This is a genomic window from Planktothrix mougeotii LEGE 06226, from assembly GCF_015207485.1.
GTDB lineage: Bacteria > Cyanobacteriota > Cyanobacteriia > Cyanobacteriales > Microcoleaceae > Planktothrix.
The window spans coordinates 1-57,201 of sequence record NZ_JADEWU010000030.1 but is presented as its reverse complement, the minus strand read 5'-3'; the positions used below and the strand labels follow the sequence as shown (position 1 = coordinate 57,201).

Here is a 57,201-nt window from a genome sequence, read left to right as displayed (position 1 = left end):
ATGGCGATCGCAACGAACCACTCACCATTTAGCCTTTAGACAAGCGGAGAAAGGATTTTCAGATATTCAAGTCACCAGCTTAGATGCAGGCGATCCTAGAGTCATCGAAATTTGTCAGATGCACGAAGTTGACCCCAGTTTAGCCGCCGGGGGTGCTTATGTGACTTGGGCGGGTGAAATGGCCTGGGATAAAGACGATGAAAACCACAAAGGATCAACAGTATTTGCTATTGTTCCTGATGCTGAAAATCCTCGTAAAGGCAAAATGTTGCGAGAACGGGGTTATGCGGAAATTATGCCCGTTGCAGGTCAGTTTGAAATGGATGAAGATGATGCCTTAATTTTAATCACTGAATATGAAACCATGAGTTCTATTGAACGCTTTTGGTTTGTCGGTTCAGATGTGCGAATGCGAACCAGCGCTGTTAAACGATTTGGCGGGTTCAATACTTCAACATTTTGTACCGAAATTCGAGTTAATCCTGATGCTGAAACCCCATCAGAATCAACTTCTGAAAATAGCCAATTTTATTCGGCTTTCGGTTGGTAATATGAAATCCTCAAATTTTGGCTACGCATCCGTCCCTGTAGAGACGCGCCATGGCGCGTCTCTACGTGGATTTTAGGATCTCATCTTGAGTATTAATTTAAGGACTTCATATCATTTCGTAGGGTGGGTAAGCGCAGCGCACCCACCTAATTTTTACTAATTTTTACCAAATCCAACAGGTTTTTGCTGCCGTTTTTGTTTCCCTAACAATTGCATTATCTCATCCGCATAACGACCTTGACGCAATAATTCTGCCATCATCGTCATCGGTTTATTAATATGAGTAAAAAAAGCTTTATATCCCGCACACAAATAATTTAAACCTGCTTCTCCCTCTGGAGTTTCAATAAAACGATTTTTCGGACAACCCCCATTACAAGCAAAACGTACCTCACAGTTCCGACAATAGTTTGGTAAAGAATTAAATTTAGCTTGACCAAATTGATATTGTTGTTCAGATGCAATTAACTCAATCATCGGTGTTTCCTGAATATTACCGAGTTTGTAGTTAGGTTCCACAAAATGATCACAGGAATAGAGATCGCCATTATGTTCTAAAGCTAAAGCAGTTCCGCAGGTTTTAGAAAAAATACAAACCCCCGGTTGCACACCCACCCAATTCGCTAGAGCAGAATCAAAATGTTGAATAAAAATTTTACCCACATCTCGCCGCACCCACTCATCAAAAATAGTGATTAAAAATGTTCCAAACTGTTCAGGTTTAACGGAACGTTCTGTAACTTGATTTCCTGATTGAATTAACGTTGAACCATCTGTGTTAACTCGTTCAATAATTGGAATAAATTGGATAAATTCAACCCCTAAATTATCTCGAAAAAAGCGATAAACTTCTAAGGGATGATCACTATTAACAGCATGAACGGTACAGAGAATATTAACATCAACCTGATATTTTTTTAAGATTTTCCAACCCTGCATCACCTGTTCAAAACTACCCCGTCCCCGCTTATCCACCCGATAGACATCATGGAAGGGTTGGGGGCCATCAATACTCAGTCCAATTAAGAAATTGTGCTGTTTAAAAAATCGTCCCCACTGATCATCAAGTTGGGTTCCATTCGTTTGCAGAGTATGAATAATCTGTTGTCCGGGTTTCTTGTATTTTTCAACTAATTCTAGCGATCGCTCAAAAAATTCTAACCCCATTAATGTTGGTTCTCCCCCCTGCCAAGCAACCGTCACCTCTGGGGTTTGATGGGATTCTAATAACTGTTGAATATAGCACTCTAACACCCCATCAACCATGCGAAACTTGCTCCCTGGATAAAGCTGTTCTTTAGCCAAAAAGAAGCAATATTGACAATCTAAATTACAAATTGCCCCAGTGGGTTTTGCCAACAAATGAAAAGCCGGAGGCGCGTTTTTTGGTCGAGTTCCCATAATCTGTAGGGGCGGGGTTTTCCCGCCCATATTAAGTCAGTCGATCTGTACAGCAAATCAGCCTACTGTCGTGCCATGATAATTTTCAATTGATCTTCAGGATTAATCAAATGGTCGTGGTTATCTGTCCCCACATCAAGCTGCACCCAATCAATTTTCCCTCTAAATCGACTACTGTGAAAAGTGTAGTCAGGGCTTACAGGTGTACCCGACTCATAGCCAATATCGGTAGTTTCGTCTGCGGAAAAAATGAACGCTTGAGTATGTTCCACACGACCCGTCCCCACAGGCTGACCGTCGTAGTAAAGCGTGACATTACCACCCTTACCTAAACCGCCTCCATCGTAAGCGAACTCCATTCGCACTTGATGTTGACCGGGGGGGATGGGTTGTTCAGCTTCAGTGACAAAACTCTGGATACCCAGAACGTTATAGACAAACTTGGCTTTTCCTTCATGGGTATAGACACTCCAACCTCCAAACCGACCGCCTTGGGCAATAATCACCCCTTCTGCTCCCTCTGAGGGAACTTGCAGTTGGGAGGTGACAGCGAAGGATTTGTTCTTAATATTAACAACACTATTTTCCGAAAGGCGTCCCATCCCCGCAAAGAACAACTGGGAGTTACCTTTAATTAAGGTTGGTCGTCCTGCAATGGCGGGATCACAGCGTTCCACTTGGCGATCATCCAAAGGCAGAACATTATATTTAACCGCCTCTATCAGAAATTGACGTTGTAGTTCGTGCAATTTCTCTGGCATTTCTTGAGACAGATCATGGGCCTGTGTCCAGTCTTTGCTGCCGTCGTACAGTTCCCAGATATCCTCATCAAAGGGTAGCATTTTTTGATTCGTCATCACCCAGGGGGTACGGTGTTTAGTAACGGCACTCCATCCTTTATAGTAGATACCTCGGTTGCCAAACATCTCAAAATACTGCACCTCATGGCGTTCTGGAGCATTGGCATCATTGAAACTATAAACCATGCTTGTGCCTTCATAGGGGCTTTGTTGCACCCCATTAACCAGAGTGGGTTCAGGAATTCCCGCTAACTCCAGAATGGTTGGAGCAATATCAATTACATGGCAAAACTGGTTACGGATGCCGCCTTTTTCCTCAATTTTCGTCGGCCAATGGACAATCGTACCGTTGCGAGTGCCTCCCCAGTGGGATGCGACTTGTTTTGTCCATTGGTAGGGGGTATCCATTGCCCAAGCCCAACCGACGGCATAGTGGTTATAGGACTCAGGAGAACCAAATTCATCTAATTTGGATAACAAGAACTCTGGGGTTTCCAGGGCTGCCATGCCGTTGAAATTCGCCATCTCATTAAACGCCCCTTGGAGGGTTCCCTCGGCGGATGCTCCGTTATCGCCAACAATCACATAAACGAGAGTTTCATCGAGGATGCCTAACCGTTCTAGGGTGTCGATGACTCGCCCGACGTGATAGTCGGTGTGTTCCAGAAAGGCGGCATAAACCTCCATCTCCCGTTCCAACACGGGTTTAAGTTGGGGGTTCATGTCGTCCCAAGCGGGAATTTCTGCATGGCGTTGAGTCAGTTGGGCATCGGGTGGGATGACTCCGAGTTCTTTCTGTTTAGCAAAGGTGATTTCACGTTGTTGATCCCAACCATGAGCAAACTTCCCTTTGTACTTTTCGATCCACTCCTTGGGAACGTGATGGGGGGCGTGGGTTGCACCGGGAGCAAAGTACATAAAGAAGGGTTTATCAGCCATCAGGGCTTTTTGTTGACTGATCCAAGCGATCGCTTTATCTGCCAAATCTTCCGTTAAGTGATAGCCTTCCTCTGGTGTTTTAGGAGGTTCTATCGGTGTTGTGCCTTCATAGAGGGCGGGTTCCCATTGATTATTTTCTCCGCCAATGAAGCCATAGAAATACTCAAAACCCCCGCCTCCCGTTGGCCAGCCATCAAACGGCCCCATCGGGGAGGTTTGCCAAACGGGGACTTCATGACACTTCCCTAAATAAGCGGTTGAGTAGCCATTCAATTTCAGGGTTTCTGCGAGGGGCGCTTTAGTGTTGGGACGCACGGAACTGTAACCTGGGGCGGCGGTGGCGGTTTCCGTAATATTACCCATACCGACGGAATGATGGTTGCGTCCGGTGAGTAACGCTTGTCGGGTGGGAGCGCAAAGGGCGGTGGTGTGAAAACGGGTGTATTTCAGTCCTTGGGATGCGAGTTTCTCGAAGGTGGGGGTATTGCAAGGGCCACCGAAGGCACTGGAAGCGCCAAAACCCACATCATCTAGTAACACAATTAATACATTAGGGGCGTCTGCGGGGGGACGCAGATCTCGAATGGGGGGATATTGGGTATCTGGATCTTTGGCGTCGTAAGTGGTGATACCGATATGGGTTCGGTCAGGAATGGGGAGAATTTGGCGTTGAATGCGATCGCTTTCTGTCATAAGTAATTATTCCCTCTAAACAGGTGTAAATATCTGGATGTCTAACAATTATTGTCACCGATTCCCTATCGGAATTAAAGCTATCTTTACTCAATTTAATGTAGTAAGAGGGTTGGGAGGGACGCCACCCCTACGATAAAATCTGACAATCTTGGTGGGAATTTATAGAGGGTTGGAAGGGATGCCGCCCCTGCGATCAAACGTTAATAGCAGAAGAATTAGAACAATTACCCAATACACAGTTATCAGAGTCAGATGGTTAATAATTAAACCCTATTTTTGTAGGGGCGAGGTCGCCTCGCCCAACCTGGTTTGAAGGTTTTATCCCTCCTGATATAGTTCTTTAACTTATTGCTCCTATTAATCAATTAGCGATCGCACATCGAAAATAACTTGACGAATACTTAATTATTGCCTACAATCAAGATTAACAGATATCTCTATAATTTCAAAGTTATGGAACCTTTCGTTACGGCGGCGGTAGCATTAGGAATGGTAGTCGGAACAAAAGCCTTAGAGAAAACAGGTGAAAAACTTGGTGAAACTCTGTTTGAAGAATCGAAACAATTATTAACAGAACTTAAACAAGAAAGTCCCATTACAGTAACAGCAATTAAACAGGCATCCAATCAGCCAGTAAATTATAGTGAAGCAATTTCAGCCCTTCAATCCGCAGCCCAAAATAATCCTAAATTACGTCAAAAGCTAGAAATTTTAGCTCAACTTGGGCAAAAGAATCCTTATATTCAAGAAGTTGTAACTGAGTTCAAATCTAATCCAACTATGAATTTGGAAACATGATTGCAATTAACGGATTAATTCAGATATTACAATCTCCTAGAGATGAAGAAACTCAATGGATAATTGCTAGGACTCTGAGAAAAATTGACACTAGGAATGAGTTTGCAATACAGAAGTTAATAGAGATATTGGAAAGCACTAAGGATGAAGGAATTCGTTATCAGGTTGCCAATACGTTAGGAGAAGTTACCGTTGATAATGAGTTAGCAATACGGGAGTTAATTCGTGTCTTAGAAACCACTGAAAATGAAGATACTCCCTGGAAAGTTGCGTATAGTTTACGGAAAATCATTAAAACACAAAAACAATATGCAGATGTGGTTTTTGCCCTCAACCATAATCTCACTGATGAAGTTTACGAGAATAATTCTAATCTCTATATAAAGTGCTATGAACTCCTCTGGCAATGCGCCCAAAATCTACCTTATCCCAAATTTTATCAAGCATGGCATCACAACACCCTAACGCCCCATCCTGAAGTTGACGATAATACCCCCGTTGGCAATACCCGAACCGTGCGACAATTAGAACAACAAATTACCGATATTTCTACCCAACTGTCTCACCTCCCCCTCCACTGCATCAACATCAACAAACTATTAACCCTCAACACCGAAAGCAAGTTTGTTCAAGCCTTTTGTAACCGTCTCTATCAAGAACTATTACCCAATGAAACCCCTCCCGAAGTGCAGACTGTCACCAACTTAGAAAGGAAAATTATCCACCTAAAACAGCAACTCCAAACCCCCCAACTGTTCATTCTGTTACTCACAGACGGGACACCCACCCCCGAAGTTCTCGACTGTTGCGACTATCTCACGGAAGTCTTACACCTCGGTTGGGTGACACCTGACCCCCTGCCGTTACCACCCCCGCAACGTTCCTTTGTGGCGTCGCAGGAGAATTTATTAACAGCAGTTGAAAGTTGGGTTAGGGAATATTAGCAGGTGTGTGGAACAGGCATCTTGCCTGTTAAATCCTGTTAAATCCTGTTAAGTCGGGTTTCGGGTGGGAGACATTTTAAAATCAAAAAAAGTTAGCTTATTTTATTAAAAGCTTAACGTTACAAACTTTGATAACAGAACTTGGAGAAGAATGTCAAATTGTTATTCAGGTTTTAGATAATATAAAATTAAGACAAGTGAAAAATTAAGCAATACTGAAAAGGAAGATAGTTTAGCCGAATTATTAGCAGCTAAGACTCTATTGATAAAAACGAGACAAGAAACCCAGTTGTTAGAATGGCAGGTATTGACTCAGACTCAAAAACAGGGTTGACCCCGGCAAGGCATCGCCGGGACACCTATCCATACCGAACTCCGGCTCAGGCTTTGCGCTGCCAGGATGGGGGCACGATCACGCCGCGCCGTACCGCCAGAATCAGCACGACCACACTGAACGTGAGACTTACCAGCATGGCGATCAGCGATCCCTCCAAGCCAGCGTTGCCACCAGTCAGAAATTCTGGGCCTGTGATAATGGTCTTAAACAGTCCCTTCGCCTCATTACCGGAAATGTTGATCGAGTAAATTAGGCCCATCGTGTAGTTCCATGCCATGTGGAGACCAATGCCCATCCATAGGCGGCGGGTGAGCATATAGGGCGCCGCCAGCATCGGGCCGAACATGAGGACGATCGCTGCGATGCCTGTGAGGGTTTCACCTTCGTTCCCCAGGTGTATGAGACCGAATGCCACGGACGAGAGCACCAGCGCGACCCAACCGCCAAACACACCCTCAAGAATGCGAAACACCACGCCCCGGAACATCAGTTCCTCGGAAATGGGTACCAGTAGCACAAACCCTCTCACCGCCAGTGGGTTTTGCCAACTGTCGATCCCCTCAATTCGGTAGATGCCGAGAGCCATCGCGATCAAAACGCAGAGGGTGATCAGTCCGAAGCCGAGCAACAGACCGATGCCGAGTTCGCGACCCTTGCGGGGCAGAGCCAGTTCGCTGACCCGTCGGCGTTCCACAAAATGCCCCCAACTGAAATATACGAGCATCAGGTTCGCGACGATCAACACGCCCCCAATTAGGGATTGCGCCTGGTTTTGGAAAATTGTCGGTGAAATCAGATATGCGAAGCCAAAGTCCTTCGCCTTGGACATGAGGTAGTAGAGCACCAGCAGGCTGACGAACGGGTTACGCAGAATACGCAGTAACTGGCGAATTTTTGCATCAGTTCCTATATCCATCTTTAAATCAGTTTGTGTCTCCATTAATCATCTCCGGTTAAAACAAATTAGTAATGGGTAATGGGTTTATGGATAGTTGGTGTTGATTGATTGGCAAACCGTGATTCATCGTTAGTTTAGAAAAGTTTTTCTATTACCCATTACCCCCACAAATTCAATCGATTAACGAAATCAAAATTGTTATTGCGTTGGGACGATTGCCAGCCACAAGTAAGCCAGATAGAGCAGCACCATCACCAATCGCGTATACGCTTAAATCTTTCACCTGGGGATCATCGAAAACGGCGGCTAATGCTTGCTGGGCTTTGTCCTGATCTTCGGTGTCCTCCATCAGCAGAATCGGGACATGGTTTGCGGCGGTTGAATTTGCAATCGCCCGCAGTTCTGCCACAATATTGGGTTCGATTCCCACTGGACGGACATAGACCCGTTTCCAGGGACTCATCCAGGCTGTTTCGCCGTACCGTTCCCAGAGTTGACCGACAAAGTGTTTGTAAACCCGCACAGCGACGGATTCCAGGTCTGTTCCTGGCTCGATGGCTTCATCAAACACCGCACTGCCAAATCCAGCCTGACTCGGAGTGCCATACAACGTCATCAAATTGGTTACGTCAGCAGAGGGTGTCATCAATGAAGTCATCCGATTTAGGGGGTTACATCCAAAGTTGCGATCGCGTTGGCGTTTTGTGCGGTTATGTAGGTCGTTTGCGTTCTGCGACCATAGGCTTGGACAGATTCTTGTCTCTATAAAAAGGGAAATACTTTCAAAACCACAACTGGCTTTGAGACAAGAACGAATATCATTGTTAACCTAAAATCTTGATGTTCTCGGATTCTTCATGAAAAATTACATCTTTTGATAGATGTGAAAGTTTTCAGATTTATTAACAGAGTTTTAGACGCGCTGCATGGGTGGCTGTTGCCATGTTCCTTCAAGGGCTTCAGACTTAGGCCAATACAAACGCATCACGCAAAAGAATGACCCTTTGGGGGCGGGTAGCCAGTTCGCTTCTTCATCTGCGCCCGGTGACTCGTTTTGAATATAAAAGGTGATACCCCCCTGTGAATCTTGCTTAAATTGAGCCATCATCCGAGAATTGAGCAGATAGCGGTTGAGGGGATTAGCCACCAGGAGACTCGACGGAAGTTCATACAGGGTGAGTGACCAGAACGCATTCACGGGGGGCAATTGTCCCGGTGCAAGGTAGAGGGTATAACGATTAGCTCCATTCAGCATTTGTTCCTCACTATCAACCGAATAGATCGGATACATCGCTTCCTGCTTAGAATTCCCATAAATGCCGAGAATGGCAGCAGCCATGCGGTAGCGATAGTTATTCTTCAGATAGTCCCGTGTGCCGAATAGATCGCCAGAGGTGACTTCCTTAGCATCAATGCGATGCTTGAGGTTGGCGAATTCTGCCCAAGCATCGGCAATTCCTTCCTCGATGGCGGTCTTGAGATCGGGGGAGAGATTCTTGACATCAAAAGTCATTCCCGCACCGACACCAATCTTGGCAAACCGCGCCCTGAGTTCTTCCTCCGAGGGATGGGTCGGACAAAACTCTAATATGAAATTCAGGATTTTGAAGAAGTCGAGGGATGTCCGTTGCTCGTCATGGGTCAGAGGTTTAATGAAATCAATGGTCGGTGCTGTTGGCGGTGCAGACTGTCCCAGAAAGACGGAGAGCGGCTGTACCTGATATTGCCCTTGAATGTGTTTGACTTGATCGAGATCATCCGGGCTGAAAAGCTGTGTGCGATAGGTTGCGATCGCTAACTCCGTTTCCGACCGGATCACTTTCTTAATATTACTGGGGATCTCACCTTGCCAGTTCGGTGCAGCGATCAGGAAATGACCCCCTTCATTACCCGTAGCGCGACTTCCAATATAGTCGAAATTAAACGTATAAAGATCGATCAGTTGAATGCTGAAATAGCGCTCCGGTTCGATATCCGGTACGGTGAGGACGATCGGTTCTGTACGCAGATCCAAACCGAGCATCGAGTAAGGGGTGTCTGAGTTGGGGGTCTGAACTGCCTTATCTTCCGGTGTAAAGACACGAGCAATATTGCAAATTTGGTTCCAAGGTGCTTTATATTCAGGATTTTTTTGATCCACAAAGTAGGCGTATTGGATGCGGTAGCTGTCTACCATTGGGAAGCCGTAAATATAAGCTTCCTTAGCGATCGCACGGACTTCAGACGGATTGTTAGTTTGCATATCGGTTGATCTTAAAGATTTAATTCCCGATTCTAGGTCTGGTTTAATTTTATCTTTTAGGGATAATATCTAACCATTGTCATTATTAATAGCTACCCAATTATTCCACCTAACCTATGATGAATCAACCCCCCAACAACTCAGAAACCCATAAACAGCTTTCTACCAATGAATTAGCTGAAGATCGCACCGAACTTGCTAAATACCGCAGTCGCGCCGCCGCCGATCGCACGTTAATGGCGTGGATACGCACGTCTTTATCCTTAATTGGTTTTGGTTTTGGGATTCCAACTATTGTTAGAACCATTGAACAAACCCGCCTGACTCCTAGACTTGATCCGGTGCGATTTTCTGTTATTGTGGGACTGGCTTTTATTGGTACGGGGATGTTAGGAATGGCTTTAGGGTTAAGGGAACATCGGCAATTACTTCAACAAATCGAAAGCGATCGCTATACTTACGAAACCTCCCGCAGTGCAGAAATTATCGGCGTTGCTTTACTGGTGATTGGGTTCATCAGTTTTATTGGGGTGATCGTTAAATCCCTGATGTTTTAATTGTATTATCAAAAAAACTTTAAACCCGTACAAAAAACCAGATGAAATCAGCTTTAACGTCTTGTTTCAGTTTATTAACTTTTCTAGCGGTTACTCCCGCTTGGGCGAGTTCCGTTAATCTGGATTCTGAACAAAACCTCTCCTCTGTTTTTTCAGAAGACGCTCCCCAGTTTTTAATTCATTCTGATTTGCATTTTTCCAGTGATCCAACTTCCGTTAAGTTTAATTCAGTTTCGGTTGAGAAAATTGCGATCGCCACTTCTTCCCCTTCACCACAAACTACTACCCAAAACGCAGAAAATTTTAAACTTTATCAACTGAATTCAACTCTTTTAAATTCTAATACTAATGCAGCCGATTTGCAACTAAATCAACCGAAAAAAGAAGATGAGAGTTTATCAAATTTAGAACAAGATCCAATCAACTTTGATCAGATTATTAGTCAAGCCTTGGCGGAAGAGTCCCAAAGTTCTACTCCTACAACTGAACAACCACAGCCCAGTAACGGATGGCGATTTGAAGTTGAACCGATGTTATTTGTGCCTTTCAATATTGATGGTTATGCCATTGTTGGAGAAGGCGCGAGCGTTAATCGAGTTGTTTTAGTAGACTTAATTACGGCTGAAGTTACCAGTCGGATTTTAAATCAATTACCCCCAGATTTAATTGAACAAGCGGTTGATCGAGTATTAGAACGATTACCTTTTGATCGCAGCAATACTCGATTAGAAGATCGCATTGCTCAAGAAGTCCGAGAACGGTTACAACAACGGGGACAAAACCTAACAGAACGGTTAGAAACTCAGATTCGGGAAGGAGTACAAACCATTGTAGATCGAGTTCCTCCCGGTCAAGTTCCCGTTGAAGTTGATTTTAATATTGGGTTAGGAGATATTCTGGATTTCAATAAAATTTTAGAGTTAGGAACTCGTGTAGAAGCGTGGAATGGAGATATCGGATTAGTCTTTCAAGGAACCTATGCTGAAATGGGTGTCACCGAGAACGGTTCACAAATTGATCTTGATTTGAATACAGAATTATTAACAGCAGAACTGTCTCTCGCATGGCATTTAGGAACCCTCCCTCTGACTCAGGTTAAAGATTCTTCTCAAAAAAATTCTGTCTATCCTTCTCTTGATTTTGAAGTGTATGGTGGTGCTCGTTTTGGCTATCTTCAGAGTGATTTTAGTTTTGATCCTGGCCCAGATATTAACTATGATCCTGATTGGTTTGATCCGTCCTTTGGTGCACAAATTAAACTCAATTTAGCCGATAATTTAGCAATTACAACACGGGGAGGAACTGCAATTACAGGAGGAAGTGAAGCGGAAACAAACTGGGATTTACTGGTTGCTTTAGATTGGCAAGTTTCTCGTGATTTAACCTTATCCGCAGGCTATCGTTTATATCAATTAAAAGTTAAACAAGAAGGAGATTATGGAACCTCAACGGTTAAAATGACATCACAAGGAATGCGTTTAGGATTAGCTTGGTCTTTCTAGTTTTAAGACAATTCACGTATATATAGCCAGTCTAAATCAATTATATAAATAGTTTGACATCCCATTCATCGTAGGGGCGAGGCGCGCCTCGCCCTTACAGGGGAATATAGATATTTTTGAGGATTAATATCACCGTGAGTCATTTTGTACAATCCATTTAGACTTGCTATATATAACCATCCTAAATTTAATGTAAAATCTTTATATTCCCTATTCTCTTTAATTTATGATAACTGTAGAACAATTAATTGAAAAATATCAACTGATTCCCCATCCTGAAGGGGGATATTTTCGAGAAACCTATCGTTCAGAGGGGGTAATTTCTAATAGTGCTTTACCGGATAATTTTAAAGGCGATCGCAATTATTGTACAGGAATTTATTTTTTATTACCTCAAGGAACAAAATCCTGTTTACATCGAATTCAATCCGATGAAATGTGGCATTTTTATTTAGGAGGTTCAATGACCCTAATTTTAATGCACGAAGATTATGGCATCCAGAATATTATTCTGGGTTCTGATATTCTAGCGGGAGAAACGGTGCAGTTTGTTGTTCCGGCGGGATGGTGGTTTGGCGGCTATCCTAACTCAAAAAGCCTGTATAGTTTTGTCGGGTGTACCGTTGCGCCAGGGTTTGATTTTGCCGATTTTGAATTAGCGACTCGGACTGACCTGCTCTCGAAGTTTCCAGAATCTTCTGAACTGATTTTAAAATTAACTCCTGATGCTTAATTCAAGGTACAATACATCCTTTATGCTTTATTAATTTAACAGATGGTAGAAGATTTATTAACCTTTGTTTTAGGTAGTTTTGCGTCCTTATTTCCCATTGTCGATCCCTTGGGTGCTGTGCCGATATTTTTAATTTTAGCGGCGGGATATTCTCCAGAGTTGCAACAAAAATGTGCGATTAAAACTTCCTTGAGCTTTGTAGGAGTTTTAGTCTTCTTTTTATTAGTCGGAGATAGACTTTTAGAATTCTTTGGTTTAGCAATGTCTGGAATAAAAGTAGCCGGAGGAATTGTAATTTTTGAAGCGGGGTGGGAAGCTTTAAAAGCAGAACCCAGATTAACCCCAACAGAAGAAGAAGCTTTAAGCTGTCAAATTCAAGAACATAAAGATATTTCCTTTATTCCCTTAACCATTCCTTTATTAGCAGGGCCTGGAGCGATCGCCGTAACATTAGGATTAGCCGCCCAAGCTGGCGAAACTTTCTCCTCAGAAACTATATTACATTTAGGGGAGATTATTGTTGCAATTGTCCTGATTGGAATTTTGGTTTATGGCTGTTTAATTCTGTCCCATCGTTTACTTAATCTTTTAGGAGAAAATGGAATTATTGCCTTTACCCGTCTTCTGGGTTTATTTATTTTAGCCCTGGGTGTACAATTAATCTTAAGTGGGTTAGAACACTGGATTGAAGGTTTATTTTCAACCTATTTATCCGATTTCGTCTTGTTGCCTCGATAGAGAAATTCTCAAAACAGGTTGATCCTTGATTCCTTCTGTCCTAACGCTCAACACCGCACACCGGATTTAAAGAATAATCCTAAAGTTAGGTCTTCAAAAAAATCTAACTTCAAGAGATTCTATTCGTTCTAAAATATTCTTAGAATCCAATGCAGAAGGGTATTTTTGTAGAAATAACATCATTTAGCAGCCTATTAAAAAATTAATATGGATCTTAAGACTGAATTTTTATTTCTGCATCCCTTTCATCCTGAGAAATTAACAATTGATAAAAACTCTAATGACCCTTTCTCAACCAAAAGTCCAACATATCCAGGGTATTATCCTGTTGATTGTCGTTACCTTACTTTGGGGAACAACATTTCCTCTGGTTAAAGAAACGACTCATAATATTTCTCCTGGTGTATTAATTGCCATCCGATCTGCTTTAGCAGCGATCGCTTTTTCGTTGCATTTACGGACGTTAAATCTAAGGTTAATTCGAGATGGGATTCTATTAGGAATTCTACTGTTTTCCTCCTTAGCCATTCAAGCGATCGCATTAGAAACTCTCTCCGCAAATCGTGCCGCTTTTATTGCCAGTTTAAACGTCATTTTAGTTCCCTTATTAGGACAATTATTCGGTCAAAAAGTACGACGGGGACTATTCTTAGCCGCCGGACTGGCGTTAGTGGGGGTGGGGGTGATGTCCTGGGAAGGCGGAATGCTGACGGCGGGAGACTTCTGGATGTTATTAGATGTTCTGCTTTATACCAGCTATATTTTGCTGTTAGAAGCCGTCACCTGCACCCATTCGTCCCAACCCTTAACGGCAATTCAGCTTGTGGTGATGACGGTTTTAGCAACTGTCTGGACGTTACCGGATTTGATGGGACAATGGCAAGGGATTGAGGGTCATTACCTCCCTCTCTTGTACCTGGCGGTGGTAACGGCTGTTACGACTTGGCTGCCTGCGATCGCTCAACACTGGGTTTCAGCCTCAGAAACGGCTGTAATTTATACCTTTGAGCCTGTTTTTGCATCCGTATTTTCCTTCTGGTTACTCGGTGAAACGTTAGGACTGCGGGGTTGGTTAGGCGGTGCGATGATTTTAGGGGCGATGTTCATCAGTCAACAACACACGAATCCTACTGGATTTGAGGGTGAAACAATGATGGAAGAAAACATTTTAATTCCTACAATTGAACCTGTTGTTTTGAATGATGAAATGTGTATCGATTTTTCTTGGCATCATCCCGAACTAGAAAGAGAAGCAATCCCCGTATTTATTACTTCAACTCCCCATCCCGAATTGATAGAACAGGGAATTGAAATGTTAGAAGAACGAGGAAGCCTTAACTATAGCAATTCTAAATAAATTGTACACTCATAATCAAAGATTATTAACCCTAAAAAATGGATACAAATTCGGTTTGTAGGGGCGCGCGCCTCGCCCTTACGATTATTCGGATTTCCAGCTATTTGTACAACTGATTTAGACTTGCTATAAAATAATATTCTGCTTCCTGCGGTTTCTTCCTTGATTTTACATTCGTTCTACCACCGGAATACCTAAGAGGGATAACCCTAATTTTAAGGTTCGTGCCGTTAAATCACATAACGCTAAACGAGAAGTTCGTTGAGGTTCTTCCGCTTTCACGACAGAACATTGCTCATAAAATTGATTGAATTTCTGGCTTAATTCAAACAAATATTGACATAAACGGTTAGGAAATAAATCGTGAGCCACTTCTTCTAATACATCTTGTAATTGTAATAGATGTTTAGCTAATACACATTCTGCCTCTGCTTCCAAAACTATCTTAATATCCGTTCCTAACTGTTGCCAATCAATATTTCCCTTACGACTAATGCCTTGAATTCTCACATAAGCATAAAGCAAATAAGGGGCTGTATTTCCTTGCAAGGATAACATTTTATCAAAGCTAAAAATATAATCACTGGTGCGATTTTGGCTTAAATCTGCATATTTAACCGCACTCAAACCCACGACTTTCGCAACCTGATCAATAAATGCTTCTGTTTCCGTGCGTTCTTCGGCTTTTAACCGGGTTTCTAAATCAGTTTTAGCATAATTTACTGCCTCATCTAATAACTCTCTTAAACGCACCGTTTCCCCTGAACGGGTTTTTAATTTTTTGCCATCTTCCCCTTTCACAACCCCAAAAGGAACATGAACTAATTCGACGTTTTCCGGTATCCAACCTGCCCGTTTTGCGACTTGCCAAACCTGCATAAAATGGTTGGATTGTCCTGCATCTGTAACATAAATAATACGGGTAGCTTTTTCGGTTTCAATGCGATGTCTTAAGGCGGCTAAATCCGTTGTCGCATAATTATAACCGCCATCGGTTTTTTGTACAATTAAGGGTAAAGGTTCCCCCTCTTTATTGGTAAATCCTTCTAAAAAGACACATTTTGCCCCTTGGTCTTCGACTAATAATCCTATTTTATCTAATTCTTCAATAATAGCAGGTAAAAAAGGGTTATAAAAGGATTCTCCTCTTTCCGTTAATTGAATATCCAAATCATCATAAATTAACTGAAATTCTCGCCGAGATTGTTCACACAATAATTGCCATGCTCGACGGCTATCTTCTGCCCCAGCTTGTAATTTTACCACTTCCTGACGGGCTGTTTCTTTAAAGGTTTCATCTTGATCAAATCTAACTTTAGCTTGACGATAAAACTCGACTAAATTGCCTAAATCTAGGGCATTTGCAGTGGTTAAAGCATCAGGATAAACTTCTTTTAAATAGGTAATTAACATTCCAAATTGAGTGCCCCAGTCCCCAACATGGTTCAGACGTAAAACATCATGTCCTTGAAATTCTAAGATTCTAGCAATACAATCTCCAATAATGGTAGAACGTAAATGTCCGACGTGCATTTCTTTAGCAATATTCGGACTAGAAAAATCAACAATCATGCGTTGAGGGGGGTTAACTTGAGGAATATTTAACCGCTCATCCCCTAACATTTTTTCCAGTTGGGTTTTTAAATAATCCGTTTTTAAGCGTAAATTAATAAAGCCAGGGCCAGCAATTTCGGGATGTTCGCAGATTTCATCTAAACTTAAATGGTTTATAATTTGAGTTGCGATCGCTCTAGGATTACTTTTTAACGGTTTCGTTAAAGACATCGCCACATTACATTGATAATCTCCAAATTTGGGATTTGTGGCTTCAACAACCATCGGGTCAGTTGTGGCGAAATCTTCTCCAAATGCGGCGACTAAGGCTTGACTAAATTTAGATTTGAGTTGTTCGACGGTAGATGTCATGATCTGCACTTCAAGTTTAACGGTTCATTTAAGGATGTTCTTCTCCGTCTATTGTACCTTAAATTGAGTTAATAGTTTCGACAAACTAGAGTGTTAGGCATCCATCAGCCTTAATTGATTGAAATTAAAATTTATGAAAAAGCTATAATATCATCAAGTTCAATTTACAAAGTACAGGTATGCAGCTTGAAATTATTGAGCAACAATTAACGAATACCTGGGTAGTAATATGAAATCCTGAAATTGATATACAGATAATCGTCTAAATCCCCCTGTAGAGACGCGCCATGGCGCGTCTCTACAGGGGACAGATGCGTAGCAAACATTTAAAGATTTCATATAACGACTTGGAAACAATTTCTACAACTAGGAGAGAAAATATCTAATGGGTTACTCAATCAATTTCAATCCTAGTTGAACTTTCCAAAATTTAATCAACAATTTAACTCGATAAATAGAGGTCGATTAAGGTGCATTCCTGGGGATATATTCGTTGTGCTCTGGTTAGATTCAATGAAAATTATCTAATCCCGACTTGTGCTAAAACCTGAAACAGAATAGAATTAATAAAACTCAAAGCTAAAGCCCCAATTACAGCACTCCAAATTCCCCACCGTAAGCTAAATCCTTCCACCAGTTTAGCCGCTAAAGCAAACATCACAACGTTGAGAATAAATGTAACGAAAGATCCGGCAAAAATCAACGTTGCTGGGAGGAAAATTAAAGCTAAAAGAGGACGGACTAAAGCATTAACCAGTCCAAAAACCGCCGAAGAAATTAAGGCTTTTTTGAAATCATCAATTTCAACGCCAGTAAATTGACTCAGTTGAGCAATCAGATATAAACTGACGGCTGTTACTAACCAAAGCAATAATAAACTTACAATCATTTCAGGAACTCCCATAAGGTATAAAGTTTGATTTTACACGCTCAACTCTAAAGGAGCACACTTTGAAAATAAAACGATAAAATCTTTAGTTTTTCTTAATAAAATGGCAGACGACCTTCCCCCCATCTCTGACAGAGAGAAGGTTCAAACATTAAACATTAAATCGGAATAACATCACATCTCCTTCTTGGACAATATATTCTTTCCCTTCACTGCGAACTAATCCTTTTTCCTTCGCCGCCGTCATCGAACCTGTCGCCACTAAATCTTTATAAGCGACGGTTTCCGCCCGAATAAATCCCCGTTCAAAATCAGAGTGAATAACTCCTGCGGCTTGGGGGGCGGACATTCCGGCTTTAATTGTCCAGGCGCGCGTTTCTTTGGGGCCAGTTGTTAAATAAGTGCGTAATCCTAATAATTCATAAGTAGCTCTAATTAAGGATTTTAAACCCCCTTCTTCTACGCCTAAAGACGCTAAAAAGTCCGCCCGTTCTTCTTCGGATAAATCCACTAATTCCGCTTCTACTTGAGCCGAAATAATCACGACTTGAGCATTATCTAATTTAGCAATTTCTCGAACTTTTTCAACTTGTTCATTACCTGTAGCTAAATCATCTTCTGACACATTTGTTGCATAAATTACAGGTTTTTGTGTGACTAACCCTAACCCTTTAACCGCTTCTATTTCTTCTTCCGTTAATGTTGCTTGACGGGCGGGTTTTCCTTCATTTAATAAGACTGCAATTTTTTCTAACGCGGTTACTTCGAGTTGGGCTTCTTTGCTGGTTCTTGCTTGTTTTCGCGCACGGTCAATGCGACGTTCAACTTGAGATAAATCTGATAAGGCTAATTCTAAATTAATAATCTCAATATCACGCAAGGGATCAACAGAACCCGCTACATGAATAATATCATCATTTTCAAAGCAGCGAACGACATGAACAATGGCATCCACTTCTCGAATATGGGATAAAAATTGATTCCCTAACCCTTCTCCTTGACTCGCACCTTTAACTAATCCTGCAATATCAACAAATTCCATTCGAGTCGGAACAACTGCTTGAGAATTGACGATTTTTGCTAACACATTCAACCGTTCATCGGGAACTGCGACAACGCCGACATTCGGTTCAATAGTACAAAAGGGAAAGTTAGCCGCCGTCGCCTTCGCATTAGCAACTAAAGCGTTAAATAATGTCGATTTACCAACGTTGGGAAGTCCAACAATTCCGGCTCTTAGCATGGGTTCGATGGTTAAGTTAAACGTTCAATAGACTATCAATTTATAATTATAAACTGTTTGGGGACAAATTTAACAAATTTATATTTATGTACAATTGCTGCTGTATTAAGATCAATAGAAATACTCTAATTTCCCGGTAGGGGCGAGGTTTCCTCGCCCAGACAATAAATTAGGAATCCCAACAGCTGTACAATAGATTCGATTATATATAATCTGAGAACATGGATAATTCTCTTAAAATAGCAGATTTATTTTCTGGAATTGGGGGATTTAGACTAGCTTTTGAAAAAGTAGGTTATCAATGTGTATATTCTTGCGAAAAAGATCCCGCCTGTCAATCGGTTTATTTTAATAATTTTGGAGAGCAGCCCGAAAACGATATTACTAAAATTGATTATCAGAATATTCCTCAGTTTGATGTTTTAACGGCAGGTTTTCCCTGTCAACCCTTTAGCATTTGTGGAAAACGCCAAGGCTTTCAAGATACCAGAGGAACTTTATTTTTTCATATTTGCGAAATCATAGAAACCTATCATCCCAGGGTTGTTGTCTTGGAGAATGTTAAGCATTTGTTACATCATGATCACGGGAAAACTATTAAGACTATTTTATATTCCTTAGAAGATTTAGGCTATTTTGTAGATTATCAATTATTGAATGCGAAAGACTTCGGACTTCCTCAAAATCGAGAACGATTGATTATTATTGCTTGTAAAGATAAAAAATTTTCTTTTTCAAAACTGCAAAAAGTTTATCCTGTGCCTAAATTAAGGCATTTTTTAGATAAAACGGGAAACTTCGACTATTTAAACCCAGAAGAATATACTTTAATAGAAGGTTACAAACAGCAGTCATCCGGTTTGATTTTTGTCGGATATCGAAATAAAAATATCTGGAAAAAAGGAATTAGACCGAATACTGAACATTTATCGAGGGTACATCACCAACCAAATCGAATTTACTCTATTGATGGAGTCCATCCCACTATTCCATCCCAAGAAACATCGGGACGTTTTTTTATTTATATTCCCGAAGAAAATCGAGTTCGTAAGTTAACTATCCAAGAATGTTATAGAATTATGGGGTTTCCTGATACCTTTAAATTGCATTCCAATTTAGGAGAATGTTATAAACAGATTGGTAATTCCGTTTGTATTCCTCTATTTCAAGAACTTGCAATTCAGATTAAAGCGCAAATTTTTAGTGCTTTTGAAGAACAATCTGTATTAGAAGGGAAAACCGAACAACTATTCAAGAATTATAAAGTGTAAGCAATGCACAAGAACCCATTAAAATTATAATCTTTAAATTATATACCAATCTGCGTTGAGGTTGTAATCTTTGATTGTAGGGGTTGGGTCTCCCAACCCTCTTTATACCCGGTTTAGGAAACTCAAATCCTACAGATTTTATCACAAATTATTTAGAGTTACTATAGCCAGCCTCAATGATTTGTACAATTATAATTTCAGGAGCATTCATCTCAAAAAATGGACACACATCCCCGTGTCAGGGCGAGAAAACCTCGCCCCTACAAATAATAAATACAATTTTGGTAATTTGTACATAAAATTTAGACTTACTCTATGTTAGAACAATCTCAAACCCCCTTATTAACCGCCTTAAAAACTTGTGCAAATCAACCTGATATTCCCTTTTATACCCCAGGACATAAACGAGGACAAGGAACTTCACCGTTATTAATAGAACTGTTAGGAAACCAACTGTTTAAAGCGGATTTACCCGAATTACCCGAACTCGATAATTTATTTAATCCAGAAGGTGTCATAGCAGACGCTCAAAACTTAGCTGCTGAAGCGTTTGGTGCTGAACAAACTTGGTTTTTAGTTAATGGTTCAACGGCGGGAATAATTGCTGCAATTTTAGCAACCTGTGGAACCGGAGATAAAATTTTAGTTCCTCGAAATGTACATCAATCTGTGATTTCTGGGTTAATTTTATCCGGTGCGATCGCAATTTTTATACAACCTGACTATAATATAACATGGGATTTAGCTTATAGCATTACCCCAGAACTTGTGGCTCAAACTCTACAACAACATCCCGATGCAAAAGCAGTCTTAATGGTGTATCCCACCTATCAAGGAATTTGTGGAAATATTATCGAAATTGCTAAAATCACCCACCAATATCATATCCCCTTAATTGTTGATGAAGCTCACGGCCCCCATTTTAATTTTCATCCTGATTTACCTGTATCAGCCTTAAAAGCCGGAGCCGATTTAACCATACAATCAACCCATAAAGTTTTAGGTTCCCTTACCCAATCTTCAATGCTTCATGTTCAGGGAAATCTGATTAACCGAGAGCGATTATCCCAAACTTTACAATTCGTTCAATCGACCAGTCCCAATTATATTTTATTAGCATCATTAGATGCCGCTCGTCAACAAATGGCAACCCAAGGCTATGATTTAATGAATCAAACCCTATCTTTAGCGAAAATAGCCCGAACTGAAATTAATAATATCCCCGGTTTATCTAGTTTTGGAACCCCCAACTTTCAACCCACATCAGGATGCGTTAACTTAGATTTAACTCGTTTAACCGTAAAGGTTTCAGACTTAGGAATTAGTGGTTATGAAGCTGATGAAATTCTCCGTCAACAATTCCATGTCACCGCAGAACTTCCTAGTCTTCATCACCTCACTTTTATTATTAGTTTAGGAAACACAAAAAGCGATATTGAGCAACTGATTAACGCACTCAAAACCCTCTCCATTCAACACCCTCTTACTACCACCCCCCGTCAAAATTTCTTCCCAATGCCCCATAATTTGCCCTCCACACCTTCTTCCTCCTGCCGCGAGGCTTTTTTTGCCCCAACAGAACAACGTCCCCTAGCAGACTGTATCGGGCGCGTCAGTGCAGAAATCATCTGTCCTTACCCACCCGGTATCCCCGTATTAATGCCGGGTGAAATCGTGACCTCCGATGCACTAAAATTTTTGCAACAAGTGATAGCTTTAGGTGGGAAAATAACAGGATGTAGCGATCCAAACCTGCAACAGCTTAAAATTGTTAAGGGTTAAATCAATCAATACAACCTTAAACCGAACCCCAAAATGTCCAAACTTTGGCCCTATGTAACCCCTGGTATTCCTGATGATTTGTTTGAACGGTTGCCCGGTATTCCCTTAAGTAAACGGGAAGTCCGGTTATTATTAGTTTCTCTGATGCGCTTGCAACCGGACTCAATTGTTTGGGATATTGGGGCAGGTACAGGGACAATTCCGGTTGAAACGGGGTTACTCTGTCCCCAAGGTCGAATTATTGCCATTGAACGGGATGAAGATGTGGCGAATTTAATACGACTTAATTGTGAACGGTTTGAAGTGAAAAATGTTGATGTAATTGAAGGAAATGCCCCCGACTGTTTACACAGGATTTCCCATCTGCCTCATCGGGTTTGTTTGGAGGGAGGACGACCCATTAAAGCAATTTTAAATGAAGTTTGGAAATATCTACAACCTCACGGACGAATTGTAGCGACAGCCTCAAATTTAGAAACGCTTTATTCGATTTCTGAAGGGTTTTCTGAGTTGCAAGTTCGCAATGTTGAGGTGGTGCAATCTGCGATGAATCGCTTAGAAAAACGGGGAAATCATCAAACCTTTGAAGCGGTTAACCCAATGTTTATTTTAAGCGGAGAAAAACTAGATTAACGTGAAAAAAAATCAGAGCGTTAAGTCCCCAAACCTCATTATTTACACATTTATAATTCCCAGTTAAGCTGTTCCCTTTCTCAACTCCTGACTCCTGACTCCTAACTCCTAACACTATGCCTTCTTTGTCTCGTATTATCAGTGGAATTATAGCCATTATTCTAGCCTTGGGAATGCTCATTTTTGGAGGATGGTATTTTACCCTGGGTTTTAGCGTGATTGTCTATTTAGGTCAATTAGAATATTTTCAATTAGTCCGGGCTAAAGGAATTGAACCTGCGGGAAAAACGACTTTAGTGGTTAGTCAAGCCTTACTGTTAACCGCAGCATTCTCCCCAAATTTAGTGGATGCGATGTTTGCTTTAGCCGGAACTTTAATCTGTTTTTATCTATTATTTCAACCTAAATTATCCACCATTGCTGATATTAGTTCTTCAATTTTAGGACTATTTTATGGTGGATATTTACCGAGTTATTGGGTGCGGTTAAGAGTGGGATTAGAACCCCATACATTATTAGAAAAAGCCTTTGCAAGTCCGATTCCATTTAATGAAAATTGGTTAGAAAATTTGTCTGTTTATCATTTATCCCAAGGATTAACCGCTACTTTATTAGCTTTTAGTTGTATTTGGGCAGCCGATATTGGGGCTTATATTTTTGGAAAATGTTTTGGACGAACTCGCCTATCAGATATTAGCCCGAAAAAAACCGTTGAAGGCGCAATATTTGGAGTTTTAGGCAGTATTAGCGTTGCCATATTAGGTTCTTGGTCTTTACAATGGCCGGGGTTTCCTTGGGCGGGTTTAATCTTAGGATTATTAATCGGAATTGCGAGTTTATTAGGGGATTTAACCGAATCTTTAATGAAACGAGATGCAGGCGTAAAAGATTCTGGTCAACTGATTCCCGGTCATGGTGGAATTTTAGACCGGGCTGATAGTTATGTCTTTACTGCTCCTTTAGTCTATTACTTTATTACATTATTTTTACCTTTATTATTAACTTAAAAATCTTCTTGGGAAGACACAGGAAACAATGAGTCTAAAATTAACTCAATTCAGAGTCATTGATTTATTCTGTGGATGTGGAGGATTATCCCTGGGATTACAAAACGCTGGCTTTAATATTGTTGCAGGATTTGATAACTGGAAATTGGCTCTTGATATTTATCAAAAAAATTTTAAACATCCCAGTTTTTTAATGGATTTAGGCAACTTACAGGGCGATTTCTCAAATTTTAAAATGTTTAATGCCGATATTATTGTTGGGGGCCCTCCCTGTCAAGACTTTTCCAGCGCCGGAAAACGAGATGAGACTTTAGGGCGAGGAGATTTAACCTTAGTTTTTGCTGAAATTGTAGCTACCATTCAGCCTCAGTTTTTTATCATGGAAAATGTGGCTCGATTTATTAAAACTCAGAAATATAAACAAGCAAAAACTCTTTTAAAATCGGCTAATTATGGGTTAAGTGAAATCATCTTAGATGCAAGTTTATGCGGAGTTCCTCAAATTAGGAAACGCTTTTTTTGGATAGGAGAATTTCAAGGAAAAGATGACCAATTCAAACAAAGTTTAGAAGCCAATTTATCTTCAAAATCCTTAACAATCCGAGACTATTTTAACCAAATTAGTAAACCCTTAGACATTGACCATTATTATCGACATCCCAGAAGTTATCAACGGCGTGGAATTTTTAGCATTGATGAACCTAGTCCTACTATCAGAAGTGTGAATAGACCGATTCCTAAAACCTATCAACCTCACCCCGGAGACTCCGCCTTAATTTCGCCGGAAATTCGTCCTTTAACCACCCTAGAAAGAAGTTATATACAAACGTTTCCAGAAACTTTTATTTTCACCGGAAGTAAAACCCACCTCGAACAAATCATCGCCAATGCTGTCCCCGTGAAATTAGCCGAATATGTCGGTCGATGCTTAATTCACGATAGTATTTCTATTGAATCTATAAAATGTGTCAATTATTAAGGGAGAGAAATAATTTGACCTTGATAGGTCAATGATATATAATATTATCACATTTTAACTAACCAAGAGTAAGAATTACCAGTCCAGTGTATCTATGTTAAAAATACTGAGCCTTCAGAAGCGTCGCTTTTCTCAACTGATTGTAGCACTTGGGATTTCTTTGTTCGCTTTAATATCGACTTGGAGCATTCCCCTAACCTTCGCTCAAGATGCTTTACCGAGCGCCATTAACCCTGTAACCTCTGTCATTCAGGTTGGAAATCTAATTTCAGCACCTGTTATTGTTGACGGTTACGAGTTATTTAGAATTGCAATGGATATTCCGATAGAGGTGGATAAACAAGCAAAAAATCCCTCTATTATCCAAAGAGCCAAGCTAATAGAAAATGAAATTCATGGAATTTTAGATAATCGATTGTACGGAGGAGGATTTGCTCAAGGTTTTAATCCTGATACTCTCATCATAACCGTTAAAACAGATAGCCAAGGAAATGCCCAAATTTTGGCATCTGATCAGGATCAACTCCAAGAAAGAGTCATTTTCACGGTAACTCCTCAAGATGCAGAATATAATGGTTATTCTGTTAAAATTTGGTCTGATAAATTAACAACCATTGTTAAAAAAGCTTTAATGCGAGGTTATGAACAGCGCCAACCCGCTTATTTATATAAAGCAGGTTTATGGTCATTAGGTTTTATTTTAGTCTCATCCTTATTGAGTTTTGCGGTTTATTTGCTCCAGAAACGCTTATCCCAAAAAACACAGAATTTGAATGATAAAAAGCAGGAATTAACTTTAGAGCAAAATCGTCTCAATAATAATCTGACTACTTCTGATAATTCAGATTCAATTTCTGAGATCACAACCCAACTACAACAGTGGCAAAGAAAATATAATACTAATCAATTTCGGAAATTATTTTTAAAACTCATTCAACTTTTAATTTGGGCATTTACTATATGGAAAATTGCTAGATTTTTCCCTCAAACTCGATTTTTAGCCCATTGGATGAGTCGAGATCCTTTGTCTATTTTAATTATTGTAATTCTTGTGGGGATAGCCATCCGAATCAGTACCCTTTTGATTGACTATTTCTTAAATTCCTTCCAAGAGGAACATCAGAACTTTAATGTGAGCCACAGTGCTTCTCAGCGCCGAGAACTCCGGTTTTCTACTTATAGTGTTGTTTTAAAAGGTGTCAGTAAAGCTATCTGGATTGCTGTGGGTTTTATTGTCGCTTTAGACTCCCTTGAAATCCCTGTTGCTCCTGTCGTTGCAGGTTTGGGAATTATTGGTTTAGCCTTATCCTTTGGTTCTCAAAATTTGATTCGAGATGTCTTAAATGGAATTTTCATTCTCTTGGAAGATCACTATGCCGTCGGAGATTATATTACGGTTGGTGAAACATTCGGTTATGTAGAATACATGAACTTACGCATTACTCAAATTCGCGGGAAAGAAGGACGTTTAACCACTCTTCCTAACGGAAGTATTAGTATTGTTCACAATCAAACCAAAGACTGGTCAAGAATAGATTTTAAAATAATAATTCCCTATCAAACCGATATTGAGTTGGCGTTGAATATCATGGAAAAAGTCATTGGAGCAATGGCAAACGAACCCGACTGGACAACCTCGATTCTAACTCCGGTTGTTTATAGTGGGGTTAGTGATTTAACACATGCGGGTGTTGAACTAGAAATGCGAATTAAAACCCGTCCGGGAACCCAATGGACAATTGCTCGTGAATTTCGCCGTCGCTTAAAATTGGCTTTTGAGCAACAAGGAATTGAATTTGGACGACATGAACAAGCTGTATTCTTACCTGAAGTTGCTCAGTGGTTAAATCAACAATCTCTTAACAAGGGGTAAACTGATGAATAAACCGGGTTTCTGAATTAAGAATTCTGATTTGATTCTCTCCCTAACATCAGAAACTCGGTTGATTAGGTAATTATTATTTTATATTAACTCTAGGAAGTCGATGTTTAAAACCACAGAGGATTTCCCAAGAAATGGTTCCCAATGTATTAGCCCAATCGTCAGCCGAAATCGAATAATCTCCATCTCGACCTAATAATGTTACCACTTCCCCCACTTGTAAATCAGGAATATCACTGACATCTAACATGATTTGATCCATTGTAATTGTTCCAATTTGAGTCACCCATTGACCCCGAATTAAGACTTTGATTTTATTAGATAGATTTCGAGGAATCCCATCAGCATAACCGATGCCAACAACAGCAATACGAGTTTGTTTTTTCGCAATAAATTGATAGCCATAACTAACTCCTGTTCCAGCTTCAATAGTTTTAACTTGTGTTACCCGTGCTTTAATTTGCATCGCAGGTTTTAAAGCAACGACCGATTCTAAATGGGGAGCCGGATAAAGACCATAAAGACTTAATCCAATCCGTACCAGATCATAATGTAAATTAGCATCTGCTAAGGTCGCGGCAGAATTAGCAATATGTAATACCGGAAATTTCAAATCAGTGTCAGATTGCCAATGCTCTCGAATTTCATTAACAACATTTTCAAACCGATAATGTTGTTGTCGCATTATAGTTGGGTCAGGGCTATCTGCTGTGGCAAAATGGGAATAAATTCCGGCTAATTCTAAATTGGGTAATCGTTGGACTAATTGGAAAAATTCTAACCCTTGTTGCCAAGGGGTTCCTAACCGCGACATTCCCGTATCAATCTTAATTTGAACCCCTAAAGATTGATTCAATGAACTTAAGGTTTCTGAGAATAATAACGCTTGTTGGGGGGTGCATAATGTAGGTTGTAGTTGCCAATGGGCGATGGCTTGTACTTCTGCGGGGGTATGTATGGCCCCCAACACTAAAATCGGTTTCTTAATTCCGGCTTCTCGTAATTCTATGCCCTCTGGCAGGGTCGCCACGGCTAACCATTCCGCACCTGCCTGACAAACCGTTTTCGCCACCGAAACTGCCCCATGTCCATAGGCATCCGCTTTCACAACGGCCATTAAATGGGTTTGGGGAGATAATAACCGTTTAATTTGGCGAACATTTTCCCCCAGTGCCTCTAAATCTACTTCAACCCACGCCCGTTGACGAATTCCAACTTCTATCTCGGAATTATGCAACGATGAATCGAGGGATTGATTCGTTGTGTTTGCAATCGAAATCGATTTTCCGCTCACCATATTTTAATTCACTCCTCAACCCAGAATTAGAATTGACAATTCCTAATCAATAGAATTGTCCTATCAGTTATTTACAGCTTTCTACTTTATTGTCAACCTTCCGCAATCTGTTGTTATAGCAGGGAACAGGCAACCGGGAATAGGGAACAGAAAGAAAAAGACAGATACTTTTGCCGTTTAACCCCTGAAGACGTTAAGCTGTGTTAATATCGGTCAAATCTTATTGCAGAATCCAGACAATGGGTAATGTGTTAGTTTTGAATGCCTCCTATGAGCCACTCAATATCACGACTTGGCGACGGGCGGTTATTTTGTTGCTCAAAGAAAAAGCCGAACAGGTTGAACATAATGGAAAATTTATTTTTCCCGATTTTCCATTTCCAACCGTGATCAGACTTCGCCATTATGTTCGGGTTCCTTATAAAGATATTCCACTAACCCGAAGAAATATATTGCACCGGGATAGTCATTCCTGTCAATACTGTGGATATACCGGAGATGATTTAACCCTAGATCATGTGATTCCGCGTTCTCGTGGAGGAGGAGATTCTTGGGAAAATCTGGTGTCTGCTTGTGTTCAGTGTAATGTCAGGAAGGGCAGTCGCACCCCAAAAGAGGCTGGGATGACCTTGCGGATACCGCCGCGAAAACCCTACAGCAGCCTTTATTTTGAAGTGACGAAGCACGTCAAAAGTGGCATGAACAAAGAGTGGCAAAAATATATAATTGGTCTTTAAGCCCCTGTCTATATCAAGTACAGGGGTTTTTTGTTAGTCGGGTTTCGGGTGTTACTGGGTTTTTAATCTTTTAAGAATTACGAATTAAGAATTAAAAATTAAGAATTAAAAATTGTAATTCGTAATTTATAATTTGGAATTCGTAATTAAATGTTCATTCTTAATTGAAAAAATTTTTATGACGGATTTATATTTAATTCGGCACGGAATTGCAGCAGAACACGGAACTTATCAAAATGATGACGAACGCCCATTAACCCAAGAAGGCGATCGCAAAACTCGAAAAGTTGCCAGTCGCCTTAAAGAGTTAGAATTAGAATTGGGTATAATCTTGACCAGTCCCCTGATTCGCGCTCGCCAAACCGCAGAAATTCTCAAAGCCGCAGGATTATCACAACAGTTAGAAGAATGTGCCGCCTTAGCCCCTAATGGTAATATTCATGACTGGATCACGGAGTACAAGACTTGGATTTCAACAGCAAGTAAACCTTTAGCATTAGTCGGACATCAACCCGATTTAGGGAATTGGGCAGAATTATTGATTTGGGGACAGGCCAAAGAAGCCCTAATCCTTAAAAAAGCGGGCATTATTGGCATTACCCTCCCCCTGAAGGGTTCTCCTCTGGCGAACAGTCAACTTTTTTGGTTAACTCCCCCTAAATTTTTGCTGGGTTAAGCCGTTCACCCCTTTTCCCAAGCTACTAGAAAGTTAATAAAATCCTGTCAAAACGAGAACACTATCAATTGCTCTGATAATGTAGCTTGAGAAAGATCCACATACCTACATAAACTTTTATGACTGCTGTTAGTGAATTCAAACCCGGTCTTGAAGGCGTTCCAGCCACCTTGTCTAGCATTAGCTACGTTGATGGACAAAAAGGCATTCTGGAGTACCGAGGAATTAGTATTCAACAACTGGCGAACTATAGTACCTTTCTGGAAACGTCTTATTTGTTGATTTGGGGAAAACTTCCCACCAAAGATGAATTAGAAGCATTTGAGCATGAAATTCGCTATCATCGACGGATTAAATATCGGATTCGGGACATGATGAAATGTTTCCCGGAAACCGGTCATCCTATGGATGCCTTACAAACCTCAGCAGCAGCTTTAGGATTATTCTATTCTCGTCGGGCTTTAGATAATCCTCAATATATTCGGGAAGCGGTGGTGCGGTTACTCGCCAAAATTCCCACGATGGTGGCTGCATTTCAATTAATGCGGAAAGGAAATGATCCGGTACAACCCCGTGATGATTTAGATTATTCCGCTAATTTTCTGTATATGTTGAGTGAACGGGAACCTGACCCGTTAGCAGCATGGGTTTTTGATGTGTGTCTGACTCTTCATGCTGAACATACCATTAACGCTTCCACATTTTCCGCCATGGTGACCGCTTCTACCTTAACCGATCCCTATGCGGTGATTGCTTCCGCCGTCGGAACCTTAGCGGGGCCATTACATGGAGGGGCAAATGAGGAAGTTTTAGTCATGTTAGAAGAAATTGGTGCTGTAGAAAATGTCGGCCCCTATGTAGACAATCTGATCGCTAAAAAATCTAAGATTATGGGATTCGGACATCGGGTTTATAAAGTTAAAGATCCCCGTGCTACGATTTTGCAACAACTGGCCGAAAAACTGTTTGAGAAGTTCGGCCATGACCAATATTATGAAATTGCGCTGGAATTAGAAAAAGTCGTTGCTGATCGCTTAGGCGGAAAAGGAATTTATCCTAACGTTGATTTCTATTCGGGTCTGGTTTATCGCAAGTTAGGCATTCCGGCTGATTTATTTACTCCAATTTTTGCGATCGCTCGTGTTTCGGGTTGGTTAGCCCACTGGAAAGAACAACTCACCAAAAACCGCATCTTCCGCCCGACTCAAATTTATACGGGTTCTCACAATGAAACCTACGTTCCTATCCATGAACGTAACTGTGCCATTAACCTAGAAGAATCAACGTTGTAATCGTTGACGGTTGACGGTTGACAACTCGCCGTTAACCGCTTCACCCATCAGTAAGTTTCGAGAGTCAGCCTAAGTTTTGAGGACGGTCAAACGCTATACTGATTTACGGTAAAGTCTTAAAAAATCTTTACGAGAATCGGGGCTTTGTGAAGTCGTAGAGACAGCCTAGGGCCAGTCTCGCCTCAACCCAGAGCGGTTTAAAGTCACTGAACTTTGTCTCTAACTGTTGCGATCGCAACAAAATTTAGGGAATTCAAAGTTAAAACTTCATCTCAGCTAGGGGATCAGCAAAGTCTTCACAACAGGACGGACAATCTCCTATTTTTACTGAATGGAATTTTGCCGTTTTTAAATTAATCAAGCATCCATTGTTGCGGATCAAATTTTCGATGAACCCAGGAATTGACTTACAAGAAAGTTTTGTAGAAGCCCTAACAGGTCTGGGCTTACCGTCAGAGATTGCTAAATTGTTTTGGCTTCCTCTGCCGATGGGACTGATGCTTGTAGCTGCAACCGTTGGCGTTTTAGGAACGGTCTGGTTAGAACGGAAAATTTCTGCCGCAGCCCAACAACGCATTGGCCCGGAATATATAGGCCCGATGGGAACCTTAGCCCCTTTAGCAGATGGCTTGAAATTGCTGTTTAAAGAAGATACGGTTCCAACTAATGCTGACCCTTGGTTATTTACCTTGGGGCCAATTATTGTGGCAATTCCCGTGTTTGTGTCCTATTTAATTGTCCCTTTTGGACAAAACATGGTGATCACGGATTTAGGAACTGCAATTTTTCTCTGGATTGCTCTTTCGAGTATTCAACCCATTGGGTTGTTAATGTCGGGTTATGCCTCCAATAATAAATATTCTTTATTAGGAGGGTTACGCGCAGCAGCCCAATCCATTAGCTATGAAATTCCTCTGGCTTTAGCGGTTCTGGCTGTGGTGATGATGTCCAATAGTATGAGTACCTTGGATATTGTTAATCAACAGTCGGGCTATGGAATTTTAGGTTGGAATATTTGGCGTCAACCCGTTGGATTCCTGATCTTCTGGATTGCAGCTTTAGCGGAATGTGAACGTTTACCTTTCGATTTACCTGAAGCTGAAGAAGAACTGGTGGCGGGTTACCAGACTGAATATTCAGGGATGAAATTTGCTCTGTATTATTTAGCCTCCTACATCAATTTGGTACTCTCATCCCTGATGGTGGCGGTTTTATACCTGGGGGGTTGGGATTTTCCGATTCCAGTAGATTGGGTGGCTCATACGTTAGGGTTAAGTGAAACCACACCTTGGTTACAAGTGATTTTGGCGATGCTGGGCATCACCATGACGGTTTTAAAAGCTTATCTTTTGGTCTTTACGGCAATTTTACTGCGCTGGACAGTGCCTCGCGTTCGCATTGACCAACTGTTAAATCTAGGCTGGAAATTCTTATTACCCGTTGGTTTAGTCAATTTGCTGTTAACCGCAGCCCTAAAATTGGCGTTCCCCGTTGCTTTTGGTGGATAAAGCCATTGATCCATAAACCACGATTACTTGCCTTCATCTGTTCGAGGGAGACATCATGCTGAAGTTTCTTAACCAAGTCACTGATTACGCTAAAGAAACCTTTCAAGCTGCCAAATATATTGGTCAGGGGCTTTCTGTTACATTTGATCATATGCGTCGTCGTCCGATTACAGTTCAGTACCCCTACGAAAAATTAATTCCTTCTGAACGGTTTCGGGGACGGATTCATTTTGAATTTGACAAATGTATTGCTTGCGAAGTTTGTGTTCGGGTCTGTCCGATCAATTTGCCTGTGGTGGATTGGAGCTATAACAAGGAAAGCAAGAAAAAGCAGCTTAAACACTACAGTATTGATTTTGGCGTCTGTATTTTCTGTGGAAATTGTGTGGAATACTGTCCCACAAACTGCCTCTCCATGACGGAGGAGTATGAATTAGCAGCCTATGACCGTCATGAGTTGAACTATGATAACGTGGCTCTCGGACGTCTACCCTATAAGGTCACTAATGATCCTATGGTCACGCCGTTACGCGAATTTGCTTATTTACCGGCTGGGGAATTTGAGTCCCATGATCTGCCGGAAACGGCTCGTCGTGCTGGCTTGCGTCCAGAGTCCATTATTGAACAACTGGAAAAAAAAGAATAAGGGTTAACCGTTGACGGGAAACCGTTGACGGTTAATTACTGCTGAATTGCTCTAAATACTTTAATTAAGGGATGATGAAATTGTGAATCTAGCAGAAGGGGTTCAATTTGTTGCTTTTGGCTTATTATCCGTGATGATTATTGGCACAGCTTTAGGTGTGGTATTGCTGACTAATATCGTCTATTCTGCGTTTTTATTGGGTGGTGTATTTATTAGCATTGCTGGGTTATATCTTCTCCTGAATGCTGATTTTGTCGCCGCCGCACAAGTTTTAATTTATGTCGGTTCGGTGAATGTTCTCATCCTATTTGGGATTATGTTAGTCAACAAGAGGGAAACTTTTAAAGAACTTCCTCTCAGTTGGCTTCGCAAAGGCTCGACAGCCGTTGTTTGTGTGGGATTATTTGCCCTGTTAGGCACAATGGTCTTGTCTACGTCTTGGTCAATTACCCCAGTGGTTGCACCTGTTGAAAGTTCAATTGCTTTAATTGGACAACACTTTTTTACCGATTTCCTATTACCCTTTGAATTAGCTTCGGTGTTTCTGTTAATGGCAATGGTCGGAGCAATTATTCTCGCTCGTCGAGATTATATTCCTGATGTTTCATCTACCCAGAAAACTGAGACTCCGGTTTTAACTTTACAAGAACGTCCTCGTGAGTTTGTATCGATAGGAAGCGATCGCCCTCAAGATCGTTAGGGATTTCAAGGGTAAAAAGAGGGAAAGGGACTGCTATTTTTAATCTGTTCAATTCAAGTCAATTGGAGAAAATCGTAATCTTATGCAATTACAACTGGAGTATTTTTTGTTATTAGCGGCGGCTTTATTTTGCATTGGAATTTATGGATTAATTACCAGCCGAAATGCGGTGCGCGTGTTAATGTCCATCGAAATATTATTAAATGCAGTCAACTTGAATTTAATGGCATTTTCTAACTTTTTAGATTCTGCTAATATTAAAGGTCAAGTCTTTACTGTATTTGTAATTACTGTAGCTGCTGCTGAAGCTGCCGTCGGTTTAGCAATTGTTCTCACCATTTATCGGAACCGAGACACGGTTGATATGGAAGAATTTAATTTGTTAAAATGGTAAATTCAGTTATCAAGTATCCGCATTATCAGTTATCAGTATTTCTTTACTCTTTTTACCCCGACTTTGAAACAGCCATCGGGGACGGGGGGAATGGGGGGAGGCTTATGCCTTAACGCCCCTGTTCCTCCTAAAATGGTAAATTGTCAGGGCAGAGATTAATCGTAGAAATGGTATGTCAGATCATCAAGGTCATATTTTAATTGTTGATGATACGCCTGATAACTTGAGGTTATTGTCAAAAACATTAGGTGAACAGGGCTATGAAGTTCAATGTGCTATTAATGGAAAGTTAGCATTAATGGCAGTGAAGCATGAGCCGCCCGATTTAATTTTATTAGATATTAAAATGCCCGAAATGGATGGGTATGAAGTTTGTCAGAAGTTAAAAAGTCAGGAAGGGACGGCTGGGATTCCGGTGATTTTTTTAAGTGCTTTAGACGATGTTTTTGATAAGGTTAAAGCTTTTAATGTTGGGGGTGTTGATTATATTACAAAACCCTTTCAGGTTGAAGAAGTTTTTGCACGAGTTGAAAATCAATTAACGATTCGTCGTTTACAAAAGCAATTACAAGATAAAAATTTAAAATTAGAACAATTAAATCAAGAATTACAGCGTTCTAACCGGGAATTAGAAGAATTTGCCTATGTTGTTTCTCACGATTTACAACAACCTCTACAAACAATAACTGGGTTTGCAGAACTGTTATTAGCGTTAAAATCTGAAATTAATTTAGAACAAGAAGCGGATGAGTATGTTGCCCCGATTTTAGATGAGGGGATTAGAATGCAAGAACTGATCAAGGATTTGCTAGAATATAGTCGAGTCGGCACGAAAAAACGGGACTTTAAAGCTATTGATTGTCAGGATATTTTAAAACAATCTTTAGCTCATCTGCATAGTGCAATTGAGGATAGTCGTGCTATTATTACTTCTGAGACGCTACCTGTGGTAATAGCTGATCGGATTCAACTCGGCCAATTATTTCAAAATTTAATTGGCAATGGGATTAAATATCAACGCCCTAATGTTCAGCCTAAAATTGTAATTTCAGTGGAAGAAAAGCCCGAAGAATGGCTCTTTAAGGTTGAAGATAATGGCATCGGGATTAAACCTGAAAATTTTGATCGTGTTTTTCAAGTCTTTCAGCGTCTGCATACGAATCAAGAATATCCGGGGACTGGGGTAGGGTTAGCAATTTGTAAAAAAATTATTGACCGCCATCGGGGAAAAATTTGGATAGAATCACACTGGGGAATTGGCACTACATTTTATTTTACCATACCAAAAGTAGATCAGGGGTAATTATGAAAAATCTGTACAGACGCGCCCTGGCACGTCTCTATTCAGAAAAACAAAAAATTCAACCTCGTCAGCCTCTTGAAATCGCACTTCAAGAAAGTCAATCTCATTGGAAAGATTTATTCCATTTATCTCCAATTGGAATGGTAGAAATTTCCTTAGAGGGGCGTTTTTTGGAGGTTAATGCTTCCTTCTGTAAGTTTGTGGGTTATTCTCAAGCGGAGTTAATGACATTTCAATTAAATGAAATTACTCACCCCGATGATCAAAAGATGAGTTGGCAATCGTTTCGTCAATTAATTAATCAAGAAATTCCTCAATTTCAATTAGAAAAACGCTATCGTCATCAAGATGGAAATTGGGTTTATGCTATTGTTAATGGTTATTTACGCTTAGATGCTCAGGGAAAACCTTGGTCTGTGATGGGGCAAATTCAGGATATTACGGAACGAAAACTAGCTGAAGAAGATATTAAACAACGGGAAGAATATTTACGGTTAATTTTAAATAATATTCCCCAGCAGGTGTTTTGGAAAGATACAAATTTAGTCTTTAGAGGCTGTAATAAAAATTGGGCGGAAGCAGCGCAGTTAGAAAGCCAAGAATATGTGATCGGAAAAACGGATTATGATTTATTTCCTGACCCCAAGATTGGGGAGTTTTTTCGCGCACAAGATCGGCGAGTGATGGCATCTAAACAAGCGGAAATGCACTTAATTGCACCGAAACAAAAACCGGCTGCTGATGGTCGCACGTTATGGTTAGATATTAGCCGAATTCCGATGCAGGATTCTCAGGGAAATGTAATCGGAATTTTAGGCGTGATTGAGGATATTACGGAACGAAAAGAAATTGACGAAAAGCTAAGATTAACGCAGTTTTCAATTGAGAAATCTAGGGATTATTTCTTATTTACCGATTGTAAGGCTCAATTTTTTGATGTGAATGAAGCGGCTTGTAACGCCTTGGGATATTCCAGGGAAGAATTACTGCAAATGAAGGTTAAAGATATTGATGCTCAAGCACCGGATAACGCATGGCCGATTCCTTGGGAGGATTTAAAACAACAAGGTTCTTTTACGTTTGAATCAGTGCATAGAAGCAAATCGGGTCAGGATATTAGTGTGGAAATTACTTTGAGTTATTTAGAATATAATAAAAAAGAATATGGCTGTGCAATTGTTCGGGATATTTGCGATCGCAAACAAGCAGAAATAGCCTTACAACAAGCTAAAGAAGCAGCAGAAGCAGCAAACCATGCCAAAAGTGAATTTTTAGCCCGCATGAGTCATGAATTGCGAACCCCCATGAATGCAATTCTGGGATTTACACAACTTATAGAACGAGATTTAGAGCGCAATCCTAAAGTTTTTTTGGCGAATCATAAAGAGCATTTAGACATTATTAGTCGCAGTGGTGAACATCTTTTAAATTTAATTAATGATGTTTTAGAAATGTCTAAAATTGAAGCGGGACGCATTGTATTAAATCCAGCCAAGTTTGATTTAACTTGCCTTTTGGATTCTATTAATGATATGTTAGCCTTTAAAGCAGAATCGAAAGGCTTAGATTTTAATGTGATTGCCAATCCGAATCTTCCCCAATATATTGAAACGGATGAAAGTAAACTTAGACAAGTCTTAATTAATCTTTTGGGAAATTCGATAAAATTTACCGAAAAAGGGTCGATTACTTTAAGGGTAAACCCTTTAAATACCAACTTATCTTCCAACCCAATTTTAATCAATTTTGAAGTTGAAGATACTGGCCCAGGAATTTCAACAGAAGAGTTAGCTTTATTATTTCAACCCTTTGTACAAACCGAAACAGGTCGAAAATCTCAACAGGGAACTGGACTGGGTTTACCGATTAGCAAACAGTTTGTGCAGTTAATGGGAGGAGATATAACTGTTACCAGTGAAGTCGGAAAAGGGACAATATTTCAATTTTATATTCAAGCAAATTTAGCCAATTTTTCGGAAATTCGCTGTCAAGAATTAACCCAGCAAGTGATAGGGTTAGCACCCAATCAACCCAATTATCGAATTTTAGTGGTTGATGATAATTGGACAAATCGACAGTTAGTGATTAAGGTTTTAAACCCTTTAGGATTTCAAATCAAAGAAGCCGAAAATGGTCAAGAAGCAATTACCCTTTGGGAAAGTTGGCAACCTCATTTAATATTTATGGATATGCGAATGCCTGTGATGAATGGGTATGAAGCAACGCAATGGATTAAACAGCGTTTACAGGGTCAAGCAACGGTAATTATTGCGTTAACAGCAAGTGCGTTACAACAAGATCAATTAGTGGTTTTATCAGCAGGATGTGATGATTTTATTCGCAAACCTTTTCGCGTTGAAGTCTTGTTTGAAAAAATTGCTCAACATTTAGGGGTAAATTTTATTTATGAACAGGATGAAATAGATTTAGAACCCTTAGCAATGTCGGCTTCTTCCGTAGAATTAAATCATATTGCAGAATTAACACCAGAAGTGTTAGCGTTGTTACCCAAACCCCTTGTTCAAGAGTTATATCAAGGTTCCCTGAAACTTAATTCTAAGTTAGTGACTGAAGCTATTAAAAAAATCCCCGTTTCTCAGCAATCGATTGGTCAATTATTAACACAGTTAGTCAATGATTTTCGATATGATGTTATTATCGATTTAACAGAAGCGATCGCTGAAAAAAATTAAGGTTCAATTTTAAATTTCCAAACCAAAATTTGATTCTCATCCCCACAACAAATAAATTGTTGATTATCAGGACTAAAAATAATCGGGGGATATCCTGCGAAACAATGAGATAAGATTCCTAGCTGGTGTGGTTGACTCATATCCCATAAATAAATTCTGCCATCGTCGCTGCTACTAGCTAACCATTTACCATCAGGACTCATCGCCAAAGATGAAACAATTTTTGAATGTTCGGTTAAGGTTTTAATTAATTCTCCGGTGTTTAAATCCCATAATTTGATGGTATGGTCAGCACTTCCACTGATTAATAAAGGTTGAGTTGGACTTAAGAAAAGACTGGAAACTTGATCTAAATGTCCGGTTAAGGTTTTTAAGCTTTTTAATTGGTAAACTTGCCAAATTTTAATGGTTCCATCAACACTAGAACTGGCAAATAAATAATTTCTTAATGAGTGCTGATTGACATTTGATGAAGATTGATTTATAATAGAAACATTAATAAATTGAACCGCTAAAACTGCTTCTAAATGTTCACAATAACGATAGAGTAATTCCCCGTTTCTTTGATTCCAAAGCTTAATACTATGGTCTTCACTACCACTAGCAATAATAGAACCATCAGGACTATAAGCAACGGTATAAACCGCACCGCAACGATGGCTATAGGGAGAACCGGAATGGCTAAAAAATCGGTCGGCGATCGCTCTTTTATCTAAATTCCAAGAAATTAAGGTTCGATCTAAACTTCCACTCACTAATTTACGGCCATTGGGACTAATAGCTAGGGAAGAAATAGCGGCTTCATGACCCATTAATCGATGTAAGAATTGCCCTGTTTTTAAATTCCAAATCCTTAAGGTTTTATCCTGACTTCCACTAATTAATAGATATCCATTGGGGCCAATAGCTAAGGCTTGAACAGGAGCTTGATGACCCGATAAAATATTAGTACATTTTAGGTTAAGGTGAGAGGAAATGGATATAAAAGGAAATTCAATTTGAGGTTTTGGAAGGGATTGTGATTGAGATAAGGGAGGGTTTAACGTTGCAATTAAGCTAGACTTGACAGGAGAATAAAAAGCCGAATTGTATTCTTTTAATAAACAATGAGTTGTGGGAAATGGCAGTGAATCCGGCTTAAAAAAGAGTTGATTTTCAGAAAAAGAATGAGAAGAAATAGCTTGTAATTCAGTCGCTACGATAATATTTAAAGAGGAGGGAGGTGGAATCGTTGTGATTGGTTTTAGGGTATTCGGTTCTAAATCCTGTAATACTTCTTCAACGGTTTGATAACGGTCTTTAACTAAATCTTTGAGTAATTTATCTAAGATTTGATTAAGTTTAGGGTTTAAGGTTTGATTAATATTTGCTAAATGCGATCGCCAAATTAATTCTCCACTGAAGGGATCAAATAATTGATTAGGCGGAATTTGGGTGAGTAAATGAATACAAGTCATTCCCAAACTATATAAATCACTAGCTGGATAAGCCTTTCCACCGCGCATTTGTTCCAAGGGTGCATAACCTACAGTTCCCGTCAAAGTTCCTGTATGGGGTTGTAATAAATTCAGGCTATATTTAGCAATTCCAAAGTCTACTAAAACTAATTTCTGATCACTTTGACGACGAATAATATTATCGGGTTTAATATCTCGATGAATAATATGATGTTGATGAATAAATTTTAAAATCGGTAAAATATCTTGTAAAAGTTTAATAATTTTATCTTCACTAAAAAAGCCGTTTTCGTTTAATTCATGCAATAAATTTTTGCCTTCAATCCATTCTTCAATTAAATAGAGGTGTTCTTCTTGTTCAAAATAAGCATATAAGCTAGGAATTTGAGGATGAATCCCTAATTCTTGCAGACGTAAGGCTTCTTGATTAAATAGTTCAATAGCTTTTTGAACCCAGGAAATTTTATGAGATTGAGGCGAAAATTGTTTAATAATGCAGGGGGTATTAAACCGATCTAAATCAACGGCTAAAAATGTACGACTCATCCCTCCTTCCCCTAGCTCCTGTACAGCACAATAACGTTCTTTTAAGAGTAACGTCGTCCCACAGGTTTGACAGAGGTTAATTCCTGATGGATTTTGGGGTTTTCGACAATAGGGATTTAGACAATAACTCATCGGATTTGGCATACCAGAATATTAGGTTTAGGATTTGGGGTTGATGCCTCAAGTTCCGAAAGCCGATCGTTTGAACTCATTATATTAGAGTAGTCGATGAATGAAAAATTTAGCTTAATCTTAAGGATGATTTAGCTTTTTAAGCTTGAGTTTAAGCGGTTGTAATCCTGGAAAGCAAACTAATGTAAATCCGATTCCCAAATTCCAATATAAATTCGATCAAGTTGATCTCGTTCAATAATCCCTTCGAGGGAATCAATCACAAATAAATAAGACTGCCTTTGGCGATTATGAACACTTTTTAATCCGGCTTCTAGGGAAGAACTTAAGCGACAACCCGACATACTATTGAGGGTAATTAAAATGGTTTGTAAATCAACTTGTTGCGAAAAAGCAGCTTCCGTTTGTCGTAATTTTCCCGATTGTTGATCAAATAAAAAACCCACACTAACTCGGTTAGGAATTAAATGATAAAAAATAGCTTGGGTATTAGGCCAATAGCCAATTTCTGTTCCAGTGGGAGTTCCAAACATTTGAAACACTTGACTTTTATCAACACCGGGTCGAAACCCCGGAATTCCATCACCTGTGGGAACTTGATTGCATTGGTCAAGATCGATTTTAGAATCGTGGGGAGAGGTGATTTTTGGAACAACAGGAATGGAAAAATCAGGAATAATAGTAGCTGCAATCAGTTGACTTTCTTCCGCAGGAAAACAAAGGATAGGGGAAGCATAATTTTCAGAATAGAGAAGCATAGGTAATAAACCTGTTAAAAACAATTTTAAAATAATAGATAGCCTCCTTTAGCTTGCTTTTAGAACTATTAAATAAACTTCTTAAAAATTGAGATTAAGGTTGTACTCAACCTGCCCACCCAACTGTTTTTTAATCCCCAATTAAAGATAAACTTAAGATGGCACTGAGGATTAAAATAACAGTTGGGTAAGTTTTATTGTTGTGATAACCCATATTGGTTATTGCTGGGAAGATTGTTTTTCAATCACCGCTTGACGGAATCCCAAAACCACTAAAATATTAGCCAAGGTTAAAAAAACTTCCGCACCACCATGTAACCAATCAATATTAGCTAAGGCTTCCCCATAAGCTACCTTGGCATAAATTCCCGCCGGAATTGTAACACCAACAAACACTAAAGTTCCATAAAATCCAATTAATGCTAAACGAGGCATTTGACCCGAACGAGTTAAAAACCACAAAAACCCTAGATAGGGAAATAAAGAAACAGCAAATAAGGTGTCTTTTGATAACATCATTAATCCCAGGTTAGAAAACTGTGAATAGGGGTAATCCGCTTTAATTTTTAACAGAATTGGCATCGCGCCAAATCCACCAAGCTGCTGCACAGAGGGTGGTATTTCCCACAACGGTCATGGTCGCTTGTAGGGTGACTAACCATTCTAAAGAAGCCGGATTATCAAAATAATGCCAGGTACAGGCACACATGGCACTGACTAAAGACGGTAACATGGCGAAGGAAAGAACCCACCAAGCTCGATTTTGAGTGATTTCTCCATAAATCCAGATAAACCAAATCGCGGCGATCCATTCAATTACACTCGAAATATGAATGATCCAAGTTGGAATCGATAAAGCGTGCATAATTTCACAAGAGATAACAGAAAAGTTCAGTCAGATTTTATTCCGATATTTATGTTAATTTAATTGGCGTGCAATCTGATATAAAGTTAGATGTCGAGTTAGAGTTGGGAATCGGCCAGCGAAAGGGGAAACCATGCAACGGGTGATTTGTTGTGGATATTATGGAAAAGGCAATGGCGGGGATGAAGCCTTGTTAGCGTCGTTGTTACAAATGTTACCATCTACGGTTGAACCCATTGTCCTGTCTGGAAATCCCGCCCAAACCCAAGCTTATTATCAGGTGGAAGTCTGCGATCGCATGAATGCCTTTCAAGTCCTGAAGGCTCTACGTCGTGCAGATGGGTTAATTTGGGGCGGAGGTAGCCTCATGCAAGATGTCACCAGTGCCATCAGTCCTTTCTATTATGGGGGATTGATGGGATTGGCGCAACAGATGGGACTCAAAACGATGGCCTGGGCCCAGGGTATTGGCCCCTTGAACCGTTCTATTTCCCAAGGGTTGGCAAAAAAAACCTTTTCCGGCTGTAATGTCGTTAGCGTGCGGGATACGGGTTCTGCAAGGTTATTGTCTAACTGGAATATTCCCTTTACCTTGGCCCCTGACCCGGTTTGGGCTTTGGATGCTCAACCTGTCGCCCGGTTGTGGGATTTACCCGCCCCTAGAGTGGCGTTGACGTTGCGACCTGATCCCCAATTGACACCGGAACGGTTATCATTAATCATTCGGGCGTTAGTCTCGTTTCAAAAAGCAACTCAAACGTTTATTTTATTAATTCCATTTCAACCGATTCAAGATTTAGCGATCGCTCAAGTTTTACATCAAGCCCTTCCCGAAAATAGTCAGGTTTTAATCTTAGAAGATCCGCGACAATTAAAAGGAGTGTTTCGAGGGGTTGAGTTTGTGATTGGGATGCGATTTCATAGTTTAATTATGGCAGCAACCCAAGAATGTAAATGTTTTGCCTTGAGTTATGACCCCAAAGTGAGTCGATTAATGGAAGAATTAGAATTACCGGGATGGGAAATTGATCAACTTCCCGATGATCCGAATCTTATCAGTAAAACCTGGATTGATTGTTATGCCCATGATGAACCTTTATCGAAGGGAAAAATTGAATTTTTTGTAGATCGGGCAACCGTCCATCAAGAATTATTGTACTCCCAGTTCAATTAAGTTATATTGTTTATTTTTTGTCATTAATTTATGGTTCGCGTCCGAGTTCGTCAGCACGTTAATCCTCTCAGTCAAAAATATCAAGCTCCTGTTATTGTTCCTGACTGGTCTAAGATTTATAAGAATTTGCATCAACCACTTCATTTAGATATTGGTTGCGGGAGAGGTTTATTTTTATGGGAATTAGCTCACTTAGAACCGCAATGGAACTTTCTAGGGTTAGAAATTCGAGAACCCTTAGTCAATGAAGCAAATACTTGGCGAGATCAACAAGAATTAACGAATTTACATTATTTATTTTGCAATGCTAATACTTCAATTCAACCGATTTTAGAGTCCTTACCCCCCGGACTTTTAAAACGGGTGAGTATTCAATTTCCTGATCCTTGGTTTAAAAAACGGCATCAAAAACGACGAGTGGTTAAACCGGAATTAGTAGACAATTTAGCTCGTTATTTAACAGAAGGATCAGAAGTTTTTGTGCAGTCGGATGTTGAGGAAGTGGCGATAGAAATGTGCGATCGCTTTTCAGAAAATGGGGCGTTTCATCGTACCCAAAATGATTGGTTAGCTGAAAATCCGCTTCCAGTTCCCACAGAACGAGAACAGTCTACTTTAGAAAAAGGTGAACCTGTTTATCGAGCTTTATTTATAAAGTAGGGAATTGGGAATTACGAATTACGAATTGGGAATTACGAATTACGAATTACGAATTACGAATAGGAAATAAATACTGACCAAAACTGAGAGGAGAAACATTCAGACAATTTGCTTTTAGCCTGAACGCTTCTCCTCTAATCTTTGACCGTAACCCTAAAATTGTATAAAAGTGAGGATTCTTATGATTTAGGGAAAGGCCAACATTTAAAATTTACAAAAGAAACAGAAGTTGTTTTTAAATTTTGAAAAGTTTTTATTTGAAAAAAATTAAGCACCAATTGCTTCTTCAACACCGGGTAAACGTTGGGCGGAATAACCTACACCACGCACGGTTAAAATATATTCAGGATTGCGTTGATCTTCTTCAATTTTTGCCCGTAAACGAGCAACATGAACATCTACAACCCGCATATCCGCAATGCGTCGAGGGGTATATCCCCATAATTCTTTGAGAATTTCAGAGCGAGAAACAGCTTGTCCAGATCGCTTAACTAACAACTCCAACAAATTGAATTCAATATAGGTTAACGGAACCACTTTCTCGCCTTTATACACTCGCCGTTTGACCGTATCAATTCGCACCGCTTCAATTTGAATGACTTCCGGGCTTAGGCTATGGGATAAATGGGTATCTTTAAAGCGTCGTAAAATGGCATGAATTCGAGCTTCTAATTCTTTAGGAGAAAAGGGTTTTGTTAAATAATCATCAGCCCCTAATTCTAAACCTGTAATCCGATCTGCAACGTCCCCTAAAGCGGTTAACATAATAATCGGAACATCAGATTTAGTGCGAAGTTCTTGACACACCCCATAACCATTGAGTTTAGGCATCATTACATCCAAAACTAACAGGTCAGGACTTTCCCGTTCAAACATTTCCAGCGCTTCTAAACCATCGCCTGCGACTACCACATTGTAGCCAACCATCGAAAGACGAGTTTTTAAGATGCGCCGAATCGCGGATTCATCATCAGCAACCAGGATTTTTTCACCGTTGCGTTTTTCATCAAGTTGGGGTTGTACACTCATATCTGCTTTTATGATGGATGGATCGGCTATCGATTTAGCAATACCAAAGCAAATCATATCCATGTCGCAAGTTCTCAGGACTGCTTCTCCCCACAAATCCCGATAACTTGCACAGCGATATGATGGGACAGAAACTCACTCGCTTTTGGGGTGGGTGATTCAGTCTAATGCTTAAGATTGCTGTCTATTATGATAACATACGTTTTCAATTTGTTATCAAACTTAACAATTTCCGGGATGAAGGTCACATTCAGTTACACAACTTAATATTTTTTAAACAAAAAACGGTGTTAACGGATACTTTAACAATTAATATAGGGGAAATGATAAGCTTTAACAAGAGGCTTATAAAATCAAATTCGTTAATAAAATTGATTGTCCAAAGGTAGTTTAGTAAAAACAATGCCGAATCCATTTCTAGGAGTCAGGATTCCTCCTGAACTGAATGAAGCACTTATGGCAAGAGTAGAAACAACCGGACAATCTAAGTCGGATATTGTGATTCAGGCTTTAAGTGCTTACCTGGGAATAGCCACGCAGCACCAAAAGCTTGAAAATATGGAGACACGACTGTCTACATTAGAACTGAAGTTAGAACAACTGACTCATCGAATTGACAACTAGGAATTCAGGGAATACGGGAAACGGGAATTAAATTTTAAATAACACGTTTAAAGCTAACAATTTATGGCTAAATTTAAGTTACGCCGATCTCAAAATGTTTCGGGGAATTTTTACGTTGATGAGACTTGTATTGATTGTGATACTTGTCGCTGGATGGCTCCCGAAGTGTTTAACCGTGAAAATGAACAATCAGCCGTTTATCATCAACCAACCACTCAAATAGAACAAGAACACGCTTTACAAGCATTATTATCTTGTCCGACCGCTTCTATTGGCAGTGTTGAAAAGCCTTCAGAAATTGTCAAGATTCAACAAATGTTTCCGCTTCTAATAGAAGACAATGTTTATCATTGTGGATATCATTCTCAAGCGTCTTTTGCAGCAACCAGTTATTTTATTCAATATCCCCAAGGCAATATTTTAGTGGATTCTCCTCGATTTACCCCGGCTTTAGTTAAACGATTAGAAGCATTAGGGGGAGTCCGTTGGATGTATTTAACCCATCAAGATGATGTGGCTGATCATCAGAAATTTCATGATCATTTTGGATGCGATCGCATTTTACATCAAGATGAGATTCAGGAAGGAACAAAAGATATAGAAGTCAAATTAATCGGAACAGATAATATCCAATTAAGCGATGATTTGCTGATCATTCCTGTTCCAGGTCATACCAAAGGACACACCGTTTTATTGTATCAAAATAAATTTTTATTTACTGGAGATCATTTAGCTTGGTCAAACACTCTGCAACAGTTATACGCCTTTCCAGACTATTGTTGGTATTCCTGGACAACCTTAATCAATTCGATGCAAAAATTACTAAATTATTCCTTTGAGTGGGTGCTTCCGGGTCATGGACGGCGCTATCATACGGATGCAGTTACGATGCAGCAACAACTCCAAATTTGTATAAGCTGGATGGAGACACAAAATGCCAGAAAATCGTGAGTGCTGATCATTAAAGTTATTATTACTTGAAGCTTAAATTCTAAACCCATGACATCAACAAAACCAAAAAATTTACATCTTGAAAAAATAGCAGTTGTCCGAAAAATGCGACAATTAAGTAATATTTTAGATAATGCAATTCGGGTTCCGGGTACATCGATTGGGATTGGAATTGATCCAATTTTAGGGTTAATTCCAGGAGGAGGGGATATCTTAGGAGGAATTCTTTCGATTTATATTGTATTTCAAGCCTTTAAATTAGGTGTACCCCGTGAAACCTTAACCCGAATGGTGTCTAATATTGCTTTAGAAACCATTACGGGGACTGTTCCCGTATTTGGAGATATATTTGATGTCGCCTGGAAATCTAATGTTAAAAATGTGGAAATATTAGAAGCTCATCTTAATTCTCCATTAGAAGGAAAAAAAGCAGATCAGTGGTTTATTATTTTACTATTAAGCGGATTATTATTATTAATTATATTAATTTCTGCCCTAGGTATTTTTGTTTTAACCTTAATTTGGCAGGCATTAATACCCTATTTTAATTCGTGAATAATTTTAAAATGGTGGTTTAAGTTTCGCTAGGAAGTACCCAACAAGCGACTTGATGATGAGGTTCAATCTGTTCTAAGGGGGGATTTTCTTGAAAACAATGTTCAATGGCAAATTGACATCGAGGCGCAAAAGGACATCCTGGGGGATAATCCATTAAATTGGGGGGAGTTCCTTCAATGGTTGATAATGATTCTTGACGAATTTGATCGAGTCGCGGTAAACTTTTTAATAACCCAATAGTATAAGGATGACGTGGGGTTTTATAAAGTTGATGCACCGTTGCTTGTTCAACAATTTGTCCCGCATACATGACTATAATTCGATCTGCTAATCCCGCTAATAAAGCTAAATCATGGGTAATCCAAATCACAGACATTCCCTGTTGATTTCGCAGTTGTTTAACTAATTCTACAACCTGGGCTTGCACCGTTACATCTAATGCCGTTGTCGGTTCATCTGCAATTAATAATTGAGGTTGACACCCTAATGCCATTGCAATCATAACCCGTTGACGCATTCCCCCAGAAAATTCATGGGGATAGTTTTTTAACCGTCGTTCTGGACTAGGAATTCCGACCTGTTGCAAGAGTTGAATGGCGCGATTTTGAGCTTGTTTTGAAGTGAATTTGAGATGAAGTTGTAGAGCTTCTGTAAGTTGTTTTCCAATAGTTAAAACCGGGTTTAAAGAAGTCATGGGGTCTTGAAAAATCATAGCAATATCACGACCCCGGATTTTTTGTAACTGTTGAGCATTCAGTTGAAGTAAATTTTTCCCTTGAAAGTAGATTTCACCCTCGGTAATTTTTCCAGGGGGTGATGGAATTAACCTTAAAATTGATAATACACTCATACTTTTCCCTGAGCCCGACTCCCCAACAATTCCTAGGGTTTCACCGGGATAAACTTGATAGGAAATTCCCTTGACCGCCTGAACAATGCCATCCAGGGTAAAAAACTGAATGGCTAAATTTTTAACCTCTAATAAGGGCATCATAAGGTTTAACATTAAATCAGAATTGTCGAAGAGTAGAGACAGAATCAGTAATATAGCCAGTCTAAATCAGTTGTACATCAGACTTAAAATTCAATTCATCTCCTGGGGCGAGGCTTGCTGTGCCCCTACAAAGACATCGTGTCTTTTTTAGGATTAATAATCTTTATTATTATGAGTGTACAATCCATTTAGACTTGCTATATCTCTACTCATTCCCTAAAAATAACTTCAGTTTAGGCGTTTTTTAGAACCATTTTTTCGGTGTCAAATTTATTTGACAACTCGTAACCGTTGGGTGACTAATGTGACTCCTCCTTGACGCATCAAAATTGCAGAAACCCAATTATCTCCTGATGTATTAGGGGCTTGACCCACTTTAAAAATCCCTCCAGAAGGCAAAAATTCTAGCTGTAAAAGTCCCTCTTGAGTATAAGCTTTTGCCGTTACGGGTTCTGTGATAGCAGTTCCAATCAGAATTTCCTCATTTAAAGGTTCTTGAACAATGGCATCGACCGTATATTCCTGACCGATTTTGACTTCCTGCGGTACATTAAAAACTACCGTTGGGGGTTGGTTTCCTAATGTTAATTTATTTTTTTCCGCTAGAATTTCCTGTTGTACAATTTTTCCGCCTTCAATCTGTTGCTGCGAAGTAATTGTTGAGGTTAAGCTAAATTCTCGATTATTAATCGTTTTGGTTCCCGTAATTTCTGTTACTGTTGTGGTGGTTAAAGCGTTTCCATTTTGTTGCCAAGATTGCAATTGGGTGCGATAATTCAAACGAGAATATTTATTCCAAAAATCTTTAAGAACTTGTTTGAGCGTTTGATGATTTAAGCCATCGGAATTGGTAAAATTAGAACTATAAAAACCCATCACAGCTTCTACATCCTGACGATTAGCCGCATCATCAATTTGAGTTAAAAGATTGGTCACGTTAGCGGGTGCTGTTTCTGGGGTTTCGGCATTAACGGGCTGAGAAATTGCTGTACCCGTTCCCCAAATTACCAATCCTAAAACCACAGAAAATAAGGGTGTTGGCAATATAGGGCGCGTCTGTATAAAAGACTTGTTCTGAGAAGATGGCCGTTGAACGGTTGGGAAAATTGTCATCTGAATTCAAGGTTAAGGATTTGTTCTGAACCGATAAACGGTATAAGAATAGCGATTTTGTGTGAATTTTATGGTAACTTAAAAATTCATAACACTAAATCGAACGCAGAGTAGGGGAGAAAACTTGAGTCAAACACCCATTCGCTTACTGATTGCCGCTAGTGGTACAGGGGGACATTTATTTCCGGCGATCGCCACTGCCGAAAACCTGTCAGATTTTGAGATAGAATGGTTGGGTGTGCCTGATCGCTTAGAACGAGAATTAGTTCCCCCCGAATATCCCCTGCATACGATTTCCGTTGAAGGTTTCCAACAACGCTTCGGTTTCGGAACCCTAAAAATTTTAGCAAAATTCGCCCTTTCCCTGGTGCAAGTCACCTCTCTCCTCAAAACAGGACAGTTCCGAGGGGTATTTACCACGGGCGGGTATATTGCGGCACCTGCGATTATCGCGGCTCGTTTCCTCGGTCTGCCTGTAATTTTACATGAGTCTAACGCCTTACCGGGTAAGGTGACTCGGAATTTTGGCCCTTGGTGTAATACCGTTGCTTTGGGGTTTGGGGCGGCTGTTCCTTACCTAGCTAATGCTAAGACCGTTGTTGTGGGAACTCCCGTGCGTTCGGCTTTTATGCAAGCGTCTCAACCCTTGTCTTTTTTCCTCCCCGATGACGTTCCGGTTATTGTGGTGGTGGGAGGAAGTCAAGGTGCGGTGAGTGTGAATAACTTGGTGCGACAGGCGGCCCCTAGTTGGTTTGAAGTTGGGGCTTGGGTAGTACATTTAACCGGAGACAATGACCCCGATGTTGAAGCCTTGAACCATCCTCAGTATATTAAAATGCCTTTCTACAATAATATGGCAGCCCTCTTGAAACGGGCAAATTTAGCGGTGAGTCGGGCAGGTTCAGGAACCTTAACAGAATTAGCCATTACCCACACTCCTTCGATTTTAATTCCCTATCCCTTTGCAGCCGAAGATCATCAAACCTATAACGCCAATGTTTTTGCTGAAGCGGGTGCGTCCTTCGTCTTTCAACAACAGGATTTAACCGCCGACTTGCTGGCAAGTAAAGTTTTGTATCTGCTACAATCACCCCAACAGTTACAACAAATGGCGGAAGCCACAGCAGCCGTCGCCGTTACCAACAGCGCCCAACAGTTAGGGGATTTAATCCGAAATTTAATAATTTAAGTGGGTCTGTATCAACACATACTGTTTTTCTCAGTGATTTCCGTCACACGGGGATCACTGCAATATCACATCCAACCGGGATTCTACTCATACCGTTATGCCCGATAATAAGAGATAGTACAGAACATAGAGTTTTCTGAGGGTGTGGGTATGAAATTCGCAGCAGTAACCACCGCAGTAGTGATGATGATTTTGGGTTTAACTGTTCCCGCTCAAGCTGAGAACCCCGCCCATCTCAAGCAGCTATTGGAAACGAAAAACTGCCCTGGATGTGATCTCAGTGGCGCTCAATTAGTCGGTGTGAATCTTCAGGGTGCTAACCTCCGAGATGCCAACTTAAATGGCGCTAACTTACAAGGTGCTAATCTCAACGAAGTCAATTTTAATCGGGCTGGATTAACTGAAGCGAATTTAGAAAGTGCTAGTCTAATTGCTGCTAAATTACATGGTGCTAATTTAGAAGGTGCTAATTTAAGCCATTCTAACTTGAGTTTAGCGGGTTTAGTGATTGCCAGTTTAAATAATGCTAATTTAAGTCATGCTAATTTAATTGGGGCAAATTTAGAGAGTGCCGATTTAACAGGGGCTAACCTAAGAAATGCTCAACAATCCGTTGCTAATTTAGGTGAAGTGAAGTTACAAGAAGGCAGTTTATATGGATTTGATATCAGTGGTGTGAATTTACGCGATGCTGATTTAACAGGGGCTAATCTCACAGGTGCAAATTTAAACGCTTCAGATTTAGCCGGAGCTACTTTAGAAAATACCACCATGATTAATGCAAATCTCATGAATATTCGTCGGTAATCATGACATCAATTTTTTGTTCACCGTCCTTAACTTGGGTTGGGGATGGTGTTTTTTGTTTCGGGATGGCTCTAGGGTACTTAAGTTGCAATTCTTGTATCATTATTTCTTTAGTTGTTATTAAGCACAATGTGGAACAGGCATCTTGCCTGTTGTACACCTCACCACGATAATAACCGCTATAGGAGTTATTAAGAGCGATCGCAACCCCACACCCCAACCTTAGACCGCAGAGCAATTATTCTCTTCTGTAAAATCCGTAATCGGAATTAGTGTAACATTACAATTAATAGCAGTATTCGATTGACGTTCATCAACAGTAATTAAAGGATAATTTAGATTTAATGCTAAAGCAATATATAGAGAATCATAAATAGCTAATTGATGGGTTAATCCAATATCTAAGGCAACAGATAGTAAGTGATGAACAGAAATAATTTGAAATGGAATAGATTGTAAATCCTGAATTAGTAATTTTGCTTGTTTTTCAGGAAGTCCATAAAATCTAACTTGCTTCCAAATGACATTTGTACATTCTAATAAGCAAAATTCAGGGATGTAAAACTGATCTCCTTCCAAGAGGCGATTAAAAAGTATTCGGGTTTGTGCAGTGTATTCTTGCTGAATAAATCGCTGAATCACAATACTAGCATCAATAATATAATGATTCATTATTTATTGCGATCCTCCTGTAAAAGTTGTAAGGTAGAAGGAACAGAGTTAGGAGGATTCCAAATATGAGAATCAATAGATTTAAAGATTTCCGTCAACTGGTGTTGATTAGAAGATTGTTTGATAATTTTTTGTTCTCTAAGTCTTTCATCAACAATTGAAACAATTAGGGTTTTTAATTCTTCAAAGTCGAGATTAGATAACGGTTGTTTTAACATGATTTTTAGCTCGTCTAGTTATTTATCAGTGAGACACTTTCTGGAGACATTGTTAATGGATTCATCATCAGCTTTACATTTAGTAAGATTATTGATAATGGCTATATCATTATAGCATAATATTCATGTTATCAGGTGCGATCGCATTTCAACACCTGAACTGAGTTAGAAAAGTAATAGTTTTTGCTTCTGTAGCCCGTTAATATTAGATTGTGATAATATTAGTTAAATTGTACTGATCAATAATCAAAATATGAAAATTAAAGTCATTGTTTGGCAAGAAGATAATGTTTGGTGTGCGAGTGTTCCTGCATTACCGGGTTGTCATACTTGGGGTGAGAGTTATGAACATTTAATGGAAATGGTGAAAGAGGCAATAGAAGGTTGGTTAGAAGTTGCAAGTCAACAACAGTCTCCCACTGAACAACAACAATTAGTGGAGATTTCTCTATGAAGTCAGTTTCGGGGAAAGTGCTGTGCAAAATTGTTGAAAAGGGGGGATGGAGATTAAACAGGATAAAGGGAAGTCATCATATTTATACTCAAGAAAATAGTTCAGTTCTTCTTGTGATCCCTGTTCATGGAAATAGAGATTTACCCATCGGAACATTAAAAGCGATTCTGAAGGATGCAGGTTTAACTGAAGATGATCTTAATTTATAATTGATTGTTTTTTAGGAGTTATTAAGAGCGATCGCATTTCAATACCTCAAAAAAACGATCACATTTCAATACCCCAAAAGAGCGATCGCCTCTCCAACTTCCCTACAAAAATGATAAAATGTTATAATCTGATCGAACTGTTTTATCAAAAACTTGAAATAATATTTTATGGGTATGAACGTTGAACAAATTGAAAAGGCAATTTTAAATCTCTCTGAACAAGATTTTAGTAAATTACGCAATTGGTTATTAGACTTAGATTATCAACAATGGGATAAACAGTTAGAACAAGATATTATAAAGGGTAAACTTGATGATATAGCATCTGAAGCACTTGCTGAATTTGAAGCCGGAGATTATCAAGAAATGTAATGCACTATACTAATAGCAAATTCTGGTTATTTTATAATCAGTTACCTGAAGATATAAAACAGATAGCAGATGAATATGATAGATTAATTAGTAAATAAAAGCGATCGCACATCCAACTTCCTGAAAAAGCGATCGCATCTTAAACTCTTACTAAACTTAACGTATTTCACAAAATATGGAACTATTTAGGTATAAGAATCCAAAGTTCACCATTATAAGCTCCCGTTGCTGGATTATAAGGTTGATCTGCTAAACCAACGTATCGATCTGCAATTCGATGATCAAGAAAATAATTACCATTAGCAGACTTTATAATTACTCTACCTTTTCCCGCATCAACAAGTTCCCAAAGTTCACCATTATAAGCTCCCGTTGCTGGATTATAAGGTTGATCTGCTAAACCAACATATCGATCTGCAATTCGATGATCAAGAAAATAATTACCATTAGCAGACTTTATGATTACTCTTCTTGATACAACAGGTTGAGAAGCTTGTAAATGATCCCAAACTGTCTTTCTAAATTCAACATTGGGAATGTTTGAAAGTTTATCCATCCAAATTCCATCATTACTTGGACTCCAAACACAACAATCTACATTACCATTGACTAGCAGAATATCGGGGCGATTAGATTGAGCTTGAGCTTCTTTTGGTGTTTGATTAGGAAAACCCGCCATTTCAGCAATTGCTAAACTGGTACTCACGGCTAAAGTAGTCAAAAATTTTGAGAATTTCATATTTTAATTTTTGGCAATTTGATTATCGATCTTCTGTCACTCTATTTTTTTTAAGAGGTTAATGCAATCTTAAAATATCTTGTTTTATCTTGTCTTTTGTTACAAAATATTCCCTTTAATATCTTAAATTATCTTGAAATGTCTTGCTCAAAAAGTGTATAATGGCTGAAACCCCTACCCTCATTATATTTATGACTATAGCAGAAATTTTACAATTAGCTGATGAATTGGTTTATACTAAAAAAGGGAAACACTTAGATGATCTTCAGGAGACAATCATTAAGGGACTTTGGGAAGATCAAACCTATCAGGAAATTGCTCAGGAATCCAACCGTAGCGAGAGTAGGGTTAGAAATATCGCTGCTAAGTTATTACAATTGTTATCTGAAGAATTAGGAGAAAATCTTGAAAAAGCCAATTTTCGTTCTACTTTTAATAGATTAAATATTTCATCATCTCGCAATCAACATATTTGTCATGTTACTGGTACTAATCATAACTTTAATTATAATCCACAAATTATATTTGCCTCAAAAGAAGATAATCCAGATAATTCAAATAATAGTAAAACTAAATCATCTTATCACGATTTAACCTTAGCTCCTCAAATAATTAAATTTTATAATAGAGAAACTGAATTACAAACCATTTCTAATTGGATATTTAATCAAAATAAACCTTTAATCTCAGTCTTGGGATTATCAGGAATAGGTAAAAGTTACTTGGTTAGAAGATTTATTGATTTAAACTTAGAACAATTTGAAGTCATTATTTGGAGAAGTTTAAAACATCCTGAATCTTTAGATTTGTTAATTGATGATTTACTCAATTTTTTTGAAATAGAAATCAAAACCAACCCCAATAATAAATTTAAACAATTATTCGATATTTTAACAAAAAAACGATGTTTAATAATTCTGGATGATGTTGAAAATATCTTTATTACTGGTGAATTTGCAGGACAATATCAATCTCAATATCAAGATTATCAAAACTTTTTTACTAAAATTATTGAAACACATCATCAAAGTCATGTAATTTTAATTAGTCAGGAAAAATGTAAAGAGATGGAATGTTTAGATGAGGAATTATATCCTGTTAAATGCTTAGAGTTGTCAGGATTAGATAGTAGTGAAATCCTAACTAATATGGGATTAAAAGATGAAGATAGTTGGCAAAATTTAATCAATTTATATGAAGGTAATCCTTTTTATCTAAAAACCATTGCTAACTCAATTAAAAATATTTATGATGGTAATGTATCGGAATTCTTAGCAGAAAATCAAGACAATTGTGGAACAGGAATTTTGCCTGTTATCACAATGCAAATACAAACAAATTTACAAGTATTATTTAATAAGTTATCACCGATAGAACAACAAATTGTAATCAAATTGAGTGATTCTGAACAGCTTGTATCCAGAGAAGATTTAAAAACAAGTTTAGATTTATCTTCAACAGATTTAATTAATAGTTTAGAATCTTTACAACAAAGATATATACTCCAGAAAATCAAAGGCGATAAAATTATGTTTAAATTAGATTCTATTTTTAGAGAATATGTGAAAAATTAAGGATTTCATCAATTTCATTTAATTTATTTTCTTTTAACTGTTGAGCAGTGGTTTGTATCCAGAGATAAAAATCTTTTTCATAAAGAGTATTAGGTTTTGTCGTGGATGAGTTAATCATGGTTAATCGCCTTTAATTTATCATTTATGATTAAATATGTATCCTATTTTTATAAGAAGTTACAAAAAACTATAATTTGTTGTAAAACCCCCTGTAAATTTTGTCTAATCTCTTGATTTTTAATTCTGATTATTTTTAACCCTCTGGCAGCTAAAATAGCATCCCTTTCTTGATCTGATTCAACTTGTTGTTCATGAATTTCTCCATCCACCTCTATAACTAATTGAGCTTGATGGCAGTAAAAATCGACGATAAAACCATCAATAATTTGCTGACGACGAAAGTGTAATCCATTTAAGTTATTTCTTCTTAACTGTTCCCAGAGGATTTTTTCTTCTGGGGTCATTTCTTGACGAAGTTGTTTAGAACGCTGGTATTTTTCAGACGTTATTTTCTGTCCGACAATAATATTTTTTCGTTCCATCTCGATATCTTTTATAGCATTAAAATTTTACGTTGGTGTGAGATCGCTTGTTTGACCTCTCCCCCAACCCCTCTCCTACAAGGAGAGGGGAGCAAGATTAGTATTTGTGATCACAACAAAAGTCTATCAGATCATTCCCCCATTCCCTCGCAGGGAAGGGGGGTTAGGGGGGTTAGGTCAATGCTGGAATACCCAAAATATCCTCAATTTTCGGCATTTCTTCTAACGGAATGACCCGACCTTCATCTTCAAACCCAGCAATTTGATCGAAGTTCAAATAACGGTATAAATCCGCAGCAAACGGGTCAACTTTCTGCGTCACAATGTCCCGATATTCTTCAACCGTTGGGATGCGTCCTAATAACGCACAAACCGCCGCTAATTCTGCCGAACCTAAATAGACCCGCGCATCTTTCCCCATACGATTATTAAAGTTTCGAGTAGAGGTAGAAAACACCGTTACCCCATCCGCAACTCGCGCTTGATTTCCCATACAAAGGGAACATCCGGGCATCTCCGTTCTCGCTCCAACGGTATTAAAAACCTCATAAATTCCTTCATCTCGTAACTGCTTTTCATCCATGCGAGTTGGGGGACAAATCCATAAGCGAACATTCGTTTGTTCTGCCCCTTCTAATATCTTCGCAGCCGCGCGATAATGCCCGATATTCGTCATACAAGAACCGATGAATACCTCATCAATTTTGTCCCCCGCACATTCCGACATTAACTTAATATTATCAGGGTCATTGGGAGCCGCCACAATTGGCTCTTTAATCTCGTTCAAATCCACTTCAATAATATCAGCATATTCGGCATCGGTATCGGCTGCCATTAGCACCGGATTTGCTAACCATTGTTCCATTTTTGCCACCCGTCGCATCATCGTTCTGGCATCTTGATAACCCCGTGCCACCATATTAGTCATTAGGGCAACATTGGAACGTAAATACTCAGCAATGGTTTCTTGACTGAGCTTAATCGTAGACCCAGCACAGGAACGTTCTGCCGTGGCATCGGTTAATTCAAAGGCTTGTTCCACTTTTAAATCCGGTAAGCCTTCCATTTCCATAATCCGACCATTGAAAACATTTTTCTTGTTTTCCTTAGCCGTCGTTAACTTCCCTTGCTGCATGGCAACGTATGGAATAGCGTTAACAATATCCCGCAATGTCACCCCCGGTTGTAATTCTCCTTTAAATCGGACTAACACCGATTCCGGCATATCCAAGGGCATCACCCCCAAGGCGGCGGCAAATGCTACTAACCCCGAACCCGCCGGGAAGGAAATCCCCAGGGGAAAACGGGTGTGGGAGTCGCCTCCAGTTCCCACCGTATCCGGTAACAACATCCGGTTTAACCAAGAGTGAATAATCCCATCCCCCGGACGCAGGGCAACACCGCCACGAGTCGAGAAGAAATCGGGTAATTGTTGATGGGTTTTAATATCAACGGGCTTCGGGTATGCTGCGGTGTGACAGAAACTCTGCATCACCAAATCGGCGGAAAATCCTAAACAAGCCAGTTCTTTAAGCTCATCTCGCGTCATGGGGCCAGTGGTATCTTGAGAACCCACCGTTGTCATCAACGGTTCGCAGGATGTCCCCGGACGGACTCCGGGCAACCCGCAGGCTTTTCCGACCATTTTTTGGGCGAGAGTAAAGCCTTTTCCGGTATCTTCGGGCATGGAGGGACGCACAAATAACTCACTAGGTTCAAGTCCCAAGGCGGCGCGGGTTTTATCCGTTAAGCTGCGACCAATTAATAAGGGAATACGACCACCCGCCCGGACTTCATCTAAAATCGTATCGGGTTTGAGGGTAAAGGTGGAAATCACTTCTCCCGCTTCGTTGGTAATTTCGCCGTTGTAGGGATGAATGGTAATCACATCCCCAGTATTCAGTTTACTGACATCACATTCAATAGGTAAAGCACCGGAATCTTCGGCCGTATTAAAGAAAATTGGGGCAATTTTTCCCCCTAGAATATAGCCGCCCCCCCGTTTATTGGGAACGTAGGGAATATCGTTACCAATATGCCACAACACAGAGTTAATCGCTGATTTCCGAGAAGAACCTGTGCCAACAACATCTCCGACATAAGCGACAGGATGCCCTTTTGTCTTCAGTTCGGCTATGGTTTCTAACCCTCCCGGCATCCGACTTTCCAACATTGCTAAGGCGTGTAAGGGAATGTCGGGGCGGGTGGTAGCAT

General features: G+C 39.7%; 56 protein-coding genes (1 of these 56 only partly in view). 34 read left to right on the top strand and 22 right to left on the bottom strand.

Annotated features, from left to right (window positions below):
* Positions 1–550 carry the 3' portion of a phycobiliprotein lyase gene (locus IQ236_RS14225; RefSeq protein WP_193869871.1) on the top strand. The gene continues 38 nt to the left of window position 1, outside the view, so only the last 550 of its 588 coding nucleotides appear in the window; its start codon lies off the left edge, out of view; it ends in the stop codon at positions 548–550.
* A gap of 156 nt (positions 551–706) precedes the next feature.
* Here the strand turns inward: IQ236_RS14225 and IQ236_RS14220 are convergent, their stop codons facing one another.
* Together IQ236_RS14220 and IQ236_RS14215 are read right to left on the bottom strand one after the other, a co-directional pair.
* Positions 707–1,951 (bottom strand): anaerobic sulfatase maturase, encoded by a 1,245-nt coding sequence (locus IQ236_RS14220; RefSeq protein WP_193869861.1) that lies wholly within the window; start codon positions 1,949–1,951, stop codon positions 707–709.
* A 62-nt stretch (positions 1,952–2,013) separates the two neighbouring features.
* Positions 2,014–4,383 carry an arylsulfatase gene (locus IQ236_RS14215; protein ID WP_193869860.1) on the bottom strand — a complete coding sequence of 790 codons (2,370 nt, stop codon included), beginning with the start codon at positions 4,381–4,383 and terminating at the stop codon, positions 2,014–2,016.
* Between the two features lie 456 nt (positions 4,384–4,839).
* On the opposite strand from IQ236_RS14215, the gene IQ236_RS14210 reads away from it, so the two are divergent.
* The gene (locus tag IQ236_RS14210; RefSeq protein WP_193869859.1) at positions 4,840–5,184 is read left to right on the top strand and encodes a hypothetical protein; all 345 of its coding nucleotides are present in this window, start codon (positions 4,840–4,842) and stop codon (positions 5,182–5,184) included.
* Positions 5,181–6,128, top strand: a complete 948-nt coding sequence (locus tag IQ236_RS14205) for a HEAT repeat domain-containing protein (RefSeq protein ID WP_193869858.1) — start codon at positions 5,181–5,183, stop codon at positions 6,126–6,128. The genes IQ236_RS14210 and IQ236_RS14205 overlap by 4 nt, the downstream gene beginning before the upstream one ends.
* A 380-nt stretch (positions 6,129–6,508) precedes the next feature.
* Here IQ236_RS14205 and IQ236_RS14200 read toward each other — a convergent pair whose 3' ends face one another.
* From IQ236_RS14200 to IQ236_RS14190, 3 genes are all read right to left on the bottom strand, one after another.
* Positions 6,509–7,405 (bottom strand): CPBP family intramembrane glutamic endopeptidase, encoded by an 897-nt coding sequence (locus tag IQ236_RS14200; protein ID WP_193869857.1) that lies wholly within the window; start codon positions 7,403–7,405, stop codon positions 6,509–6,511.
* Positions 7,406–7,535: 130 nt separating this feature from the next.
* Entirely contained in the window at positions 7,536–8,009 is a 474-nt protein-coding gene (locus tag IQ236_RS14195; RefSeq protein ID WP_228041638.1) for a hypothetical protein, read from the bottom strand.
* A 267-nt stretch (positions 8,010–8,276) separates the two neighbouring features.
* Complete coding sequence (locus IQ236_RS14190) at positions 8,277–9,605, bottom strand: DUF1254 domain-containing protein (protein WP_193869856.1); 1,329 nt, start codon at positions 9,603–9,605, stop codon at positions 8,277–8,279.
* Positions 9,606–9,721: 116 nt separating this feature from the next.
* Here IQ236_RS14190 and IQ236_RS14185 point away from each other — a divergent pair, with 116 nt between their 5' ends.
* From IQ236_RS14185 to IQ236_RS14165, 5 genes are all read left to right on the top strand, one after another.
* Positions 9,722–10,162 (top strand): YidH family protein, encoded by a 441-nt coding sequence (locus IQ236_RS14185; RefSeq protein ID WP_228041637.1) that lies wholly within the window; start codon positions 9,722–9,724, stop codon positions 10,160–10,162.
* 41 nt (positions 10,163–10,203) lie between these two features.
* Complete coding sequence (locus IQ236_RS14180; protein ID WP_193869855.1) at positions 10,204–11,664, top strand: outer membrane protein; 1,461 nt, start codon at positions 10,204–10,206, stop codon at positions 11,662–11,664.
* A gap of 226 nt (positions 11,665–11,890) precedes the next feature.
* Positions 11,891–12,397: a cupin domain-containing protein gene (locus IQ236_RS14175; protein WP_193869854.1), complete on the top strand. Its 507-nt coding sequence runs from the start codon at positions 11,891–11,893 to the stop codon at positions 12,395–12,397.
* Between the two features lie 42 nt (positions 12,398–12,439).
* Positions 12,440–13,135, top strand: coding sequence for a MarC family protein (locus IQ236_RS14170; protein ID WP_193869853.1), 696 nt, complete (start codon positions 12,440–12,442; stop codon positions 13,133–13,135).
* 280 nt (positions 13,136–13,415) lie between these two features.
* Complete coding sequence (locus IQ236_RS14165; protein WP_193869852.1) at positions 13,416–14,492, top strand: DMT family transporter; 1,077 nt, start codon at positions 13,416–13,418, stop codon at positions 14,490–14,492.
* A 168-nt stretch (positions 14,493–14,660) separates the two neighbouring features.
* Here the strand turns inward: IQ236_RS14165 and argS are convergent, their stop codons facing one another.
* The 3 genes from argS to ychF all read right to left on the bottom strand — a co-directional run bounded on the left by argS (position 14,661) and on the right by ychF (position 18,550).
* Positions 14,661–16,418: an arginine--tRNA ligase gene (gene argS, locus IQ236_RS14160; protein WP_193869851.1), complete on the bottom strand. Its 1,758-nt coding sequence runs from the start codon at positions 16,416–16,418 to the stop codon at positions 14,661–14,663.
* 520 nt (positions 16,419–16,938) lie between these two features.
* Positions 16,939–17,307, bottom strand: a complete 369-nt coding sequence (locus IQ236_RS14155; protein ID WP_193869850.1) for a phage holin family protein — start codon at positions 17,305–17,307, stop codon at positions 16,939–16,941.
* 151 nt (positions 17,308–17,458) lie between these two features.
* Entirely contained in the window at positions 17,459–18,550 is a 1,092-nt protein-coding gene (gene ychF, locus IQ236_RS14150) for a redox-regulated ATPase YchF (protein WP_193869849.1), read from the bottom strand.
* A 221-nt stretch (positions 18,551–18,771) separates the two neighbouring features.
* Between ychF and IQ236_RS14145 the strand changes: the two genes are divergently transcribed.
* From IQ236_RS14145 to IQ236_RS14120, 6 genes are all read left to right on the top strand, one after another.
* Positions 18,772–19,821 carry a DNA cytosine methyltransferase gene (locus tag IQ236_RS14145; RefSeq protein ID WP_193869848.1) on the top strand — a complete coding sequence of 350 codons (1,050 nt, stop codon included), beginning with the start codon at positions 18,772–18,774 and terminating at the stop codon, positions 19,819–19,821.
* A gap of 315 nt (positions 19,822–20,136) precedes the next feature.
* Entirely contained in the window at positions 20,137–21,603 is a 1,467-nt protein-coding gene (locus tag IQ236_RS14140) for an aminotransferase class I/II-fold pyridoxal phosphate-dependent enzyme (RefSeq protein ID WP_193869847.1), read from the top strand.
* A 33-nt stretch (positions 21,604–21,636) separates the two neighbouring features.
* Positions 21,637–22,236 carry a precorrin-6Y C5,15-methyltransferase subunit CbiT gene (gene cbiT / locus IQ236_RS14135; RefSeq protein ID WP_193869846.1) on the top strand — a complete coding sequence of 200 codons (600 nt, stop codon included), beginning with the start codon at positions 21,637–21,639 and terminating at the stop codon, positions 22,234–22,236.
* 116 nt (positions 22,237–22,352) lie between these two features.
* Positions 22,353–23,243, top strand: a complete 891-nt coding sequence (locus IQ236_RS14130; protein WP_193869845.1) for a phosphatidate cytidylyltransferase — start codon at positions 22,353–22,355, stop codon at positions 23,241–23,243.
* A 28-nt stretch (positions 23,244–23,271) separates the two neighbouring features.
* Positions 23,272–24,222 carry a DNA cytosine methyltransferase gene (locus tag IQ236_RS14125; protein WP_193869844.1) on the top strand — a complete coding sequence of 317 codons (951 nt, stop codon included), beginning with the start codon at positions 23,272–23,274 and terminating at the stop codon, positions 24,220–24,222.
* Positions 24,223–24,316: 94 nt separating this feature from the next.
* Positions 24,317–26,095: a mechanosensitive ion channel family protein gene (locus IQ236_RS14120; protein ID WP_193869843.1), complete on the top strand. Its 1,779-nt coding sequence runs from the start codon at positions 24,317–24,319 to the stop codon at positions 26,093–26,095.
* Positions 26,096–26,180: 85 nt separating this feature from the next.
* On the opposite strand, the gene alr is transcribed toward IQ236_RS14120, so the two are convergent.
* Positions 26,181–27,401 carry an alanine racemase gene (gene alr / locus IQ236_RS14115; RefSeq protein WP_193869842.1) on the bottom strand — a complete coding sequence of 407 codons (1,221 nt, stop codon included), beginning with the start codon at positions 27,399–27,401 and terminating at the stop codon, positions 26,181–26,183.
* A gap of 239 nt (positions 27,402–27,640) precedes the next feature.
* Here alr and IQ236_RS14110 point away from each other — a divergent pair, with 239 nt between their 5' ends.
* From IQ236_RS14110 to IQ236_RS14070, 9 genes are all read left to right on the top strand, one after another.
* A complete protein-coding gene (locus IQ236_RS14110; RefSeq protein ID WP_072718232.1) occupies positions 27,641–28,138 on the top strand; it encodes an HNH endonuclease in 498 nt (165 codons plus the stop codon).
* Between the two features lie 178 nt (positions 28,139–28,316).
* Positions 28,317–28,814: a phosphohistidine phosphatase SixA gene (sixA, locus tag IQ236_RS14105; RefSeq protein WP_193869841.1), complete on the top strand. Its 498-nt coding sequence runs from the start codon at positions 28,317–28,319 to the stop codon at positions 28,812–28,814.
* A gap of 119 nt (positions 28,815–28,933) precedes the next feature.
* Positions 28,934–30,106 carry a citrate synthase gene (locus IQ236_RS14100; protein WP_193869840.1) on the top strand — a complete coding sequence of 391 codons (1,173 nt, stop codon included), beginning with the start codon at positions 28,934–28,936 and terminating at the stop codon, positions 30,104–30,106.
* Positions 30,107–30,495: 389 nt separating this feature from the next.
* Positions 30,496–31,614, top strand: a complete 1,119-nt coding sequence (nuoH, locus tag IQ236_RS14095; RefSeq protein ID WP_193869839.1) for an NADH-quinone oxidoreductase subunit NuoH — start codon at positions 30,496–30,498, stop codon at positions 31,612–31,614.
* A gap of 58 nt (positions 31,615–31,672) precedes the next feature.
* Positions 31,673–32,260 carry an NAD(P)H-quinone oxidoreductase subunit I gene (gene ndhI, locus IQ236_RS14090; protein ID WP_193869868.1) on the top strand — a complete coding sequence of 196 codons (588 nt, stop codon included), beginning with the start codon at positions 31,673–31,675 and terminating at the stop codon, positions 32,258–32,260.
* Between the two features lie 82 nt (positions 32,261–32,342).
* A complete protein-coding gene (locus IQ236_RS14085) occupies positions 32,343–32,960 on the top strand; it encodes an NADH-quinone oxidoreductase subunit J (RefSeq protein WP_193869838.1) in 618 nt (205 codons plus the stop codon).
* Positions 32,961–33,042: 82 nt separating this feature from the next.
* Entirely contained in the window at positions 33,043–33,354 is a 312-nt protein-coding gene (nuoK, locus tag IQ236_RS14080; RefSeq protein ID WP_072718238.1) for an NADH-quinone oxidoreductase subunit NuoK, read from the top strand.
* Positions 33,355–33,526: 172 nt separating this feature from the next.
* On the top strand, positions 33,527–34,657 hold the full coding sequence (locus IQ236_RS14075) for a response regulator (RefSeq protein WP_193869837.1): 1,131 nt from the start codon (positions 33,527–33,529) through the stop codon (positions 34,655–34,657).
* 2 nt (positions 34,658–34,659) lie between these two features.
* Complete coding sequence (locus IQ236_RS14070; protein ID WP_193869836.1) at positions 34,660–37,350, top strand: PAS domain S-box protein; 2,691 nt, start codon at positions 34,660–34,662, stop codon at positions 37,348–37,350.
* On the opposite strand, the gene IQ236_RS14065 is transcribed toward IQ236_RS14070, so the two are convergent.
* From IQ236_RS14065 to IQ236_RS14050, 4 genes are all read right to left on the bottom strand, one after another.
* Entirely contained in the window at positions 37,347–39,497 is a 2,151-nt protein-coding gene (locus IQ236_RS14065; protein ID WP_228041636.1) for a serine/threonine-protein kinase, read from the bottom strand. The genes IQ236_RS14070 and IQ236_RS14065 overlap by 4 nt on opposite strands.
* A 167-nt stretch (positions 39,498–39,664) precedes the next feature.
* On the bottom strand, positions 39,665–40,243 hold the full coding sequence (locus IQ236_RS14060) for a hypothetical protein (RefSeq protein WP_228041635.1): 579 nt from the start codon (positions 40,241–40,243) through the stop codon (positions 39,665–39,667).
* Between the two features lie 219 nt (positions 40,244–40,462).
* Positions 40,463–40,759, bottom strand: a complete 297-nt coding sequence (locus IQ236_RS14055) for a DUF3593 domain-containing protein (RefSeq protein WP_193869865.1) — start codon at positions 40,757–40,759, stop codon at positions 40,463–40,465.
* A 43-nt stretch (positions 40,760–40,802) separates the two neighbouring features.
* Positions 40,803–41,108: a DUF2499 domain-containing protein gene (locus IQ236_RS14050; protein WP_072717401.1), complete on the bottom strand. Its 306-nt coding sequence runs from the start codon at positions 41,106–41,108 to the stop codon at positions 40,803–40,805.
* A 133-nt stretch (positions 41,109–41,241) separates the two neighbouring features.
* Between IQ236_RS14050 and csaB the strand changes: the two genes are divergently transcribed.
* Together csaB and trmB are read left to right on the top strand one after the other, a co-directional pair.
* Positions 41,242–42,282 (top strand): polysaccharide pyruvyl transferase CsaB, encoded by a 1,041-nt coding sequence (csaB, locus tag IQ236_RS14045; RefSeq protein WP_193869835.1) that lies wholly within the window; start codon positions 41,242–41,244, stop codon positions 42,280–42,282.
* A gap of 30 nt (positions 42,283–42,312) precedes the next feature.
* A complete protein-coding gene (trmB, locus tag IQ236_RS14040; protein WP_193869834.1) occupies positions 42,313–42,942 on the top strand; it encodes a tRNA (guanosine(46)-N7)-methyltransferase TrmB in 630 nt (209 codons plus the stop codon).
* A gap of 267 nt (positions 42,943–43,209) precedes the next feature.
* Here the strand turns inward: trmB and rpaB are convergent, their stop codons facing one another.
* Entirely contained in the window at positions 43,210–43,971 is a 762-nt protein-coding gene (gene rpaB, locus IQ236_RS14035) for a response regulator transcription factor RpaB (RefSeq protein WP_190516229.1), read from the bottom strand.
* Positions 43,972–44,373: 402 nt separating this feature from the next.
* Between rpaB and IQ236_RS14030 the strand changes: the two genes are divergently transcribed.
* From IQ236_RS14030 to IQ236_RS14020, 3 genes are all read left to right on the top strand, one after another.
* Entirely contained in the window at positions 44,374–44,595 is a 222-nt protein-coding gene (locus IQ236_RS14030; RefSeq protein WP_193869833.1) for a ribbon-helix-helix domain-containing protein, read from the top strand.
* A 63-nt stretch (positions 44,596–44,658) separates the two neighbouring features.
* A complete protein-coding gene (locus tag IQ236_RS14025; protein ID WP_193869832.1) occupies positions 44,659–45,546 on the top strand; it encodes an MBL fold metallo-hydrolase in 888 nt (295 codons plus the stop codon).
* A 48-nt stretch (positions 45,547–45,594) separates the two neighbouring features.
* Positions 45,595–46,101 (top strand): DUF4112 domain-containing protein, encoded by a 507-nt coding sequence (locus IQ236_RS14020; protein ID WP_193869831.1) that lies wholly within the window; start codon positions 45,595–45,597, stop codon positions 46,099–46,101.
* A gap of 19 nt (positions 46,102–46,120) precedes the next feature.
* Here the strand turns inward: IQ236_RS14020 and IQ236_RS14015 are convergent, their stop codons facing one another.
* Together IQ236_RS14015 and IQ236_RS14010 are read right to left on the bottom strand one after the other, a co-directional pair.
* Positions 46,121–47,098 (bottom strand): ABC transporter ATP-binding protein, encoded by a 978-nt coding sequence (locus IQ236_RS14015; protein ID WP_193869830.1) that lies wholly within the window; start codon positions 47,096–47,098, stop codon positions 46,121–46,123.
* Positions 47,099–47,368: 270 nt separating this feature from the next.
* The gene (locus tag IQ236_RS14010; protein ID WP_228041634.1) at positions 47,369–48,211 is read right to left on the bottom strand and encodes a nuclear transport factor 2 family protein; all 843 of its coding nucleotides are present in this window, start codon (positions 48,209–48,211) and stop codon (positions 47,369–47,371) included.
* Between the two features lie 124 nt (positions 48,212–48,335).
* On the opposite strand from IQ236_RS14010, the gene murG reads away from it, so the two are divergent.
* Positions 48,336–49,400 carry an undecaprenyldiphospho-muramoylpentapeptide beta-N-acetylglucosaminyltransferase gene (gene murG, locus IQ236_RS14005; RefSeq protein WP_193869829.1) on the top strand — a complete coding sequence of 355 codons (1,065 nt, stop codon included), beginning with the start codon at positions 48,336–48,338 and terminating at the stop codon, positions 49,398–49,400.
* Positions 49,401–49,550: 150 nt separating this feature from the next.
* Entirely contained in the window at positions 49,551–50,207 is a 657-nt protein-coding gene (locus IQ236_RS14000; protein WP_193869828.1) for a pentapeptide repeat-containing protein, read from the top strand.
* Positions 50,208–50,429: 222 nt separating this feature from the next.
* Here the strand turns inward: IQ236_RS14000 and IQ236_RS13995 are convergent, their stop codons facing one another.
* A complete protein-coding gene (locus IQ236_RS13995; protein ID WP_193869827.1) occupies positions 50,430–50,879 on the bottom strand; it encodes a type II toxin-antitoxin system VapC family toxin in 450 nt (149 codons plus the stop codon).
* The gene (locus IQ236_RS13990) at positions 50,879–51,097 is read right to left on the bottom strand and encodes a hypothetical protein (protein ID WP_193869826.1); all 219 of its coding nucleotides are present in this window, start codon (positions 51,095–51,097) and stop codon (positions 50,879–50,881) included. The genes IQ236_RS13995 and IQ236_RS13990 overlap by 1 nt, the downstream gene beginning before the upstream one ends.
* Before the next feature lie 253 nt (positions 51,098–51,350).
* Here IQ236_RS13990 and IQ236_RS13985 point away from each other — a divergent pair, with 253 nt between their 5' ends.
* From IQ236_RS13985 to IQ236_RS13975, 3 genes are all read left to right on the top strand, one after another.
* Positions 51,351–51,551 (top strand): type II toxin-antitoxin system HicB family antitoxin, encoded by a 201-nt coding sequence (locus tag IQ236_RS13985; protein ID WP_193869825.1) that lies wholly within the window; start codon positions 51,351–51,353, stop codon positions 51,549–51,551.
* Positions 51,548–51,760, top strand: a complete 213-nt coding sequence (locus tag IQ236_RS13980) for a type II toxin-antitoxin system HicA family toxin (RefSeq protein WP_193869824.1) — start codon at positions 51,548–51,550, stop codon at positions 51,758–51,760. The genes IQ236_RS13985 and IQ236_RS13980 overlap by 4 nt, the downstream gene beginning before the upstream one ends.
* A 168-nt stretch (positions 51,761–51,928) precedes the next feature.
* The gene (locus IQ236_RS13975; protein WP_228041633.1) at positions 51,929–52,132 is read left to right on the top strand and encodes a hypothetical protein; all 204 of its coding nucleotides are present in this window, start codon (positions 51,929–51,931) and stop codon (positions 52,130–52,132) included.
* 181 nt (positions 52,133–52,313) lie between these two features.
* Here IQ236_RS13975 and IQ236_RS13970 read toward each other — a convergent pair whose 3' ends face one another.
* Positions 52,314–52,871, bottom strand: coding sequence for a hypothetical protein (locus IQ236_RS13970; RefSeq protein WP_193869823.1), 558 nt, complete (start codon positions 52,869–52,871; stop codon positions 52,314–52,316).
* A 191-nt stretch (positions 52,872–53,062) separates the two neighbouring features.
* On the opposite strand from IQ236_RS13970, the gene IQ236_RS13965 reads away from it, so the two are divergent.
* The gene (locus IQ236_RS13965) at positions 53,063–54,445 is read left to right on the top strand and encodes an ATP-binding protein (protein WP_193869863.1); all 1,383 of its coding nucleotides are present in this window, start codon (positions 53,063–53,065) and stop codon (positions 54,443–54,445) included.
* On the opposite strand, the gene IQ236_RS13960 is transcribed toward IQ236_RS13965, so the two are convergent.
* From IQ236_RS13960 to acnB, 3 genes are all read right to left on the bottom strand, one after another.
* Entirely contained in the window at positions 54,423–54,563 is a 141-nt protein-coding gene (locus IQ236_RS13960) for a DUF29 family protein (protein WP_193869822.1), read from the bottom strand. The genes IQ236_RS13965 and IQ236_RS13960 overlap by 23 nt on opposite strands.
* Positions 54,564–54,612: 49 nt before the next feature.
* Positions 54,613–54,987 (bottom strand): endonuclease domain-containing protein, encoded by a 375-nt coding sequence (locus IQ236_RS13955; protein WP_193869821.1) that lies wholly within the window; start codon positions 54,985–54,987, stop codon positions 54,613–54,615.
* A 172-nt stretch (positions 54,988–55,159) separates the two neighbouring features.
* Positions 55,160–57,201, bottom strand: a 2,042-nt coding sequence (gene acnB, locus IQ236_RS13950) for a bifunctional aconitate hydratase 2/2-methylisocitrate dehydratase (RefSeq protein ID WP_193869820.1), incomplete at its 5' end; no start/stop codon positions are given.

What these genes read in the sequence shown, in the direction of transcription:
- IQ236_RS14220 (WP_193869861.1), bottom strand. Translation starts at nt 1,951, where the DNA reads ATGGGAACTCGACCAAAAAACGCGCCTCCGGCTTTTCATTTGTTGGCA.
- IQ236_RS14215 (WP_193869860.1), bottom strand. Translation starts at nt 4,383, where the DNA reads ATGACAGAAAGCGATCGCATTCAACGCCAAATTCTCCCCATTCCTGAC.
- IQ236_RS14210 (WP_193869859.1), top strand. Translation starts at nt 4,840, where the DNA reads ATGGAACCTTTCGTTACGGCGGCGGTAGCATTAGGAATGGTAGTCGGA.
- IQ236_RS14205 (WP_193869858.1), top strand. Translation starts at nt 5,181, where the DNA reads ATGATTGCAATTAACGGATTAATTCAGATATTACAATCTCCTAGAGAT.
- IQ236_RS14200 (WP_193869857.1), bottom strand. Translation starts at nt 7,405, where the DNA reads ATGGAGACACAAACTGATTTAAAGATGGATATAGGAACTGATGCAAAA.
- IQ236_RS14195 (WP_228041638.1), bottom strand. Translation starts at nt 8,009, where the DNA reads ATGACACCCTCTGCTGACGTAACCAATTTGATGACGTTGTATGGCACT.
- IQ236_RS14190 (WP_193869856.1), bottom strand. Translation starts at nt 9,605, where the DNA reads ATGCAAACTAACAATCCGTCTGAAGTCCGTGCGATCGCTAAGGAAGCT.
- IQ236_RS14185 (WP_228041637.1), top strand. Translation starts at nt 9,722, where the DNA reads ATGATGAATCAACCCCCCAACAACTCAGAAACCCATAAACAGCTTTCT.
- IQ236_RS14180 (WP_193869855.1), top strand. Translation starts at nt 10,204, where the DNA reads ATGAAATCAGCTTTAACGTCTTGTTTCAGTTTATTAACTTTTCTAGCG.
- IQ236_RS14175 (WP_193869854.1), top strand. Translation starts at nt 11,891, where the DNA reads ATGATAACTGTAGAACAATTAATTGAAAAATATCAACTGATTCCCCAT.
- IQ236_RS14170 (WP_193869853.1), top strand. Translation starts at nt 12,440, where the DNA reads ATGGTAGAAGATTTATTAACCTTTGTTTTAGGTAGTTTTGCGTCCTTA.
- IQ236_RS14165 (WP_193869852.1), top strand. Translation starts at nt 13,416, where the DNA reads ATGACCCTTTCTCAACCAAAAGTCCAACATATCCAGGGTATTATCCTG.
- argS (WP_193869851.1), bottom strand. Translation starts at nt 16,418, where the DNA reads ATGACATCTACCGTCGAACAACTCAAATCTAAATTTAGTCAAGCCTTA.
- IQ236_RS14155 (WP_193869850.1), bottom strand. Translation starts at nt 17,307, where the DNA reads ATGATTGTAAGTTTATTATTGCTTTGGTTAGTAACAGCCGTCAGTTTA.
- ychF (WP_193869849.1), bottom strand. Translation starts at nt 18,550, where the DNA reads ATGCTAAGAGCCGGAATTGTTGGACTTCCCAACGTTGGTAAATCGACA.
- IQ236_RS14145 (WP_193869848.1), top strand. Translation starts at nt 18,772, where the DNA reads ATGGATAATTCTCTTAAAATAGCAGATTTATTTTCTGGAATTGGGGGA.
- IQ236_RS14140 (WP_193869847.1), top strand. Translation starts at nt 20,137, where the DNA reads ATGTTAGAACAATCTCAAACCCCCTTATTAACCGCCTTAAAAACTTGT.
- cbiT (WP_193869846.1), top strand. Translation starts at nt 21,637, where the DNA reads ATGTCCAAACTTTGGCCCTATGTAACCCCTGGTATTCCTGATGATTTG.
- IQ236_RS14130 (WP_193869845.1), top strand. Translation starts at nt 22,353, where the DNA reads ATGCCTTCTTTGTCTCGTATTATCAGTGGAATTATAGCCATTATTCTA.
- IQ236_RS14125 (WP_193869844.1), top strand. Translation starts at nt 23,272, where the DNA reads ATGAGTCTAAAATTAACTCAATTCAGAGTCATTGATTTATTCTGTGGA.
- IQ236_RS14120 (WP_193869843.1), top strand. Translation starts at nt 24,317, where the DNA reads ATGTTAAAAATACTGAGCCTTCAGAAGCGTCGCTTTTCTCAACTGATT.
- alr (WP_193869842.1), bottom strand. Translation starts at nt 27,401, where the DNA reads ATGGTGAGCGGAAAATCGATTTCGATTGCAAACACAACGAATCAATCC.
- IQ236_RS14110 (WP_072718232.1), top strand. Translation starts at nt 27,641, where the DNA reads ATGGGTAATGTGTTAGTTTTGAATGCCTCCTATGAGCCACTCAATATC.
- sixA (WP_193869841.1), top strand. Translation starts at nt 28,317, where the DNA reads ATGACGGATTTATATTTAATTCGGCACGGAATTGCAGCAGAACACGGA.
- IQ236_RS14100 (WP_193869840.1), top strand. Translation starts at nt 28,934, where the DNA reads ATGACTGCTGTTAGTGAATTCAAACCCGGTCTTGAAGGCGTTCCAGCC.
- nuoH (WP_193869839.1), top strand. Translation starts at nt 30,496, where the DNA reads ATGAACCCAGGAATTGACTTACAAGAAAGTTTTGTAGAAGCCCTAACA.
- nuoK (WP_072718238.1), top strand. Translation starts at nt 33,043, where the DNA reads ATGCAATTACAACTGGAGTATTTTTTGTTATTAGCGGCGGCTTTATTT.
- IQ236_RS14075 (WP_193869837.1), top strand. Translation starts at nt 33,527, where the DNA reads ATGTCAGATCATCAAGGTCATATTTTAATTGTTGATGATACGCCTGAT.
- IQ236_RS14070 (WP_193869836.1), top strand. Translation starts at nt 34,660, where the DNA reads ATGAAAAATCTGTACAGACGCGCCCTGGCACGTCTCTATTCAGAAAAA.
- IQ236_RS14065 (WP_228041636.1), bottom strand. Translation starts at nt 39,497, where the DNA reads ATGCCAAATCCGATGAGTTATTGTCTAAATCCCTATTGTCGAAAACCC.
- IQ236_RS14060 (WP_228041635.1), bottom strand. Translation starts at nt 40,243, where the DNA reads ATGCTTCTCTATTCTGAAAATTATGCTTCCCCTATCCTTTGTTTTCCT.
- IQ236_RS14055 (WP_193869865.1), bottom strand. Translation starts at nt 40,759, where the DNA reads ATGTTATCAAAAGACACCTTATTTGCTGTTTCTTTATTTCCCTATCTA.
- IQ236_RS14050 (WP_072717401.1), bottom strand. Translation starts at nt 41,108, where the DNA reads ATGCACGCTTTATCGATTCCAACTTGGATCATTCATATTTCGAGTGTA.
- csaB (WP_193869835.1), top strand. Translation starts at nt 41,242, where the DNA reads ATGCAACGGGTGATTTGTTGTGGATATTATGGAAAAGGCAATGGCGGG.
- trmB (WP_193869834.1), top strand. Translation starts at nt 42,313, where the DNA reads ATGGTTCGCGTCCGAGTTCGTCAGCACGTTAATCCTCTCAGTCAAAAA.
- rpaB (WP_190516229.1), bottom strand. Translation starts at nt 43,971, where the DNA reads ATGAGTGTACAACCCCAACTTGATGAAAAACGCAACGGTGAAAAAATC.
- IQ236_RS14030 (WP_193869833.1), top strand. Translation starts at nt 44,374, where the DNA reads ATGCCGAATCCATTTCTAGGAGTCAGGATTCCTCCTGAACTGAATGAA.
- IQ236_RS14025 (WP_193869832.1), top strand. Translation starts at nt 44,659, where the DNA reads ATGGCTAAATTTAAGTTACGCCGATCTCAAAATGTTTCGGGGAATTTT.
- IQ236_RS14020 (WP_193869831.1), top strand. Translation starts at nt 45,595, where the DNA reads ATGACATCAACAAAACCAAAAAATTTACATCTTGAAAAAATAGCAGTT.
- IQ236_RS14015 (WP_193869830.1), bottom strand. Translation starts at nt 47,098, where the DNA reads ATGATGCCCTTATTAGAGGTTAAAAATTTAGCCATTCAGTTTTTTACC.
- IQ236_RS14010 (WP_228041634.1), bottom strand. Translation starts at nt 48,211, where the DNA reads ATGACAATTTTCCCAACCGTTCAACGGCCATCTTCTCAGAACAAGTCT.
- IQ236_RS14000 (WP_193869828.1), top strand. Translation starts at nt 49,551, where the DNA reads ATGAAATTCGCAGCAGTAACCACCGCAGTAGTGATGATGATTTTGGGT.
- IQ236_RS13995 (WP_193869827.1), bottom strand. Translation starts at nt 50,879, where the DNA reads ATGAATCATTATATTATTGATGCTAGTATTGTGATTCAGCGATTTATT.
- IQ236_RS13990 (WP_193869826.1), bottom strand. Translation starts at nt 51,097, where the DNA reads ATGTTAAAACAACCGTTATCTAATCTCGACTTTGAAGAATTAAAAACC.
- IQ236_RS13985 (WP_193869825.1), top strand. Translation starts at nt 51,351, where the DNA reads ATGAAAATTAAAGTCATTGTTTGGCAAGAAGATAATGTTTGGTGTGCG.
- IQ236_RS13980 (WP_193869824.1), top strand. Translation starts at nt 51,548, where the DNA reads ATGAAGTCAGTTTCGGGGAAAGTGCTGTGCAAAATTGTTGAAAAGGGG.
- IQ236_RS13975 (WP_228041633.1), top strand. Translation starts at nt 51,929, where the DNA reads ATGGGTATGAACGTTGAACAAATTGAAAAGGCAATTTTAAATCTCTCT.
- IQ236_RS13970 (WP_193869823.1), bottom strand. Translation starts at nt 52,871, where the DNA reads ATGAAATTCTCAAAATTTTTGACTACTTTAGCCGTGAGTACCAGTTTA.
- IQ236_RS13965 (WP_193869863.1), top strand. Translation starts at nt 53,063, where the DNA reads ATGACTATAGCAGAAATTTTACAATTAGCTGATGAATTGGTTTATACT.
- IQ236_RS13960 (WP_193869822.1), bottom strand. Translation starts at nt 54,563, where the DNA reads ATGATTAACTCATCCACGACAAAACCTAATACTCTTTATGAAAAAGAT.
- IQ236_RS13955 (WP_193869821.1), bottom strand. Translation starts at nt 54,987, where the DNA reads ATGGAACGAAAAAATATTATTGTCGGACAGAAAATAACGTCTGAAAAA.